At 60.4% G+C, this 57,671-nt stretch carries 45 protein-coding genes and 1 tRNA gene (1 of these 46 running past the window's edge); 9 read left to right on the top strand and 37 right to left on the bottom strand.

Annotated features, from left to right (window positions below; genetic code table 11):
- From rph to clpS, 5 genes are all read right to left on the bottom strand, one after another.
- Positions 1–672, bottom strand: the 5' portion of a protein-coding gene (rph, locus tag HMPREF2682_RS00675; RefSeq protein ID WP_005506419.1) for a ribonuclease PH. The gene continues 60 nt to the left of window position 1, outside the view; 672 of the gene's 732 nt are visible here — the first part of the coding sequence; it begins with the start codon at positions 670–672; its stop codon lies beyond the left edge, outside the window.
- A 142-nt stretch (positions 673–814) separates the two neighbouring features.
- Entirely contained in the window at positions 815–1,708 is an 894-nt protein-coding gene (locus HMPREF2682_RS00670; RefSeq protein ID WP_005507828.1) for an MBL fold metallo-hydrolase, read from the bottom strand.
- The gene (gene murI, locus HMPREF2682_RS00665) at positions 1,699–2,751 is read right to left on the bottom strand and encodes a glutamate racemase (protein WP_070830538.1); all 1,053 of its coding nucleotides are present in this window, start codon (positions 2,749–2,751) and stop codon (positions 1,699–1,701) included. The genes HMPREF2682_RS00670 and murI overlap by 10 nt, the downstream gene beginning before the upstream one ends.
- Positions 2,752–2,905: 154 nt before the next feature.
- Entirely contained in the window at positions 2,906–3,532 is a 627-nt protein-coding gene (locus HMPREF2682_RS00660; protein WP_070830536.1) for a DUF2017 domain-containing protein, read from the bottom strand.
- On the bottom strand, positions 3,532–3,852 hold the full coding sequence (gene clpS, locus HMPREF2682_RS00655) for an ATP-dependent Clp protease adapter ClpS (protein WP_005507825.1): 321 nt from the start codon (positions 3,850–3,852) through the stop codon (positions 3,532–3,534). Before clpS ends, HMPREF2682_RS00660 begins: the two co-directional genes overlap by 1 nt.
- A gap of 206 nt (positions 3,853–4,058) precedes the next feature.
- Between clpS and HMPREF2682_RS00650 the strand changes: the two genes are divergently transcribed.
- Entirely contained in the window at positions 4,059–5,357 is a 1,299-nt protein-coding gene (locus tag HMPREF2682_RS00650; RefSeq protein WP_049340635.1) for a nicotinate phosphoribosyltransferase, read from the top strand.
- A gap of 74 nt (positions 5,358–5,431) precedes the next feature.
- Positions 5,432–6,058: an isochorismatase family protein gene (locus HMPREF2682_RS00645; RefSeq protein ID WP_070830534.1), complete on the top strand. Its 627-nt coding sequence runs from the start codon at positions 5,432–5,434 to the stop codon at positions 6,056–6,058.
- Positions 6,059–6,246: 188 nt separating this feature from the next.
- Here the strand turns inward: HMPREF2682_RS00645 and HMPREF2682_RS00640 are convergent, their stop codons facing one another.
- From HMPREF2682_RS00640 to HMPREF2682_RS00610, 7 genes are all read right to left on the bottom strand, one after another.
- Positions 6,247–7,617 carry a hypothetical protein gene (locus tag HMPREF2682_RS00640; RefSeq protein WP_070830532.1) on the bottom strand — a complete coding sequence of 457 codons (1,371 nt, stop codon included), beginning with the start codon at positions 7,615–7,617 and terminating at the stop codon, positions 6,247–6,249.
- Positions 7,618–8,112: 495 nt separating this feature from the next.
- Positions 8,113–9,537: a hypothetical protein gene (locus tag HMPREF2682_RS00635; RefSeq protein ID WP_070830530.1), complete on the bottom strand. Its 1,425-nt coding sequence runs from the start codon at positions 9,535–9,537 to the stop codon at positions 8,113–8,115.
- A gap of 594 nt (positions 9,538–10,131) precedes the next feature.
- The gene (locus HMPREF2682_RS00630) at positions 10,132–11,919 is read right to left on the bottom strand and encodes a DEAD/DEAH box helicase (RefSeq protein WP_070830522.1); all 1,788 of its coding nucleotides are present in this window, start codon (positions 11,917–11,919) and stop codon (positions 10,132–10,134) included.
- A gap of 340 nt (positions 11,920–12,259) precedes the next feature.
- Positions 12,260–12,559: a DUF3039 domain-containing protein gene (locus tag HMPREF2682_RS00625; RefSeq protein WP_005506434.1), complete on the bottom strand. Its 300-nt coding sequence runs from the start codon at positions 12,557–12,559 to the stop codon at positions 12,260–12,262.
- Between the two features lie 281 nt (positions 12,560–12,840).
- Positions 12,841–14,517, bottom strand: a complete 1,677-nt coding sequence (locus HMPREF2682_RS00620; RefSeq protein WP_070830520.1) for a transporter — start codon at positions 14,515–14,517, stop codon at positions 12,841–12,843.
- Positions 14,493–15,377, bottom strand: coding sequence for an ABC transporter ATP-binding protein (locus HMPREF2682_RS00615; protein WP_083321734.1), 885 nt, complete (start codon positions 15,375–15,377; stop codon positions 14,493–14,495). The genes HMPREF2682_RS00620 and HMPREF2682_RS00615 overlap by 25 nt, the downstream gene beginning before the upstream one ends.
- 423 nt (positions 15,378–15,800) lie before the next feature.
- The gene (locus HMPREF2682_RS00610) at positions 15,801–16,814 is read right to left on the bottom strand and encodes a co-chaperone YbbN (protein ID WP_070830516.1); all 1,014 of its coding nucleotides are present in this window, start codon (positions 16,812–16,814) and stop codon (positions 15,801–15,803) included.
- A gap of 293 nt (positions 16,815–17,107) precedes the next feature.
- Here HMPREF2682_RS00610 and HMPREF2682_RS00605 point away from each other — a divergent pair, with 293 nt between their 5' ends.
- On the top strand, positions 17,108–18,394 hold the full coding sequence (locus HMPREF2682_RS00605; protein WP_070830514.1) for an AI-2E family transporter: 1,287 nt from the start codon (positions 17,108–17,110) through the stop codon (positions 18,392–18,394).
- Between the two features lie 124 nt (positions 18,395–18,518).
- Here the strand turns inward: HMPREF2682_RS00605 and HMPREF2682_RS00600 are convergent, their stop codons facing one another.
- Together HMPREF2682_RS00600 and HMPREF2682_RS09215 are read right to left on the bottom strand one after the other, a co-directional pair.
- Positions 18,519–19,337 carry an alpha/beta hydrolase gene (locus HMPREF2682_RS00600; RefSeq protein ID WP_070830512.1) on the bottom strand — a complete coding sequence of 273 codons (819 nt, stop codon included), beginning with the start codon at positions 19,335–19,337 and terminating at the stop codon, positions 18,519–18,521.
- Between the two features lie 94 nt (positions 19,338–19,431).
- The gene (locus HMPREF2682_RS09215) at positions 19,432–19,758 is read right to left on the bottom strand and encodes an ATP/GTP-binding protein (RefSeq protein WP_080562540.1); all 327 of its coding nucleotides are present in this window, start codon (positions 19,756–19,758) and stop codon (positions 19,432–19,434) included.
- A gap of 175 nt (positions 19,759–19,933) precedes the next feature.
- On the opposite strand from HMPREF2682_RS09215, the gene nucS reads away from it, so the two are divergent.
- Entirely contained in the window at positions 19,934–20,647 is a 714-nt protein-coding gene (nucS, locus tag HMPREF2682_RS00595; protein WP_070830511.1) for an endonuclease NucS, read from the top strand.
- 227 nt (positions 20,648–20,874) lie between these two features.
- On the opposite strand, the gene HMPREF2682_RS00590 is transcribed toward nucS, so the two are convergent.
- From HMPREF2682_RS00590 to HMPREF2682_RS00530, 13 genes are all read right to left on the bottom strand, one after another.
- Positions 20,875–21,132, bottom strand: coding sequence for a F0F1 ATP synthase subunit epsilon (locus HMPREF2682_RS00590; protein WP_070830509.1), 258 nt, complete (start codon positions 21,130–21,132; stop codon positions 20,875–20,877).
- Positions 21,133–21,134: 2 nt separating this feature from the next.
- Positions 21,135–22,598 (bottom strand): F0F1 ATP synthase subunit beta, encoded by a 1,464-nt coding sequence (gene atpD, locus HMPREF2682_RS00585; protein ID WP_005507810.1) that lies wholly within the window; start codon positions 22,596–22,598, stop codon positions 21,135–21,137.
- Positions 22,599–22,654: 56 nt separating this feature from the next.
- Entirely contained in the window at positions 22,655–23,596 is a 942-nt protein-coding gene (locus HMPREF2682_RS00580; protein WP_005506457.1) for a F0F1 ATP synthase subunit gamma, read from the bottom strand.
- Between the two features lie 75 nt (positions 23,597–23,671).
- The gene (atpA, locus tag HMPREF2682_RS00575) at positions 23,672–25,297 is read right to left on the bottom strand and encodes a F0F1 ATP synthase subunit alpha (RefSeq protein WP_070830506.1); all 1,626 of its coding nucleotides are present in this window, start codon (positions 25,295–25,297) and stop codon (positions 23,672–23,674) included.
- Positions 25,298–25,484: 187 nt separating this feature from the next.
- Positions 25,485–26,297 carry a F0F1 ATP synthase subunit delta gene (locus tag HMPREF2682_RS00570; RefSeq protein ID WP_049347483.1) on the bottom strand — a complete coding sequence of 271 codons (813 nt, stop codon included), beginning with the start codon at positions 26,295–26,297 and terminating at the stop codon, positions 25,485–25,487.
- Entirely contained in the window at positions 26,297–26,854 is a 558-nt protein-coding gene (locus HMPREF2682_RS00565; protein ID WP_049326923.1) for a F0F1 ATP synthase subunit B, read from the bottom strand. The genes HMPREF2682_RS00570 and HMPREF2682_RS00565 overlap by 1 nt, the downstream gene beginning before the upstream one ends.
- A gap of 51 nt (positions 26,855–26,905) precedes the next feature.
- Entirely contained in the window at positions 26,906–27,109 is a 204-nt protein-coding gene (atpE, locus tag HMPREF2682_RS00560; protein WP_005506461.1) for an ATP synthase F0 subunit C, read from the bottom strand.
- Between the two features lie 143 nt (positions 27,110–27,252).
- Positions 27,253–28,044: a F0F1 ATP synthase subunit A gene (atpB, locus tag HMPREF2682_RS00555; protein WP_005507804.1), complete on the bottom strand. Its 792-nt coding sequence runs from the start codon at positions 28,042–28,044 to the stop codon at positions 27,253–27,255.
- 112 nt (positions 28,045–28,156) lie between these two features.
- Positions 28,157–28,417: a hypothetical protein gene (locus tag HMPREF2682_RS00550; protein WP_005506464.1), complete on the bottom strand. Its 261-nt coding sequence runs from the start codon at positions 28,415–28,417 to the stop codon at positions 28,157–28,159.
- Between the two features lie 28 nt (positions 28,418–28,445).
- Entirely contained in the window at positions 28,446–29,018 is a 573-nt protein-coding gene (locus tag HMPREF2682_RS00545) for a hypothetical protein (RefSeq protein ID WP_070830505.1), read from the bottom strand.
- Positions 29,018–30,304 carry an MraY family glycosyltransferase gene (locus HMPREF2682_RS00540; protein ID WP_070830503.1) on the bottom strand — a complete coding sequence of 429 codons (1,287 nt, stop codon included), beginning with the start codon at positions 30,302–30,304 and terminating at the stop codon, positions 29,018–29,020. The genes HMPREF2682_RS00545 and HMPREF2682_RS00540 overlap by 1 nt, the downstream gene beginning before the upstream one ends.
- Positions 30,305–30,556: 252 nt before the next feature.
- On the bottom strand, positions 30,557–32,515 hold the full coding sequence (locus HMPREF2682_RS00535; RefSeq protein WP_070830501.1) for a polysaccharide biosynthesis protein: 1,959 nt from the start codon (positions 32,513–32,515) through the stop codon (positions 30,557–30,559).
- Positions 32,515–34,482, bottom strand: a complete 1,968-nt coding sequence (locus tag HMPREF2682_RS00530) for a glycosyltransferase family 2 protein (RefSeq protein ID WP_070830499.1) — start codon at positions 34,480–34,482, stop codon at positions 32,515–32,517. The genes HMPREF2682_RS00535 and HMPREF2682_RS00530 overlap by 1 nt, the downstream gene beginning before the upstream one ends.
- A gap of 429 nt (positions 34,483–34,911) precedes the next feature.
- Between HMPREF2682_RS00530 and HMPREF2682_RS00525 the strand changes: the two genes are divergently transcribed.
- Positions 34,912–35,913: an NAD-dependent epimerase/dehydratase family protein gene (locus tag HMPREF2682_RS00525; RefSeq protein WP_049326920.1), complete on the top strand. Its 1,002-nt coding sequence runs from the start codon at positions 34,912–34,914 to the stop codon at positions 35,911–35,913.
- Positions 35,914–36,104: 191 nt separating this feature from the next.
- Here the strand turns inward: HMPREF2682_RS00525 and HMPREF2682_RS00520 are convergent, their stop codons facing one another.
- The 9 genes from HMPREF2682_RS00520 to argS form a co-directional block, all read right to left on the bottom strand.
- Positions 36,105–37,310: an L-threonylcarbamoyladenylate synthase gene (locus HMPREF2682_RS00520; protein WP_070830497.1), complete on the bottom strand. Its 1,206-nt coding sequence runs from the start codon at positions 37,308–37,310 to the stop codon at positions 36,105–36,107.
- Positions 37,311–37,479: 169 nt separating this feature from the next.
- Complete coding sequence (gene prmC, locus HMPREF2682_RS00515; protein ID WP_070616547.1) at positions 37,480–38,388, bottom strand: peptide chain release factor N(5)-glutamine methyltransferase; 909 nt, start codon at positions 38,386–38,388, stop codon at positions 37,480–37,482.
- A 166-nt stretch (positions 38,389–38,554) separates the two neighbouring features.
- Positions 38,555–39,637: a peptide chain release factor 1 gene (gene prfA, locus HMPREF2682_RS00510; protein ID WP_005507792.1), complete on the bottom strand. Its 1,083-nt coding sequence runs from the start codon at positions 39,635–39,637 to the stop codon at positions 38,555–38,557.
- A 143-nt stretch (positions 39,638–39,780) separates the two neighbouring features.
- Positions 39,781–41,934, bottom strand: a complete 2,154-nt coding sequence (gene rho, locus HMPREF2682_RS00505; RefSeq protein WP_070830495.1) for a transcription termination factor Rho — start codon at positions 41,932–41,934, stop codon at positions 39,781–39,783.
- Between the two features lie 511 nt (positions 41,935–42,445).
- Complete coding sequence (thrB, locus tag HMPREF2682_RS00500; protein WP_070593477.1) at positions 42,446–43,414, bottom strand: homoserine kinase; 969 nt, start codon at positions 43,412–43,414, stop codon at positions 42,446–42,448.
- A 122-nt stretch (positions 43,415–43,536) separates the two neighbouring features.
- The gene (thrC, locus tag HMPREF2682_RS00495) at positions 43,537–44,637 is read right to left on the bottom strand and encodes a threonine synthase (protein ID WP_070830493.1); all 1,101 of its coding nucleotides are present in this window, start codon (positions 44,635–44,637) and stop codon (positions 43,537–43,539) included.
- A gap of 156 nt (positions 44,638–44,793) precedes the next feature.
- On the bottom strand, positions 44,794–46,083 hold the full coding sequence (locus HMPREF2682_RS00490; RefSeq protein WP_070830492.1) for a homoserine dehydrogenase: 1,290 nt from the start codon (positions 46,081–46,083) through the stop codon (positions 44,794–44,796).
- Positions 46,084–46,384: 301 nt separating this feature from the next.
- Positions 46,385–47,905, bottom strand: coding sequence for a diaminopimelate decarboxylase (lysA, locus tag HMPREF2682_RS00485; protein ID WP_070830490.1), 1,521 nt, complete (start codon positions 47,903–47,905; stop codon positions 46,385–46,387).
- 82 nt (positions 47,906–47,987) lie between these two features.
- Entirely contained in the window at positions 47,988–49,652 is a 1,665-nt protein-coding gene (gene argS / locus HMPREF2682_RS00480) for an arginine--tRNA ligase (RefSeq protein ID WP_070629505.1), read from the bottom strand.
- A gap of 74 nt (positions 49,653–49,726) precedes the next feature.
- On the opposite strand from argS, the gene HMPREF2682_RS00475 reads away from it, so the two are divergent.
- The 3 genes from HMPREF2682_RS00475 (at position 49,727) to HMPREF2682_RS00465 (ending at position 52,134) form a co-directional block, all read left to right on the top strand.
- Positions 49,727–49,800, top strand: a tRNA-Arg gene (locus tag HMPREF2682_RS00475).
- A gap of 229 nt (positions 49,801–50,029) precedes the next feature.
- Positions 50,030–50,977: an NADP-dependent oxidoreductase gene (locus HMPREF2682_RS00470; RefSeq protein ID WP_070830488.1), complete on the top strand. Its 948-nt coding sequence runs from the start codon at positions 50,030–50,032 to the stop codon at positions 50,975–50,977.
- Between the two features lie 14 nt (positions 50,978–50,991).
- Complete coding sequence (locus HMPREF2682_RS00465) at positions 50,992–52,134, top strand: alpha/beta hydrolase (protein ID WP_070830486.1); 1,143 nt, start codon at positions 50,992–50,994, stop codon at positions 52,132–52,134.
- A gap of 68 nt (positions 52,135–52,202) precedes the next feature.
- On the opposite strand, the gene HMPREF2682_RS00460 is transcribed toward HMPREF2682_RS00465, so the two are convergent.
- Positions 52,203–52,664, bottom strand: coding sequence for a helix-turn-helix domain-containing protein (locus HMPREF2682_RS00460; RefSeq protein WP_049354863.1), 462 nt, complete (start codon positions 52,662–52,664; stop codon positions 52,203–52,205).
- A 284-nt stretch (positions 52,665–52,948) separates the two neighbouring features.
- On the opposite strand from HMPREF2682_RS00460, the gene hrpA reads away from it, so the two are divergent.
- The gene (gene hrpA, locus HMPREF2682_RS00455; protein WP_070830485.1) at positions 52,949–57,433 is read left to right on the top strand and encodes an ATP-dependent RNA helicase HrpA; all 4,485 of its coding nucleotides are present in this window, start codon (positions 52,949–52,951) and stop codon (positions 57,431–57,433) included.
- Positions 57,434–57,671 lie beyond the last annotated feature (238 nt).

Genomic DNA, 57,671 nt, shown 5'->3' with positions numbered 1-57,671 from the left:
GTCGAGCAGGCTGTTGAGCTCGTCGCGGTCGAAAGGCGCGCCCTCGGCGGTGCCCTGAACCTCAACGAACTTGCCGCTACCGGTGACGACCACGTTCATGTCGGTCTCGGCGCGAACGTCCTCGGTGTAGGGCAGGTCCAGCATGGGGGTGCCGTCAATAATGCCCACCGAAATTGCGGACACCGAATCAATCAGCGGGTTCGCCTTAGCGGGCAGAATCTTCTGCTCCTTCGCCCAAGAAATAGCGTCAGCCAGCGCCACGTACGCGCCGGTGATGGAGGCGGTGCGGGTGCCGCCGTCAGCCTGCAGAACGTCACAGTCGAGCACGATGGTGTTCTCGCCCAGCTCGTCCATGTTGATGACCGCACGCAGGGAGCGACCAATCAGGCGAGAAATCTCGTGGGTGCGGCCGCCCACGCGACCCTTCAGCGACTCGCGCGAAGAACGGGTGTTGGTGGCGCGCGGCAGCATCGCGTACTCGGCGGTCACCCAGCCCTTACCTTCGCCCTTGAGCCAACGCGGCACGCCCTCGGTGAAGGATGCGGTGCACAGCACGCGGGTATTGCCGAACTCGATGAGGGCGGAACCCTCAGCATTGCGGGACCAGCCGCGGGTAATGGTGATGGGGCGCAGCTCGTTGAGGGCACGGCCGTCTTCGCGGGTTGCAGTCATGGGTTCTCCTTGAATCTGTCTGCGGGATCTGTGTCTGTCTGTTGACTCTACGTCGAAAAGCAGGCGGAGCTGAGCGCAGTTTGCACTAGTCCAGTTTGTTTTAGCCTAGCTCGGGTTTGGTCTAGTCCAGCTTGGGCTTCGCCTAATCTAGCTCTGGCTTGGGCAGCGCAATCGCGGTGTTCAGCGGCGGATCGAGCACCTCCACCACGTTCAGGGTGGACGTGACCGGGTGAGCCTCCGTCGGGCGCGGGTAGATGCGGTAGCTTGCCGCCATTTCGGCAATGCCGACCGGGCCGGAGAAGGCGCTACGCGCCTCCGCGCGGGCGATGTCCGGGTCGTTCCACACGGGCAGGTGGGTCAGCAACAGGTTACGCACGCCCGCCTCCGTGGCGGCTTCGCCGGCGCGCTTGCCGGTCAGGTGAATACCGCGCAGGGCGTCGTCGCGACCCTCCTGGTAGGCTGCCTCGCAGAGGAACAGGTCAGCGCCGCGTGCAGCCTTGACCAGACCCTCGCACAGGTCGGTATCGCCCGAGTACGAGAACACGGTGTGACCCTCGCGGTCATTGCAGGTGATGCGCAGGGCGTACGGGTCCTTCGAGGGGTGAACCACACGGAACGGCTCCACGCGGAAGGGACCAATCTGTACGGGCTCACCCTCAGTCCAGGTGTGGTACTCGAACTCGGTGCTCATGCCCGGATCGGGGTCCAGGCCGTGAGTCGCCGAAAGGTACTCGTTAATCGCGGCGGGACCGTACAGCGGAATGCGGCCCTTGGGCCAGCCGCGCGGATCCCACTTGACCGCCACGTGCAGACCGGACAGGTCGATGCAGTGGTCCGGGTGCAGGTGCGAAATCAGAATTGCGTCGATATCGCTCAGGTCGATATGGCGCTGGAGCATGCCGAGGGAGCCGTTGCCCATGTCCATGATGATGCGCCAGGTTCGACCCGCGAAGTCCGTGGCGGTGAGCATGTAGCAACTAGCCGGTGAGACGGGGCCGGGAAAGGAGCCCGTGCAACCGATAACGGTTAGACGCATGAGGTGTCGTCCTTAGGGGTGGTGCCGGAAAATTCGGTGCCCGCGACAGTGTGTGCTGCCTCTGCAGGATCTGCCGATTCGTCGAGGGTGATGTTGCGGTGTGCCGCAAGCATTTCGGGGGTGAGTGCCGCCAGCGAGCCGGTCGGGTAGCGTTCCGCCACGGAGCTGGTGTGGCGAACGTTGGTGACCTCGGGGCCGAGGAAGCGGCGCGCCAGCTGCGAGAACGTCTCAGATTCGCCGGTGGCAAGGAATTCGTGGTGCGGGTTTTCCTCGGGGACCGGGCTCTCAATGGCGAGGTTGAGCAGTTCGCGGTACACGTCCTTCGCGGTCTCATCCGCGGAGGACACCAGGGTGACATCCTCACCCATAATGTAGGAAATCACGCCGGCCAGCAGCGGGTAGTGGGTACAGCCGAGCACGAGGGTGTCCACGCCGGCATCCTTGAGCGGCTGCAGGTACTCGCGGGCGGTCTCCAGCAGCTCGGGGCCGGAGGTAATGCCCTTCTCCACGAACTCCACGAAGCGCGGGCACGCCACCGAGTGCACCTCAAGGTTCGGGGTGATTGCGAAAGTGTCCTCGTAGGCGCGGGAGGTGACGGTCGCCTCGGTCGCAATCACGCCGATCTTGCGGTTGCGGGTTGCGGCGAGCGCACGGCGGGCGGCGGGCTGGATCACCTCGATGACGGGGATGCCGTACTGGCGGGTGTAGCGTTCGCGGGCGTCGCGGAGCACCGCTGCGGAGGCGGTGTTGCAGGCGATGACGAGCATTTTCACGCCGGAGTCGACGAGTTCGTCCATGATGCGCAGCGCGTTGGCGCGTACTTCTGCGATTTTGAGGGGGCCGTAGGGGCCGTGGGCGGTGTCGCCGACGTAGATGATGCGTTCGTGAGGCAGCTGGTCCATGATGGCGCGTGCCACGGTGAGTCCGCCAACGCCGGAGTCGAAGACGCCGATGGGTGCCGCGGCGGTGGGGCCTACGGGCGCGGGGCTTCCCCAGGGGGTGCGGGCACGGTAGGGATTGGTTGCATCAATGCTGTCACTCATGTGTCACCTACACTTCGTTATCGGTCGGGTACCACGTTCTATGCTAACTCGCTAAGGTTACCCTTTTAGTCCGTTGAGCGGTTAGATGAGTCGAGAACCACCATTATGTGGTTGTATATGACGATAGTTTGAGGGGTAATTCGAAAAATTCGTTCTATTCTTGCTCGTTTGCCCTGCCATTTGCCCCGCCAAATACTCCGCCGGTCGTTTCTTCGTCGTCCAGCCCGTCGAGCATGGCGAGCATGAGGGAGTCCTGAACCCAGGAGACGAAGTTGTACACCACAGCCATGTACTCTTCCTGGGTCTCAATTTCGGAAGGGTCGGTGAACGCCGCAATATCTTCTGCGGTGTCTTCGTCCACGATGTAGAGGCGGTCGGCGAGCACCAGACGAATATCGCCGAGCGCGGCAGCCCAGGCGCGGGCGTGTTCTTCGTTCAGGCGCAGGTCGCTGGATTCAATGTCGAAGGCGAGCATGGCGAGGTTCGCGCGCTTAGTTTCGCGCAGGTCGCGTTCGGTGTAGCGGCGGTATTCGGTGGCGGCCTCGTCGTCGCTGCTTGCGGCGGGTAGCAGGCGTGCTACGGCACTGTCGGCGGGGATGGTGGGGTTTTCGGTGATGCCGACCAGCGCCTCGAGCGGGTCGACGGTGCCGCCGTCGGCGGTGGTATCTGCTGGGCGCAGTAGCGCGCGCACGTCTTCGGCGAGTTCACGGATCAGGTCGCGTTCGGCGGGTTCGAAGGAGGCGGTGTAGCCTCCGGGGGTGCGGCGGAAGGGTCGCGCCATTAGTTTTCTACTTTCTCGAAGGTTGCCAGCAGACCCCAGGCGTGCATTGCCTGGGTGTGTTTTTCGGCGTCTTCGCGCGAGCCGGTGAAGACGATTGCCTTGCCGTTGTTGTGCACCTGCAGCATGAGCTCTTCTGCGCGGGCGCGGGAGTAGCCAAAGTGGCTGCGGAAGACGTAGGACACGTAGGTCATGAGGTTGACGGGGTCGTTCCAGACGATGACTTTCCAGGGGGTGTCTGTAGCGAGGATGTTCTCCAGGGCGGTGTCGAGGTCGGTGTCCTCGAGGGTTCCGGTGGAGAGGGTCACGGCGGTAGTGTTCATTGGTTTCCTTTGCGGCCGGTTCCCTTTGATTATACGGGCGGGCATGTGTTGCCCCTGTGTGACCCCTGTGTTCGTCCTGCGTTGCTCCCGCACAGAGTGCTGGTAATTTGTCATACTACACCACTTAGAGTCAAGAATACTTTATGTATTGATTGACACGCCGACTCAAGAGGAAAAATACCCTAATCCCCCACTACAATAAACACATGGCTACTACTTCCCTTCTCACCGACCACTACGAACTGACCATGCTCCAGGCGGCACTCGCCTCCGGCGCAGCCAACCGTAAGTGCACCTTCGAAGTCTTCACCCGCCGCCTGCCCGCAGGCCGCCGCTACGGCGTCCTCGCAGGCACCGGCCGATTCCTCGAAGGCCTCGCTAACTTCCGCTTCAACGACGAAGAACTCTCCTTCCTCTCCTCCCGCAACATCGTCAACAAAGAAACCCTCTCCTACCTCGAATCCTTCACCTTCAGCGGCAACATCCGCGGCTACGCAGAAGGCGAAGCATTCTTCCCCCACTCCCCCGTCATGCAGGTCGAAGGCACCTTCGCCGAAGCGTGCGTCCTCGAAACCTACCTGCTGTCCATCCTGAACTTCGACTCCGCCGTGGCGAGCGCCGCCTCCCGCATGAGTGCAGCCGCAGGCAACCGCCCCTGCCTCGAAATGGGTTCGCGCCGCGCCCACGAACGCGCCGCAGTCTCCGCTGCACGCGCCGCCGTCATTGCGGGCTTCGCGGGCACTTCCAACCTGGAGGCTGGTCTGCGCTACGGTCTGCACACCATCGGCACCAGCGCCCACGCCTTCACCCTGCTGCACGACAGCGAACGTGAAGCATTCGAGGCGCAGCTGCGCTCCCTCGGCGCCCGCACCACCCTGCTCGTGGACACCTACAACGTGGACGACGCGGTCCGCCTCGGCGTGGAACTCGCCGGTGAAGAGCTCGGCGGCGTGCGCCTGGACTCGGGCGACTTGGTCGCGACCGCGGCACGTGTGCGCGAACTGCTCGACTCGCTCGGCAACACCCACACCAAGATCACCGTCACCAGCGACCTGGACGAATACGCTATCGCCTCCCTGGCGGCAGCGCCCGTGGACTCCTACGGCGTGGGTACCAAGCTGGTCACCGGTTCCGGTGCGCCGACCTCCTCCATGGTGTACAAGGTTGTTGAGCGCGAGAACTCCGCCGGCGAAATGCAGCCGGTTGCCAAGGCTTCGGCTGGCAAGGCGTCCATCGGTGGTGCGAAGCGTGCCGCCCGCCGCCTCAACGGCATGGGCATTGCAACCGCCGAGGTTCTGGGCACCCACGAGGACCCGAACCTGCTCGAAGACACCCGCCCGCTCATGGTGGACTTCGTCCGCAACGGCGAACTGATCCCCGGCTTCACCGGTGAGGAAGGCGTGCGCCGCGCGACCGCCCGCCACGCAGCCTCCCTGGCGGAGCTTCCCGAAGCTGCCCGCCGCCTCTCGGAGGGTGAGCCGATCATTCCGACCGAGTTCATCTAAACCACCCTTCTGAGATACTGTTTTTCACCTGGCGAATCAGAGTGAAAACTCATTCCTACTTGTAAAGGACAGACATGTCTAAGGCACTGATTATTGTTGACGTGCAGAACGATTTCTGCGCCGGCGGCGCCCTCGCCACCGAGCGCGGTGCGGACGTTGCCGCGCTGATTAGCGAATACGTGGAGAACAACCACCACCGCTACGACGCGATTGTCGCCACCCAGGACTGGCACATTGAGCCGGGTTCGCACTTCTCTGAGACCCCCGACTACGTTGACTCCTGGCCGGTGCACTGCGTGGCGAAGAGCGAAGGCGCGCAGATTCACGAGAACCTGGACACCGACTACATTGAGGCGTACTTCCGTAAGGGCCGCTTCGAGGCAGCGTACTCGGGTTTTGAGGGTCTTCTCGCTCCCGAGGATGAGGTCGCAACCGGCGAACACGAGCCTGGTGCGGATGCGTCCGAGGACGGCCCGCAGACTCCCCTGTCGGAGTGGCTGGATGAGCGCGGCATCGAGTTCGTCGACGTTGTTGGTATCGCCACCGATTATTGCGTGTTTGCAACCGCTCGCGACGCGGTCGATGCAGGCTATGAGACTCGCGTGCTCATTGACCTGACCGCGCCCGTGCACGAGGACAAGCTCGATGACGTGGTTGCCGAGCTTGAAGACGAAGGCGTTGAGGTGGTTGAGGTTCTCTAACCTCCACCAGTTCTGCCGGTGACTCGCCATCTAGGCGGGTGCTGAATACCGGGCGCTAAATACACAGAGGCGGGGAGCCTGGGATAGTACGTCCCAGGCTCCCCGCCTCTTAGCGTGTCCATGGCCGAGCGTGCCTGCAACCAACCGAGGTCATGAAACCTCGGCGGTTATGTAGCCTATTGAGCCGTTTACTTGAAGCGAACCTCCGCCATACCGTTCACACGCACGTTCGGGCCGACCGGCGCCTCCTTAGTGCCAACGATTGCGCCGTTACGCACGCTGGGTGCCAGATAGGAGCCGCCAGCACCACCGGCGCCACCCTGCTGAACGTAGCCGACCGCGCGGCGCGGGTTCTTCGGGTTGTTGCACCACTGCTGCGAAATGATGATTGCCGAAACCGCGTTCGCCGCGCCGGAGCCACCGCCACCGTAGCCTGCGCCGCCGCCAGCAGAAACCACGGTCTGGTAGCCGAAGAAGTTCTTGCTGATGGTAACGCTGGTGGTTCGTGCGGTTGCGGTGCCGGTCAGGTTCGCCGGGTCGTTCTTGTCGTACTGGTAGGCGTACGCGCCCACGCCGTCCGCACCGTTTGCGTTGAAGCCGGCGTCGCCGGTTGCGCCCGCGTTGCTGGTGCTGTGGATGACCTGCTTGTTCTGGGAGCCGAAGCCGACCAGGCCGTGGTCGCCGGTGGGCAAGCTATTGGGGATAGCACCCATGCCACCTCGACCGCCGGAGCCACCCGTGCCGGGGGTTGCGATGATCTGCAGGTTCGCCTCGACGCTGTAGGCGTCGCTTGCGGCTGCGCCTTCGGAGCCCATGGTGGATTCTGCGTTGCCGCCAGAGCCACCGCGCACCCATTCCAGGCCGCAGACCGGGCTAATCGCGTAGCTGGAGCCGGGCAGCGGTGCGGTGGAGCTGGAGTTACGCACGTGTCCGCCGCCGCCACCTGCCGCGACAGCGACCACGGTGCCGTTAATCAGCAGTGCAGAGGAGCCGCCACCGGATGCGGCGTAAATGCTGCGCTTGAAGTGGGTGTGAGGTGCGCCGTCGCCCACGGTGGGGTTACCGTAGGTGCGGGGGTTTGCCGCGTCGATAATAGCCTTCGGACCTGCGGGAACGGTGACCTGAGCGGCGGAGGAGCCGCCCTTGCCGTAGCCTTCGCCGCCGGTGGCGGGCTTGGATTCGTTCCAGCTTGCGCCATTGCGGGTGACGCGCTCAAGCACGCCGATGCCGCCGGCTGCCGCGACGATTTCTACGGTTGCGCCCGGGGTGACGCTGACGGTGCCGGTGACCTTGGCACCGCATCCGCCCTGGCTGCGTGTCATGACGGTGCCGCCCGCGCCGCCGGTAAGGGTGAAGCTGAGTTCGTGTACGCCCGCCGGGACGGTGAAGGTTTTGACGGTCTTGCGGCCGTTTGCCTGTCCCTTGATGGTGTGGGAGGTGCCGGTTTGCGCGCCGTTGGCGGCGTATGCGGGTACGGCTGCGGAGGCTGCGATGATGGGCAGTGCCCAGGCAGCGCCGGTGAGGATGGTGCGGCGGGTGGGGGGTGCGTTGTGTGGCATAAGGTTTTCTTTCATGAGGATTGAGAGGATGCAGGTTGAGTGGGGTGAATAATTTACACCTATGTGCACTGAGTGCAATATTTATTTTCTAGAGTATAGACACCGAAAAACATTCTCAACTCACCACGCCATGACTTCGACCAACCCGGCATTTCTCAGACATAGCGAAGGCCCGCAGACATCAAAGTGTCTGCGGGCCTTCCAGTTGGCGCATTACTACCAACCTTTTCCTCAAAGCCATTGGTTTCATCGTTGAGACTCAACGAGACATCACTCAATGGCGTTCTCCGTGAGTGGCCAAAATACACCAAGAGACCACTCGCCAGAGAAGTACACAGTCCTCATGCCAGATATGCGCGGATGCGCCACTGGAAGGACTAAAACTTAGGGGCCGATTCTCCCGCTCCTGAGGAAAATTTCAGGAGCGGGAGAACCGGAGGGGCTAGTATCTAACCCACCGAGTAACCCAAGAGGGGGACTCGGGTACGCACACTATTAGGAGCGCTTGCAGAAGGTAATCTCCACGGAACCGGGGTTACGAACGCCGGCACCGGTTGCACCGTTGCCCGAAGACTCAATAGCACCATCAATGACGTTGGAAGCCAGGTAAGAGCCACCTGCACCACCGGCACCAGCCTGGATACCATAGCTAATGTTCTGACGCAGACCATTGGGAGCAGTGTTACCGTTCCACTTCTGGTTGACCAGAATCGCGGAGAGTGCACGTGCAGCACCGGAGCCACCGCCACCGTAGCCTGCGCCACCACCGGAGGAAACAATCGCCTGGTGACCGTTGAAGTTGAAGCCAACGTCAGGGTAGGTCATGTGGCGAGGAGTACCGGTAGTACCGCCACCGGGGTACACGGTTTCCGGAGTGTTCTTGTCATTGTTGTCCAGCTGGTAGGAGTATGCAGAAGTACCGTCTGCACCGTTACCATTGAAGCCGCTACCACCCTGCTTACCTGCCGCAGAGGAGCTGAACAGTACCTGGTTGTTCTGACTCGAGAAACCAATGGTGTCGAAGCGGTTGCCGGTGGGCAGACCGGGCTTTGCAGCACCGGCGCCACCGGTACCGTTTGCACCGCCCTTACCAGCAGCGCTACCGATAGAGATTCGAGATGCTCCGGTAGTGGGATCCTTCGGCTCAGTGTAGTAATCGATACCTTCGATACCGTCAGAACCTGCAGCGGCGGTTGCAGAGCCACCACCACCAACTACACGTGCGGAAATAGGAATGTTACGGGGGCGCCAACCGGCATCGATAGCCTTAGGGTTGTAGTATGCACCATCCTTGGAATCATTCTGTGCAACGTTGTTAGAGCCACCGGCCACAGTAATACCCGCACCGCCGCCGCCACCAGCGACAGCAACCACGGTGCCATCGACGACCAGAGCAGAGGAGCCACCACCGGAAGAACCATACATGGCAGGACGCTTAATCATAGAGTCCTTAGCCCAGCGATTGTTCACCTCAGCGATAATATCGGAGGGAATGGTGAACGCGGGGGTGCTACCACCGTTACCGTAACCTTCACCACCAGTGACCGGCTCAGAAGGACGGCCATTGACAAGCTTGCCAATACCACCGGCAGCTGCGACCAGCTCAACAACCTGGCCTTCCTTAACCTCGATAGTACCGGTCAGCTTAGCACCAGAGCCACCCTGAGCAGCACCGCTAAGCACGGTACCACCAGCACCGCCGATAATCGTGAAGCTAATCTTATCGACCTTAGCGGGAACCTTGAACTTCTGAACAGTCTTAGCACCTGCAGCGGTACCGGAGATGGTGTAAGCTGCGGAACCTTCGGGCTTGCACTCAGTGGAGGAAGCAAAAGCGGGAACTGCAGCGGAAGCTGCAACAACCGGAGCAGCCCATGCTGCGCCAGCTACAACCTTGCGGCGAGAAATGTTAGTAGACATGTATGTCCTTCGAGAGTGATATCTTGGGCACTCACTCTCACCAAGAACGCGGCCGATAAATCCACGCAGGGCAAACGCACACACAAAAGTGAAGATAGCGTGCAGAAGAGAGTGAATGCATGATGTTTCTATACAAGCGTCAGCCCCTGCACGCCCAGAAGATCAAAAACACATAGGTCCGCTTCAAAAGCACAGGGAAACCCAACACTTGGAGAAAGCATACCCCCCCCCGTATTAAATTTTCAAGCGAAAAACGCACATAATCTTCCATAAACCCACTTTGACATGCAGTATTCAACCAGTACTTGAACTTTTATTCACACACATTTCTCCCCTAAATCCCTCTGATACATCTTCCATAAACAACCTTCAGACGATGTTTTTCTCAAATTAGGGGGCAAAAACCAACATTAAGTTTTTTAAGAACCACCTATTCCCACTATCTATCCAACTTATTTCCCCGCGTATGTGCTTTTAAGCACCTGAGAAAACCTTCAGGTAAAAATCACTCAAAGAGGTACAGCTTTCCTCCACGCACAGAAGCCCCGCGAGCGCACACACTCGCGGGGCTTTTCTTGACGTTCTATCCGCGTTCTAGCGTCGACCCACGAACCAGTCCGACAGCTTATCGATACGCGCCTGAATCTGCTCCGCAGAAGCCTGCGCAACCGCCGGGCCGCCACAAATCTTACGCAGCTCATTGTGAATCACACCGTGCGGCTGACCCGAACGAATCGACCACGCAGCCACATTCTTCGCCAACTTATTGCGTAGCTCCTTCAACTGGCGGTGATCCACCACCGAAGGCGCCGCAGTCGCCGGGCGGCGCGCTGCATGCTCACGCTGATGCGCTCGCAACAGCGTACCGACCTGTTCGGCATCCAGCAGACCCGGGATACCCAGGAAGTCCTGCTCCTCCTCGCTACCCACGGCAAGGTTGCCGGAGGCGAACTCGGCACCGTCGAAGAGCACGCCGTGGAAGGATGCCTCGGAGCCGAGCGCCTCAAACTTGCCGCGTGCCAGCTGCTCGGAGGCACGCTCCTCGCGGTTTGCTTCCTCAATCAGGTGGTCGTCCAGTCCCTCGACCATGGGGTCGATTTCCTGGGGTGCGCCGCGGTCGAGGGCGTGGTCGCGCTCGACTTCCATATCGTTGGCAAGCATCATCAGCTGCGGCACCGACGGCAGGAACACGGAGGCGGTTTCGCCGCGCTTGCGGGCACGCACGAAACGGCCAATAGCCTGGGCGAAGAACAGCGGGGTGCTGGTGCTGGTGGCGTACACGCCCACGGCGAGGCGGGGCACGTCCACGCCTTCGGACACCATGCGCACGGCGACCATCCAGCGCTGCATGCCCTCGCGGAACTCGTCAATCTTGGCGGATGCTTCGCGGTCGTCCGAGAGGATCACGGCGGGGTATTCGCCGGTGATTTTCTGCAGCTGTTCGGCGTAGGCTTTGGCGTCCGCGTGGTCGGTGGCGATGACGAGCGCACCGGCGTCGGGCACGGTGCGGCGCACCTCGGTCAGGCGCTTATCAGCTGCCGCGAGCACGGTCGGAATCCATTCGCCGTTGGGGTCGAGGGCGGTTCGCCACGCCTGGGAGGTGATGTCCTTGGTGAAGCCCTCACCCAGGTTTGCCGCCATTTCCTCACCTGCGGAGGTACGCCAACGCATCTGGCCCGAGTACGCCATGAAGATGACCGGGCGCACCACGTGGTCCTTCAGCGCGGGGCCGTAACCGTAGGAGTAGTCTGCCTTGGAACGGCGGATACCGTTGTTATCGACCTCGTAGGTGACGAACGGAATCGGGGAGGTGTCCGAACGGAACGGGGTACCGGTCAGCGCCACGCGGCGAGTCGCGTCGTCGAACGCTTCACGCAGGCCGTCACCCCAGGAAAGGGAATCACCGGCGTGGTGAATCTCGTCAAAAATTACGAGGGTTTTCGTTTCCTCGGTGTTGCGGGCGTGCAGCTGCGGCTTATTCGCCACCTGCGCGTAGGTCAGCGCCACACCCTTGTAGTGGCGGCTGATGGTCACATCCGCGTTCTTGAAGTTCGGATCAATGGGAATACCGACCTTCGCGGCGGCGTCTGCCCACTGCTTCTTCAGGTGGTCGGTCGGCGCCACAACAATGAGCTGGCGGACCGTGCCGCGGTTAAACAGTTCCTTGGCGAGGGTCAGCGCGAAGGTGGTTTTACCCGCACCGGGGGTTGCAACTGCCATGAAGTCGCGGGGGTTCGTTTCGAAGTACTTCTGCATGGCTTCTGCCTGCCAGGCGCGCAGGCTGACGGAAGTACCCCAGGGGGCGCGGTCGGGGTATGCCGGGGAGAGCTTCGGCTTCACCATACTGTCGAATAGTGTGGGTTCCTCTGCGGGTGCGCTCATTCTCTCCTTCTTCCTCGTCTGCCTCTGCTGGTTCCCTCTGCCGACTCAGAGCTGGTTGCCTCAGCGCAGGCGCCTCTCCCCCGTTAGGAGGTGACGCTCTGGTGTTCCTGATGCTCTGGTGTTCCTGTCGCTCTGGCGATCTGGGCACAGCGAGGTTAAATTCTAGCACCACATCCGCGGGTTGTTGCCGGGCTGTGGTGCAAGAATTTGGTGCTCGTCAGCAAAGTCTCATGAGCGGTGTTGGGCCGTTGAGTCTTGTTGCTGCTGCGTGTTATTTATTCGTATTTATTCAGGCGTATCGCCCAGGTTGTGTTGTCTGGGGCGTGCCGTCTGGCGCGTATTATTCGCCGGAGCCGTTGTCGCCGTCGTTGCCGGGTGCGAGGCCTTCGTAGATTTCCTTGCACTGCGGGCAGACGGGGAACTTCTGCGGGTCGCGGCCGGGTACCCACATTTTGCCGCAGAGGGCGCGTACGGGTTCGCCGGTCAGTGCCGATTCGAGGATCTTTTCCTTGCGTACGTAGTGGGAGAAGCGCTCGTGGTCGCCGGGCTCAGAAAGCTGGGTTTCTTCGCGTTCGAGCAGTGCGGTGCCGCCTGCGGTTCCGGGGCCAAAGGGGTCTTCGATGCCTTCGATCGAGCTCATGTTTCTCCTTGATGATGAGGTGGGATACATAGGGTGAGGGGTGCCGCCGCCTGGGTGGGCGGTCGGCGCCTTATCTATTTTAGTAGCTATTGGGAGGTGCTGGACCCACAGGCGGTCAATATGGAGGTAGACCACAGCTCAGCCATAGGCTCTTAGGTGTTGCGGTGAGATTCTTTCCGCTAGAAGTTCGGGCGGCACAGAAAAGGGGTTCCGCGCCAGGCTTAGTACCTAACACGGAACCCTTCTCTTTTATTCCTAATGCGCTGGAGCTTCGACTCTTGTTAGTTCGCCTGGAAGCGTGACACACGCTCCAGCATCTTAGAGCTGACCTTGTCGTAGCGGTGACCGCCCCACGCCACGCCGCCCACGAGCAGTGCGGCACCAATCAGCAGCTGAATCAAGCCGCCGAAGACGAGGGTCAGCATATCCTGCGTGCTGAAAATATACACGATAACGGAGATACCGCCGGGTAGTGCGCTGAGCATCACCAAAATAATGGTGAGCATCAGCAGTAGCTGCTTAGCGAAGCCCTCATTGTTCTTCGGGTTCTTGAACGGGTTAGCCCCGGGAGGCGCCACGGGCGGACTAATGAAGGTGTCCATCACGCTGCCCATGCCAGCCGCTGCGGCGAGCACGCCCAGCTGGTGCATCAGCACAATGGGGAAAAGCTCCAGGTGCCCATTTGCCGCTGAGGCGACGAACACCATCACCACTACGATCGGAACCATCAGGATGCTGTAACCCCAAAGACGGCCGATACGGTCGTCAATACCGCGTAGCGGGGAGAGCACATGCAGGCTGAATGCGGTGTTGTCGTAGGAGACGAGGTAGCACATGTAGTAGCCGGTGAAAACGGTGCAGAAGTACATCCAGAATCCGAAGAGCTGCATGACGCCGCTATTGATAATCTGGTTGGCTTCAGCCGCGTTGATGCCATTAAAATCAACATGAGTTTTAACGGACCCTACAGAGCTCAGGAACAGCGGCATGCCCACCGTCAGTATCAGGTAAAGCATGGCGGTGCTTACGGTTACCAACTGCAGACGGTTGTCTTTCATGAATGAGTGCAGGGTTCGTGCTGCCACGGCGCCACGCGGGGTTGCGGGGAACCGTGCAAACAGGCCCAAATCGCCTGCAGCGACTTCGGCAGCGCTGGCGTGGTGGGCGCTACCGCCCACATTCGCCATGGAGCGTGCCAGGTTCTTACCCCACAGCCACCAACCGCCGACCAGGTAGACGAGGGTCAGAGCCAGGCAGCCAAGGGCGGCGCCCATATTGCCGCTCGCCATAAAGTAGGGCACCGCAAACGCGGAGCCGAAGGGGGTCACGCTGAGCCACGGCAGGTAGGGCAGCACCTCTTCCCAGTGCTTGGTCAGGTAGGTTATCGTTCCACCGAAGATAAAGCCGGCGCTCATCATCAGTAGCATGGCAACGATCATCAGGGTATTGGCGATGCGCGGGTTATCGTTCAGCGCCATGCCCAGGCGGTTGGCGAGGCGCGCCCACACCATGAGGTTCGCAAGGCCGAGCACGCAGCAGATGAGGTACATGACCAGCGCGAGCGGCTGCGATATAAACGTGATAGCGCCCAGCAGCACGGCAATGATGCTGGCGATGCCGGGGATACCCACGAACCCGCCGAGGAACTGGCCCTTCTGCAGGGTGGAGGGCTTGATGGGGAAGAGCACGAATCGGCTCTCATCCAGGGTGCCGTCCAGCCCGCTGAAGAAGATGGGGACGATAGCCCAGGCGAGCGCCACAACGGTGCCTACAAGGAGGGCGCCGAGCTGACCGTATTCGGGTACCTCCGAGTTAGCGATAACGTATGCGGAGCCGAGGCCGAAGAGCATACCGCCCGCATAAAGCGCCGCAAAAATCAGGCCGATGAGCGCCCAGATGCTTCGGCGGAAGGAAGCGAGCACATACTGCCACTTTAGTGAGACGAGGTGCCCAACCATGACAATCCTTCCGAGGAGGTGCGGCCACCGACCAGCTGCACAAATCGTTCTTCAAGGCTCACGCCGGCGCGTACTTCGTCGACGGTTCCGGCGGCGAGAATACGGCCGGAGTCCATGACGGCTACGTGGTCGCACAGGCGCTGGACAAGGTCCATCACGTGCGAGGAGATAATGACAGTTCCGCCGGAGGCAACGAAGCCACGCAGAATATCCTGAATATTAGCGGCAGAAACCGGATCGACCGCCTCGAAGGGCTCATCCAGAATCAGCACGGAGGGTGCGTGGACAAGCGCGGCGGCGAGCGCAATCTTCTTGGTCATACCGGCAGAGTAGTCGGCGACGGCGCGGCCCGCAGCGTCGGTCAGGTCCATGGCCGCGAGCAGATCCTTAACGCGGGAGGCGACGGTTTCCTTATCGATTCCGTGCAGGTAGCCGGAGTAGGTGATGAGCTGCTCGCCGGTGAGCTTGTCGAAGAGGTGCACGCCGTCGGGCAGTACACCCAGGTGTGCCTTGGCTTTGAGCGGGTCGGCCCACATGTCGATGCCGCGCACGTATGCGGTGCCTTCGTTGGGCTTGAGCATGCCGGTGACCATGGAGATGGTGGTGGTTTTACCGGCACCGTTGCGGCCGACCAGTCCGTAGAAGGATCCGGAGGGGATATCCAGGTTGATGCGGTCGACGGCGACCTTCTGGCCGAATGCCTTGGTGAGGCCGCGAATTTCGATGGCGGGTCGAGCGCCTGCCGCCGGTGCGGTCTGCGGGGTGACGGGTAGCTGAGGTGCTACCGATGCGGGAACTACAGCTTCCGGAGCTGCAAGCTCAGGGTTTACAGCTTCCGGCGCTGCAGATTCGGGGACTATAGCTTGAGGTACTGCCGCGGCGGGTGCTGCCTCTACTGCGGTCTCTTGTACCGGGTTCTGCGGTGAACCTGGTTCTTGCGGATTCGGGTCCTGGGAAAAGTGACTAGGTTCATATTTTTACCCTACCACCCCCCCCCATGAGGTCTAGCAGGTTTGGTGATGAAACCTGCATTATTAAGTACTCACAATGCATAATATGGACATTCCGGGGTGCTATAGATGCCATCAAACCGCACTATCAGACAGGTTGAATCGCTGGCTCTCCCCCATCTCAAAACCACTTCAAACCCGCGAACGCAGAACGGGTTACCGCCTACCCCACAGCCCGAGTGTGGGGGTAGACGATAGCCCGTCCGTATTCAAAGTTTCAGCCGACTAGACCGGCTCAGCTCTCTTCGCGAGCTGTTTTGAGAACAGCGCCTTTTAGAACAGCGCCATGGTCAGCGCCGCACGTGCCTTCACGGTGCGCGGGTCAGATGCACCCACCACGTCGAAGAGCTGCACGAGGCGCTCGCGCACGCGCGCCTTATCGTCGGGGCCGACGGCGCTGAACAGGCGCAGCAGACGGTTGTAGGCATCCTCCACGTGACCGCCCACCAGGTCCAGGTCGGCTACGTTGAACGCGGCGTCAATGTTCATGGGGTCTGCCGCGGCCGCCGCGCGTTCGGTTGCCATGTCCAGGTCCTTCACGCGGGCAAGCAGTTCAACCTGTTCCAGGCCGAGCTTCGCTTCCTTATCGCCGGGGTTCTCGGTGATTGCCTTGCGGTATGCGGCGCGGGCACCCTCCAGGTCGCCGCGGTCGAGGGCGGCGACGGCTTCTGCGTGCAGGGGCGGCAGGGGCTTTTCATCTTCGGGAACGACCGGGTCGAAGCCGCCGGGCAGCTGGTACTGCGCCGCGAGCTGCAGAACCTGGGAGAGCACATCGCCGAGGTCTTCTGCGCTGACCGGGCCGGTGTAAATCGGTGCCGGGCGGCCCGCCAGAACGGCAACGCCTGCGGGCACGCCGCTCACGCCGAATGCTTGGGCTGCTTCGGGGAGCTTGGTGACATCCACGGCGGCACAAATCATGGTGCCTGCGGCGGAGTCGACGAGCTTCTGCACGCCTTCGAGCATCTGCAGGGAGGAGGGCGAGTGCGGCGCGTAGAGCGCAAAGATTACGGCACCCTGACTGGAGAGCTGCACGAACTTCTGGAACTCTTCGGGGGTGTTGACCTCGTAGCGCCAGGTGGGTGCGGAGGGAGTCTGCTCACCGGTCTGGGCGTTACCCTGTGCCGCAGTGTTCTGTGCCCCAGCGTTGGGGTTCAGTTCCATGGCGTTGCGTACGGAGGCGGGAATCTCCTGCGCTGCACCGTTCTGTACAACACCGCCCTGTGCGCCGTTACCCTGTGCCGCGTTCTGGGATGCGCCGCGGTCTGCCGGATCAAAAATAATGCTCATCCTGGGCTCCTTTACGTTCTTATCTATCGTTGCGTGAGGGCTAGACCCTTCACGCGTTCCTTCCTCTATTATCCCCACAACGCACCGTTGCCAGCGCCCGTTCTCTATCGCCTACGCTCTGAGCTCATGCCGGGGTTCATGTTTGGGCTAATGCCCGGACCGCCTCGCAGATACCTCTCCCACCTGCGCTCCCCTACCTCTAGCATTCACCGATGGCACGGTAACAAGACGACCCAGCCGGTAGAATGGCACAGTAGAGAAAAAATACCCGGAATGATCCGGAAAGGAAGAGCATGAGCGAGAAGAAATCCTCAGCAGCTCCCGAAGAGACCTCATCGTCTGACGAGCCGCGTAAGAAGGAATCCCTCACCGACCAGATTACGGAGACCTTCAGCGAGCTGACCGAAAGCATTAGCCAGGTGCGTTCCAACCGTCGCCGTGCTTCCATGCCTCCTACGGATACCATTCCGGTGGTTCCCGCCGCTTCTGAGGATGCTCCCCCGGCGCCGAAGGTTGTCGGTAACGGCAAGACCTCCATGATGCACAACCCGGTTGCGTTCGGCTTCCTCATGACCGTTGGCGTGGGTTTGGCGCTTTTCGCCTACTACATTTTCAATAATGTGGGTGCCCTGGTGGGTTGGGTGACCGGCGCTATTTTCATTGCTCTGGGTCTGGACCCGATTGTGCGTCGCCTGGAGTCATGGGGCATTAAGCGCGGTATCGGTGTGATTGCTGTGCTTGCTGGTTTTGCTGGCGCCGTGACCGGTCTGGTCATGACCATTGGCCCGATTATTAGCGAGCAGGCATCTAAGTTTGTTCAGTATGCACCGGGTATCTATCAGAACACGATTGATTCTGATTGGTATCACGAGCTTGATCAGCGCTTTAGCATTAGCAGCTGGGTGAACGAGAACGTCCCGAAGTTCCTGGAGACGACTTTCTCTTCCTCGCAGGTCAATAGCTTCATGTCGAGTCTGGTTTCTGCTGGTTCTACCCTGGCGCAGAGCGTGACCGGCGTAATTATTGTACTGTTCCTGTCACTGTACTTCCTCACTTCGATGGACACTATCAAGGCGTGGGGTGTGCGTCTGGCGCCGGCGTCTAAGCGTGTGCGCGTCAAGTACATTACCGACAAGATTACCGAGTCGGTGGGTAACTACGTGATGGGTCAGGCTCTGGTTGCTGTTCTGAATGCTTTTGTGGCGTTCTTTATTATGCTGTTTCTGGGCTTCAGCTTCCCGCAGTTGATGGCTTTGGTGGTCATGATTCTGGCGTTCATTCCGCTGGTTGGTGGCGTGATTGCGCTGATTTTGACCTCGCTGATTCTGCTGACTCAGGGCTGGAGTCTGGCGCTGTGGTTTGCGGTGGCGTACTTCCTGTATCTGCAGGTGGAGGCGTACCTGATTTCTCCGCGTATTATGGCTCGTGCTGTGTCGGTTCCTGCCGGTGTTGCGATTATTTCGGTGGCTGCCGGTGGCGCTCTCTGGGGCGTGCTGGGTGCGCTGATTGCTATTCCGGTGGCAGCTTCCATGCTGATTCTGGTGCGCGAGGTGTTCATTCCTCGCCAGGATCAGCTGTAATCAGCTCTAGATTCTCTACACGCTCGTTGCTCTCCCCTGGGGCGGGCATCGCATATAACGCAGAAGGCGGCGGCTTTGGATGTTCTATCCAAAGCCGCCGCCTTTACGTTTATGCGCTGAGCATTTAGAGCTCAGTAATTTCTTCTGCCACCGCGCCGTTGTACTCGGTGGGCAGTTCGGTGGGCACACCGGTCACGATGCTGACAATAGTGTTCAGGACCTGCTGCACGGACTTCTCGCCCACCCACAGGTGCTTGCACCCCTCGAAGGGAAGAACCTGGGTACGGGGCACAGCCGCGAAGCGCTCACGCGCCGCCGGAGGCTGCAGGTAGTCGTCGTGCTCGGGCACCAGCGCGTACAGCGGGTTCGAGATCTTGTTCCACTCGTCCAGCTCAGCCGGGTGCACGCGGTGCAGCGGCGGGGAAAGCAGAATAGCGCCGGTGAACTCGTTCGCGTATTCGGGACCGTACTTGAGCACCAGCTCGGTACCGAAGGACCAGCCGACCAGCCAGGGGTTCGGCAGGGCGCGCTCACGCACGAACTTCAGGATTGCGTCGAAGTCCTTCTTCTCGGCAAAGCCGCCGTCAAAAACGCCTTCGCTGGTGCCACGAATCGAGGAGGTGCCGCGAGTGTTAAAACGCAGTACCGCAATGTTCGACAGCGCCGGCAGTCGGAAGGACGCCTTCTTGTACACGTGCGAGTCCATGTAGCCGCCGTGGGTGGGCAGCGGGTGGAAGGTCACCAGGGTTGCCTTGACTTCGCCTTCGGGCAGGGCGAGTTCACCGACGAGGCGCTTGCCGTCCGCGGTGGTGACGGTGAAGTTCTCGCGGCGTGCAGGAAGCACGGTGCGTGCTTTAATGGGGGTAGGTTCAGCGGCGGTGCTGAAGACGTAGCGGGCGGGATCGAATTCCTGCTCGCGGGTAATATCGGCGGTGTTGCTCATTGCGTTCCTTCAAGAATCGGATTCGAGAATGTGGACTAGGGTCTTTGGTCTTTGGTCTTTGGTCTTTGGCTACACCTAAAGTGCAGTGTTCAGCTTATTTGCGGCGGGTGCGCCAGCAGTGCTGATGCCAGTGCCTGCGTTCATCAATGGCGCGGCTACGCCCCATCGTGTGGCTTTCCTGCCACACCACCAGGTGCGCGGTTCTGGGCGGAATCGGGCGGTAGCATTCGGGGCAGGTGTAGGTTTTTTGGGCGTTGACGGCGGGAATGTATTGCACCAGCCAGTCGCCGTATCGGTCACGTTCCAGTCGGGGCGCAGGGTCCAGGATCCTGCTGATATCACGCCCTGCGGGTGCTTGACGGTGCCACTTATCGCTGGTGGTGCCGGATGCTCGCCTGCCGGGATGATTCTTACGTGCCATGAGCCCTATTCTACCGCGCCCCGCAGCCTTCTCTATCTACCAGCCTCGCCGCTGTTCGCTCTGCGCTCTTCTGAGTTCTCACGCCTCTTCTCCTCCGCTTTACATCCTGCGCTGGTTCCCTAGCTCATACCCTCACCTGCTAGAGCCAAACACTTGTACCTGCTAGAGTGGACGGATGCGTATTGTCATTGCTGAATGCTCCGTAGATTATGAGGGCCGCCTCCGCGCCCACCTGCCCCGCGCTACCCGCCTGCTGATGGTCAAGAATGACGGCTCCGTCCTCATTCACTCCGACGGCGGTTCCTACAAGCCCCTGAACTGGATGAGCCCTCCCTGCTCCCTGCTGGTGGCTGATCGTGAGGACGTTCCGCAGAGCATCCGTGAGGACCTGGAATCCGATGTTCAGCAGCTGTGGACCGTTCAGGCGGCGAAGAGCGATGACCGCCTCATGATTCGCATCTACAAGATTGAGCACGAGCACACCACTGACCTGGGTATTGACCCCGGCCTCATTAAGGACGGCGTGGAGGCTGACCTGCAGCGCCTGCTCGCCGAGCAGATCCACACTCTCGGCGAGGGCTATTCGCTGGTGCGCCGCGAGTACCCGACCGCTATCGGTCCGGTCGACATCATGGCGAAGGACGCGCACGGCGTCTCTGTGGCGGTCGAGCTCAAGCGTGTGGGTGATATCGATGGCGTGGAGCAGCTGACCCGCTACCTGGAGTTGCTCAACCGTGACCCGCTGCTGGCTCCGGTGCGCGGTGTATTTGCGGCGCAGACGATTAAGCCGCAGGCGCGCACCTTGGCTGAGGACCGCGGCATCCGCTGCGTGAGCCTGGATTACGACGCGATGCGCGGCGTAGACGACTCGGCTGACCGCCTGTTCTAAACGGCTCTAGCTAAACAGTTCTAGCTAGGCGGCTACACATAGCTTGAGGGGCGCCTCCCACCCATGGGAGGCGCCCCTTTTCTGTGCTCGCTGTCGGTCTCTGCACACAATCTTTCTGTGCACACGACCTACCCCAGATACACCAATCGCCGGTGTCCCTCCCCTTTACGGGGTGGAACACCGGCGAGGTGTACACAGCGGCTAATTCCCTCTGCGGAGAACCGGCTTTAGATCTGTGCGTGCTTTGCAGCGATGGTCACGTGATCGTTCGAGACGGTCAAGAAACCTGCGTTGAGGATGGTCTTAATGGTCTCACCCTCAACAGGTTCAATGAGCAGCTCGCCGTCCTGTGCCAGCAGCGTGCAGGTGGGGATCATACCCGGCAGGATGCCGAGGTCACCGCTGACGGAGCGTGCACGAACGTACTTCGCTTCGCCAGTCCACACGACGCGTTCGCGGGAAACAACTTCAACTTTCAGAGCCATGATTACTTAGCTCCAGTCTGTGCCTTGATTTCCTCGTAGCGGCGCATAACGTCGTCCATACCACCAATGTTGTAGAACGCCTGCTCGGGGATGTGGTCGACATCGCCGTTGCAGATCATCTGGAAGGACTCGATGGTGTCCTTCAGCGGAACGGTCGAACCCTCGACACCGGTGAACTGCTTTGCAGTGTAGGTGTTCTGGGAGAGGAACTGCTCGATACGACGTGCACGTGCCACGACGATCTTCTGCTCCTCGGAGAGCTCGTCCACACCCAGAATCGCGATGATGTCCTGCAGTTCCTTGTTTTCCTGCAGAATAGCCTTCACGCGAATTGCGGTGTCGTAGTGCTCCTGACCGATGTACTGTGCGTCCAGAATTCGGGAGGTGGAGGACAGCGGGTCAATTGCCGGGTACAGACCGCGCGATGCGATTTCACGAGAGAGCTCGGTGGTCGCATCCAGGTGCGCGAAGGTGGTTGCCGGCGCCGGGTCGGTGTAGTCATCCGCAGGCACGTAAATTGCCTGCATGGAGGTGATGGAGTGACCGCGGGTGGAGGTGATACGCTCCTGCAGCAGACCCATTTCGTCCGCCAGGTTCGGCTGGTAACCCACTGCGGAGGGCATGCGGCCCAGCAGGGTGGAAACCTCAGAACCTGCCTGAGTGAAACGGAAGATGTTGTCGATGAACAGCAGCACGTCCTGGTTCTGAACATCGCGGAAGTACTCCGCCATGGTCAGACCGGTCAGTGCCACGCGCAGACGGGTTCCCGGGGGCTCATCCATCTGGCCGAACACAAGAGCGGTGTCCTTCAGAACGCCTGCTTCTTCCATTTCGACCCACAGGTCGTTACCCTCACGGGTACGCTCGCCCACACCGGTGAACACGGAGGTACCACCGAAGTTACGAGCCACACGGGTAATCATTTCCTGGATCAGCACGGTCTTACCCACGCCTGCACCACCGAACAGACCAATCTTACCGCCCTTGATGTAGGGGGTCAGAAGGTCGATGGACTTAATACCGGTCTCCAGCATTTCGGTGGAGCCTTCCAGCTCTGCGAAGCCGGGAGCGGCACGGTGGATCGGCCAGTAGGTGTCAGCCTTGATCTCGGAGTTCGGCACGTCGAGTGCGTCACCGAGAACGTTGAAGATGTGGCCCTTCACGCCGTCACCAACGGGGACGGAGATCGGTGCGCCGGTGTCGACTACAGCCTGACCGCGGACCAGGCCGTCAGTCTGCTGCAGGGAGATAGCGCGAACGATCGAGTCGCCCAGGTGCTGTGCGGTCTCGAAGGTGATGGTGCGGGTGCGACCGTCGAGGGTCAGCTCGGTGGTCAGAGCGTTGTAAATCTCGGGGACCTGACCGGCGGGGAACTCGACGTCGACCACGGGGCCGATGACGCGGGCAATACGACCCGTTGCGCCCTGAGTCGGTGCGGAGACCGATTCGTTGTAGGTGGCAGTCATATTTCTCACTTACTTAGAAAGTTTGGACAGTTGATGGCTTCGTTGGCGTACGAGTACTAGGAGCCGAGGGCGTCTGCGCCGCCCACGATTTCGGAGAGCTCCTGAGTAATTTCCGCCTGACGTGCGTTGTTCATCAAACGGGTGTACTTGGTAATCAGCGTCTCAGCGTTGTCACCTGCGGTCTTCATTGCGCGCTGGCGGGATGCCAACTCACTTGCCGCTGCCTGCAGGAGGCAGGAGAAGATACGGGATGCAACGTAGCGCGGCAGCAGCTCGTTGAGCACTTCCTCGGCGGAGGGCTCGAACTCGAAGGATGCCGCCTGCTCGTACTCAGCCTTGGTCAGTTCCTGGTCGGGAACGATTTCCTCGCCCATAGCCTTTGCGTCACCCACGTGGATGGGCAGCAGGCGCAGGATCTTGGGTTCCTGAACAACCATCGACTTGAACTCGGTGTACACGATGTGCAGTTCGTCCACGCCGCCCTCTTCGAAGGGCAGGTCGTAGGCTTCGAGTAGCGCGTCACGAATCTCGACGGCGGTTTCGACGCGAGGTGCATCGGTGTGGCCCTCCCACGCACGGGCGTAGGGGCGCTCACGGAACTCGAAGTAAGCCTTTGCCTTACGGCCAACCAGGTACAGCTGTACCTCCTGGCCGTTAGAGCGCAGCCTCTCAATCAGAGATTCGGTACGACGCAGGATAGCGGAGGAGTACGAACCTGCCAGACCGCGGTCGCTGGTAACAACCAGGATTGCGGAGCGGCGGTGTTCGTAGGTTCCGAACTCATGCGGCTTGTGAATCAGCGGGTGCTTAATACCGTGCTGAGTCGCAACCGCAGTCACCACGCGGGTCAGAGCGTTCGCGTAAGGGCCGGCTGCCTGAGCAGCGTTACGAGCCTTGTTAATGCGGGAGGTCGCGATCATCTCCATCGCCTTGAAGATCTTCTTCATAGACGACGTCGAAGCAATCTTCTGTCGGTAAACCCTAATCTGGGCTCCCATAGAGCTTCCTTTCTCCTTGCTTTCTGCCCCGCCCCAGCCTCATAGCTGAGGCGGGGAGAAGGCGAGGACTAATCGCTAACCGATGGTTTCCTGAGTGATGTCGCTATCGCGAGCTACCTTGTGCTCCTCGTGACCTGCGTCGACGAGGTGGCTGCTGCCCTCAGACTTGAAACCCTGCTTGAAGTCAGCAACTGCGGACTTCAGAGCTGCAACGGTGTCATCCTCAAGCTTGCCGGAGGAAGCGATATCGGTCAGTACCGAGGTCTTGTGACGCAGGTACTCGATGAAGCCTTCCTCGAAGCGCAGCACGTCGGAAATCTCGATGTCGTCGAGGTGACCGGAGGTACCAGCCCAAATGGAGACAACCTGCTCTTCAACTGCGTACGGGGTGTACTGCGGCTGACGCAGCAGCTCGGTCAGGCGAGAACCGCGGGTCAGCTGTGCCTTGGTAGCGTCGTCCAGGTCGGATGCGAACATTGCGAACGCTTCCATTGCACGGTACTGTGCCAGCTCCAGCTTCAGGGTACCGGAGACCTTCTTCATAGCCTTGGTCTGTGCGGCACCACCAACACGGGAGACGGAGATACCGACGTCGACTGCCGGACGCTGGTTAGCGTTGAACAGGTCGGACTGCAGGAAGATCTGGCCGTCAGTAATGGAGATGACGTTGGTCGGAATGAAGGCGGAAACGTCGTTTGCCTTGGTCTCAATGATCGGGAAGCCGGTCATCGAACCTGCGCCGAGGTCGTCGGAGAGCTTAGCGCAACGCTCCAGCAGGCGGGAGTGCAGGTAGAAGACGTCACCGGGGTATGCTTCACGTCCCGGCGGGCGGCGCAGCAGCAGGGACACAGCGCGGTATGCTTCTGCCTGCTTCGACAGGTCGTCGAAGATGATGAGGACGTGCTTGCCACCGTACATCCAGTGCTGGCCGATAGCCGAACCGGTGTAGGGTGCCAGGTACTTGAAGCCTGCTGCGTCGGATGCGGGAGATGCCACGATGGTGGTGTACTCCAGCGCGCCGCGAGTCTCAAGGGTGTGGCGGACAGCTGCAATGGTGGATGCCTTCTGGCCGACAGCCACGTAGATGCATCGAACCTGCTTCTCGGGGTCGCCGGAAGCCCAGTTGTCCTTCTGGTTCAGAATGGTGTCGATCGCGATAGCGGTCTTACCGGTCTGGCGGTCACCAATGATCAGCTGACGCTGACCGCGACCGATCGGAATCATCGAGTCGATTGCCTTCAAGCCGGTCTGCAGCGGCTCGTGAACCGACTTACGCTGGGTCACGCCGGGAGCCTGCAGCTCCAGTGCGCGGCGACCTTCGGCCTCGATGGGGCCCAGATCATCGATCGGGTTACCGAGGGGGTCAACAACGCGACCGAGGTACGCGTCGCCAACGGGCACCGAGAGGACCTCACCGGTGCGGTGTACGACCTGGCCCTCTTCAATACCGGTGAAGTCACCCAGGACGATCACACCAATATTGCGGGTATCCAGGTTCTGTGCGAGGCCGAGGGTGCCGTCTTCGAAACGAAGCAGCTCATTCGCCATAACCGAGGGAAGGCCCTCGACACGAGCGATACCGTCGGAGGCCGATACAACTCGACCCACCTCAACACGTTCTGCATTGCCGGGTTCGTAAGACGCTGCAAACTCGTTCAGCGCATTACGGACATCTTCGGCATTGATGGTCAGTTCGGCCATCTTGTGTCCCTGCTCTCTCATTGTGGTTGCGTTCCGTCAACGGAACCAACCGAAACTTGCAATTCGGGTTGAACGGGCGGGCAATGCCGCCGCTTCTGCGAAGGAGGCATCTGCCACGCACCCGCTACCCGAGGTATCTTCTAAATCACCGTTGCGACGAACGGTTCAGCGTCGCTAGCTTGAGCCGCTAGCCGATGGAACGAGCCAGGTCGGACATGCGGGTCTCGACGGTACCGTCGATCACCTCGTCGCCCACCTGAACACGCAGACCGCCCAGAACGGCGGGGTCCACCGAAACGTCGAGCTTCAGCTCACGGCCGTACACGGCGTTGAGCGTGCGACCGAGACGTTCAAGCTGTGCCTGCGACAGCGCAATCGCGCTAGTTACTCGCGCAATGTAACGGTTCTGTCGCGTGACGATGATTTCTGCGAACTCATCGGCTACCCGTGCAGCGTGACGGCCGCGGGGGTTGGAGCCAACTCGTTCGAGCAGAAGCACACCTTCGGCGGTGGTGGCGGGGCCACCGAGCGCCACGGCGAGCTTCTTCTTTGCTTCTTTGCTTGCCTGATGGTCGGACAGCGCTTCCTGCGCCTGAGCGTTGGAATCAACGGTACGCACAAAGGTGAGTAGTTCGTTGAGTACCTCGTCCAGGGCGTCCACGCCACCGCGAGACTGAGCCGATGCGGTCACGGCGAGCACTGCTGCACGCTCCAGGGCATTCGCCAGATCAGCATCATCGGACCAGCGCTGAGCCACCGCACTGGTGAGCACAGCCATAGCCTGAGAAGAGATCTTGCCGCCGAAGACGGTGTTAGCGATACCCTGACGTGCTGCTGCATCACGCGAAGAATCGGTGACAGCACGGCGCAGGGTGCCGTTGTGGTCGAGAACATCAACCACAGCGAAAAGCTCGCTCGCCAGGTTCAGGGGCTGCAGGGAAGCGTGAGCTTCCAGCACCTCTTCCACCTTGCTCAGTGATTCAGTAGATACTCCTGCCATTACCGAGCCGCACCTGCGTTCTGCTTCTCGGTTTCAAGGTCAGCAAGAAAACGATCTACCACACGGGCCGATCGCTCATCATCGTTGAGGGCTTCGCCCACAATCTTGCCGGCAAGGGTCGTAGCAAGAGTGCCAACCTCGGAACGGAGGGACACTGCTGCTGCCGCACGCTCTGCCTCGATAGCCTTTGCTGCATTATCGCTAATGCGCTGAGCCTCAGCGGTTGCACGCTCGCGAGCATCGGCAATGATTGCCTCGCCCTCTGCGCGTGCCTCTTCACGAATCTTCTGAGCCTCCAGTCGAGCGCTTTCGAGCTGCTGGGTGTACTCATCGCGAGCCGCTGCAGCCTCTGCCTGTGCCTTCTCGGCCTTGGCAAGGCCACCTTCGATTGCTTCCTTACGGTCCTGGTAGATCTTCTCGAACGCCGGGACAACGTACTTAGCAACGATGTAGTAGAGGATCAGGAATCCGATGAGGGTAATGACAATTTCCCCGACGTCGGGAATCAGGGGGTTCGAAGTTGCCTCCGCTCCCCCTTCGCTTGCCAGATAAATCATGGAGGGAATCCTGTTCTATGGGATGGGTCGTTTAGGATGTGGCAGAGCCGGTTACTTGATGAAGACGAGAACCAGGCCCAGAATTGCCAGTGCCTCGACCAGTGCGAAGCCCAGGAACAGCATGGGCTGCAGGGTCTTCTGGGACTCGGGCTGACGAGCAACGCTGGTCATGTATGCCGCGAAGATCAGACCCACGCCGATGCCGCCGCCAATAGCTGCCAGACCGTAGCCAACCGCAGTGATGGAACCAACCATTATTTTTCCTTTCAACAGTGTTCGACCGGGAACATACCCGGACCGAACAGAGTTTGATTTGAGTTAATAGCCCGCACAGTGAACGTGTGGGTTGCTTTATTCACGCCCAATGACGAACGCGAAAACCTAAAAAACTAGAGAGTTTAGTGTCCCTCGGAAACCGAGCCCTGCAAGTACACAGCCAGCAGCAGAGCGAACACATAAGCCTGGATGCACTGAATCATGAATTCCAGGAAGTACAGGAACATGCCCAGAGCACCGGGAGCAATAGCAGCCAGGTAGCCGATGCCACCCAGGGTCTCAACCATGTAGGTCACCATGCTGGATGCAACCATCAGCGCCAGGTGACCACCGAACATGGTCGCGAAGAGACGCAGTGCGTGAGTTGCCGGACGAATCAGCAGGTTCGAGAAGAACTCGATCGGAATCAGGATGGGGTAAATCCAGACCGGCAGACCCGAAGGCATGGTGATGTCCTTGAAGAAGCCGCCCAAGCCCTTGCGCTTGATACCAACACCAACCCAGGTCAGGTATGCGACGCCAGCCAGTGCGTAGGCGCTACCGGGGTGGGAGAAGGAGGGCAGCTGAACAAACGGAATCGAACCGAAGAGGTTGTTCACCAGAACGAAGAAGAAGGAGGCGAACAGAATCGGCACGAAAGGCTTGTAGTGCTGAACGCCCAGGGTTTCCTTGCCGAGGGAGTTACGAGCAAACATGTAGCCGGATTCAGCAATGAACTGAGTCTTGCCGGGAACCATGGCACGCTTACGTGCTGCGGTGAGGAAGAAGACCGCAATAATCACCACGGACAGCAGAATCAGTACGTTCTGCTTACCGAAAGCGAAATCACCAATGGTGAAGAAGGGGGGCAGATGCATGTCTTCAGGGGTCGGCGGCACATAGGCTTCCGCGAGGATCAACCCGTTCTCGATCAAAGCAAGTCCTTTCTTGCTACTAGTGGCTATCAAGAGCCCATGTCTGCCTATAAACGACTGACATGCTAACTACATGGATGAATGTGTGACCTAGCGGTCCGCGTTCAATGACCTAACGGTCTTTATTCTGCCTGGTCATGTGGGTAAAGACGAGGGTCAAACCTCCAACAGCGCCAATCAAGACGCCAACCCACACCAGCCAGGTGGTGGAGAAGACCAGGTCACCGAGGTAACCGATGCCTCCCCACACCGCTACACCGATGATCAGATAGAGAATCGACATGACGGCGCCGGAGAGACCTCCGTCAGATACCAATTCTCCGGTGGTGCGGAGCTTTTTATCTCCGTCCCACCACTTCTTCTCTTCGGCCAAACGTTTTTCCTTTCAAACACCAATCGTGTTACCGACCATGGTCTTCCGAGTCGGTGTCGAAGTACAAAATTCTCAGTCGTGCGATGCTGACTGTTTCAATAACAATCCACAGAATCACGCCGGTACATGCGCCTGCGAGAGTCCAACCGTGCCTCAGATTCTCGGGGAATGGCACAAACATCAATACCAGACCGAGCAGAGCAATCTTCACGAGGTAGCTCACCACCAGCGATTTGGGTACACCCCAGTCGAAAATGGGAGCAACCAACATAACTAATACGCCCAGAGTGAAGCATATATAGATTATCAGAAAGCCCAATGTTATTCCTAGCGCGCCCACGGGGCCCGCAAACAGGTACGCACTCATCATACCGCCCAACCAAGCCAGCAGAGAGTAAGTCGATACTCTGTAGAACAAAAATTTCCAGGAAAGCTCTTGACTCTCGAAGGAAGATACCTTCAAACCTGCTTGAGCACGCTCTCGGCGGTGTTTCTGCTGCTTCTTGCGTTCAGCAGGTGGATACCAGAGAACGTCGACTACGCGCCGCCACAAAGGCTCTAAAGGAGTCTCAACTGAGGCTTTAGAGCGTTCAGAAACCATTAGTGTTTCTCCCCACGATTCTGATTAGACTGCGTCGAAGAAGAGGAAGCAGAAGAAGACTGACCCGTACGATCCTTCACCGAATCCGGCATAATCGGCTCCGGATGCAGCGAGGTCGGCTCAACATTCTCAGGAGTCGCAGGAACGCCAGTTGCCGAGGTCAAAGAGCCGGTAGCAGGCTCCGCAGTTGCCGAATTCGCCTTCGACGCCGAACCCTTCAAATCCGCTGCAAAACGCTTCGACAGATCAATCGTAGAAGTAGGAGCCTCACCGCCAAAGAGCTGCGGCATACGCAGATACACCACCAGCACGGCAAGAGCCACAAGCACCACACCCACGGTCGCCACCACAGATCCCGCAGCATACAGATCAGACGCAAATGCCAACAGCACCCACACCAGAATGGTCGTACCGGTCACCACGGCGGTCGAACCAAGGTGGCTGAAACCAACATCCGTCAGACGCTGATACGTGTGAGTACGGTGCGGCTTGTACCATTGCTCCCCCGCCATAAAACGACGGAACAGAGTCGTACCCGCGTCCGCCAGATAAGTCATCAGCGGGGCAAAAGCCAACAGGAACGGAACATCCGCAAACCAGGCACCCACAGCCAACGTGCCCAACGCCGCGCCCAAAACATAAGAACCCGCATCGCCCAAAAACACGTTCTTACCCGGGCGCACATTCCACGGCAAGAACGCCGCAAAAGCACCGGCAACAGCCACACCCGCCAAAGCCAGCCACGGCAGGTTCACCATCCAACCGGTCAGCGCATACGCCAAACCAGCCACCAGACCGTGAGCACCAGAAATACCGTTAATGCCGTCCATAAAATTCGCCACGTTAATGTAGCCGGCAATAAAAATCGCGCCAAGGATCAGCAGCAGAATATTCGTGCCCTGTACCGTCGCAAAGCTCACGCTTACCAGAAGACCAATGACCAGCTGCAGGCCCGCACGACGCACAATGCTCACGCCGCGGATATCCTCAAGCCAGCCTAGGGCAAGAGCACACAGAATCGCCACAGCAATCGTCACCGCCAGCTGCAAAGACTCAGCAGAACGGTACGTCCAGCCGAACAGGGTAGCCACCACAAACGCCACAAGAGTCGCGGCTGCAGTCGCCAACCCCATACCGCGGTACGTCGGAGCAGTATGCGAAGAACGCTCATTAGGAACATCCACCATGTCGTAGCGGTGCAAAATCGGGCGCACCGCAAACGGCAAAAGGGCACCCAAAACAAAAGCAAGAGCAAAAATACTCAACAGCTCAGAAAAGGAGGTCATACCAGCTCCAAAGCATTGGCGCCGCTCCCCTGGACGCAAACTCCAGAATCGCAGCTAAAGGACGATGTGTGCGTAGTGTGTGTTTACTTCGTATTCTATAGAACTCTTCAGTAGCCCGGGACTAAACGTTACAGATTCTCTCCATACGTTCTGCATATTCTGCGTCCTGAAATGTTCTACACCCGAGAAAGAGAAAACACCGGATACCGCACCCGCCACGCAAGTGCAGCATCCGGTGTTATTCCGTAAAGATTAGAACGTCTGTGCATCCGCCAGAGTACGCGGATCAGGGGCACGCTCCAGGCCATGACGCTCATAGCCGCTGTGCTCCCGATAGTTCTGAATCCACAGCTCATAATCGAGCTCATCAGGGTCAAGTGCCGGGGCACTCGACCGGGAAATATACCGGTTCTCCTCACTAGGTACCAGTTTCTCGGTACCACCGAAGAGAGCCTCATCCAGCTTCTCACCCTTGCGAAGACCAATCTCCTTGATCTCCACGTCATACCGCTCATACGCCTGGCGCATCGCCTTCGCAACGTCCAGGATCTTGACCGGCTGGCCCATATCCAGCACCATGACCTCGCCCGGGCGACCAATCGCACCAGCAAGCATCACCAGCAGGCAGGCATCGGTAATCAGCATGAAGTAACGGGTCGCACGCTTATCCGTCAGGGTAATCGGACCACCCGAAAGAATCTGCTTCGTAAAGAGCGGCTTAATCGAACCGCGCGAACCAAACACGTTACCGAAACGAACCGACACGTAGGTATTGCCGGTCTTCTCGCCAAAGTACGCGGTCAGACGCTCCGCCACACGCTTGGACTGGCCCAGCGCAGTCTTCGGATCCGCCGCCTTATCAGTCGAAACGTTCACGAAGGTCTTCACGCCCACCGCCTCTGCGGCACGCAGCACGTTCAGAGTACCCAAGGAGTTCGTCTTCCACGCCTCCTGCGGGTACGCCTCCAGCGCCGACACATGCTTCAAAGCCGCAGCGTGGAACACCACCTCGGGGCGACGGTCACGGAAAATCTCCAGCAGGTTATCGCCCTCACGAATATCAGCCAGAATAATGCGGTCATCATCCAGACTCGACTCGTGAGTAATCGAAACCTTCGTCTCCATCAGAAGAGTCTCATCATGATCAAGCATCATGAGAGTCTCAGGGCCAAACTCGCTAATCTGACGGCACAGCTCCGAACCAATCGAACCGCCCGCACCGGTGACCAGCACGCGCTTACCGTGCAGGTACGAACGCAGAATATCGCGGTCAATATCGTAGTTAATCTCGCCACGAATCACGCGCATCAGGTCGTTATCGCTCGCGGTAATCAGACGCTCACCCATCAGGCGAGCATTCGCGCTACTAATACGCTGAACCTCAACCTTAAGCTTACGCATGCGGTTGCAGAAGGACTCGAAGTAGTCCTCCGACATATCCGAAATCGTCACCAGAATCTTACGGGTACCCGACTCACGAATCACCTGCTCCAGCTCAGGGTAAGTCGTAATCACCGAAATGCCGTGGAACTTCGTACCAGCCTTCAGCTGGTCATCATCGAAGACCGCAACCGGGCGAAGCTTCGCCTCCTCATCGTGCAGCATCGAATCCATGACCATGCCGCCAATAAAACCGGCACCGTACACAATCACCGGCTCACCGGTCAGCTCACGCACCGCACCACGCTCAGTGTAGACGCGCTTCGCCATGCGGGCGCCCGCCATCATAATCAGGCTAAATGCCGCCGCGATTGCAGGCACACTATGCGGCATATGCGGCAGACCCAACAGCTCATCCACAAAGGAGAAAGCAGTCAACGCCGCACCCGCGCTCAAAGCAGCCGCGCCGGCACGCCACGACTCGTCAAACGAACCGTACGAATACACGCCGTTATAAATCTTCACACCCGCCAGACCAATGACCAGGTGCAACACCACAGCCAACGTAGCGGTCATCGTCAACGACGCCGGGTGAATAATATCGAACACCGAACCGTTACTGAGCAGCACGCTATAGCGGAGCATGTACGCGAACAAAACCGCCAGAACCCAGGCGCTCGAATCAATCAGCGCCTGCGCAATCAACCACCACGGCTTACGCTCATACAGGCGGTTCACCAGCATCGTGCCGGAGTCACCCTCCGTCACCATCGTGCCGCGCTGAGCTGCCTTCTGCATCACCACATGAGCGTGAGGTTTCAACTGAGCCACTACATGCCTCCTTCAGATGCGGTACCAGAAGAACGAGAAGAAGCACGAGCCGTCAACGACGACAACGCACGAAACGCCGAACGGCGCGCCTGCTCAGGAACAAAACGGTACACACTACGCACCGCCATATTCTGAGCCCACTGAAGCTTAGAAATACCGTGACCGGTGTACAGTCGACGCTGAATCGCCACATCCTGCAACCAGGCGTCCACTCCCCCGCGCTTCGTGTACGCGCCCGCACCCACGCGGTAACGCACCAGCGCCTCTGGGATATTGCCGAGACGGTAGCCGGCATCGCGCAGACGCATCCACAGCCACCAATCCTCAGCGCCGGGCACGAACTCGTAACCGCCCAGCTGCTGCACGGCGCTCTTCACGAACGCCACGGACGGGTGATAAATCGGGTTGCGCGAATCCATCGCGCTGAGCAGACGCGCAGAATCAACAATCGCCTCGCGGGTCGACTCCACCGCAGTATTGCTCTCATTCACCTCAAGCATGGCAGAGCCCAGCACCGTGTAGCCGCCCTGCACCAGGGCAGGAATCAGACGCGCAAAACGAGTCGGCTCAGACAGATCATCAGAATCAGCACGAGCCACCAGCTCATACGAACACGCCTGCAGACCGGCATTCAGCGCCTCCGCCAAACCAACATTCTGAGCCAGCTCCACCACCTGAATCGGCGGGCAATCCAGATTCTCGGCGCGCTGAACCCAGCGGTCCACCACGGCATCCAGCTCGGGGGTCAGCGGACCATCCTTCACCAAAACCAGCTCGGAAGGACGCACCGTCTGGTTCAGAAGATTCGACTCCAACGCCTGATCCAGATAGGCGGGGTTCTCCTTCGCGTACACGCTCATCAGCACCGAGAAATCGGGTACAGAGCTCACGCAACCGCGCGCCTTCTCAGAGTCAGCGGGGCTTTCAGCGGATACCGGCACGCCGTAGCGGCCCGGGAAAGTCAGCGGGTAAATACCCTCAAGCACCTGAGCATTCGGGCGAGGCGCGCGCAAACCATCACGCACACCATTCAGGAAATACCCCAGGTAGGTACGGCGGTCATCAGTACGCAGAACAGTAGAAATCCACAGGCGCGCCGACGAGCCACCATACAGCAACTTCTCCAGCGGGTTCAGGGTACGCGAACGGGTAAAGACCCACAGCTTATTACGCACATCGTTATAGAAACGCGGCCCCGGGTCAGCGTTCGTCGTGCCAAAAGTCTTCGTGTGGTGCTTAGCCACCGAAGAAGGCACCGCAATACCGTCACGGTGATGAATCAGACGAGTCGAAAACTCGAAGTCATCATTCCAAATGAAGAACTCAGCAATGGGCAGGCCGCCGTTGCGGCGAATAGCCTGCGCATCCATCAGAATCGACACGAACGAGGCGCTACGAATCGGACGGGCACCCACCGCCTGCGCACGAGCATGACGCTGCTCCCCCGCCGCAAACATCGTGCGCGGAGTGTTCATCGGGTGGTCCTCGCCATTCGTCCACACCACACGAGAGGCAACCACCGCGGGGCGCTGCGAAGGCACCGGCGAATAGTTCAGCCAGGCGGCAACCGCCTCCGACAGAGTGTTCTCGGTCGGCTCGGTGTCATCATCCATAACCCACACCAGGTCCGGGTTATGGCGCTCCAGGGCGCGGTCAATACCCACCGCAAAACCGCCAGCGCCGCCCATATTACTCTCCAGGCGGATACAATCCACCGGCAGCTCATAGTTCAGGGCGCGCAGATACTCGGCTGTACCGTCCGTGGAGGCGTTATCAACGATCACCACCGCCGCAGGCACACGCTCACCAGAAGCGATACCAGCAAGGGTCTTCGGCAGCAGGTCTTCACGGTTATAAGTCACCACCACGGCAACCGTGCGGGGATACTCGTTCAAAGAATCGTGAGAAGAAGACTGTTCGGAAGAAGGCTGGGCAAAAGCGGTCACGTCGCTGTACTTTTCTGCCATAAGTTCTCCCTCCGCGGCGCGATGCGCCTGAATCAGCCGGTACGCGATATACCCATACCAAGCTGGGCGCTTCTGGTGTTTCTCGCGCCCGCGGCATTCAACCGTGTGGATATATCACTCAAAGAAAATATTCTACCTGCGGTCTCCACTAGAGAGTGAACCATCACCCCAAAAGACGCACTTTATGACAAATAAACAACCGAATTCAGTTGATTTATCCGTATAGCGGACGTACCGGCACACCCAGTTTTGGGTATCCATCAAGCTACCAGCTTCACAGCCTGTGTTTACGCTGTGCACCCCGTGCGAAAAAACGACCAGAGACCGAATAAAACCCCACAAATTCCCCATAAACTGTTCAAATATGGGAAAGTTGAAATGACCCCATTTTTCCCCGCAACGTACGCGGGCTCGTGAGAGGTAAAAGAGATGTCCGAATCCAAGTGGAAAGTCATTGGCGCCAGCGGCTTCGTTGGTTCCTCCATCGTCGCGCGTCTGAACGCAGAAGGTATCAGCGTCGACCCCATTGAGGCACCTCGACTCGCAACCCGAGCCCTCGACGTAGACAGCATCATCGACGAAGCAGACCAGCTTGAAGGCATCATCGACTCCCTCGCAGAAGCCTTCGCGGGCGCGCAGGTCGTCGTCAACGCAGCAGGCCTCGCGGCACCCAACATGCAGGATCTGCCCCCGCTCGTCGGCGCAAACGCCCTGCTTCCCGCCGTAATCGCAATCGCCGCACAGCGAACCGGCGTACGCCGCGTCATCCACCTCTCCTCCGCAGCAGTACAGGGCCCGCGCCTCGTGCTGGATGATTCCGAAGAGACCAACCCGTTCAGCGCCTACTCCTTCTCCAAGGCACTCGGCGAAGAAGCGCTGCTCGACCTGCAGGACTACTTCCTCGAAGAGCACCCCGACAGCGCACCCGAACTGTGCATCCTGCGCGCAACCAGCGTGCAGGGCCGCGGCCGACGCACCACCGAACTCTTCGCCAAGATGGCCTCCTCCCCCTTCGCATCCGTTGCGGGTGCAGGCACCGGCAAGTCCCCGGTCTCCAGCGTGCACGCCCTCGCAGAATTCGTGGTCATGCTCGGCACCTTCCCCGGCGAGCTACCCACCATCGTGCTGCAGCCCTGGGAAGGCGCAACCGTCGCCTCCGCATCCGTGGATGCTGGTCGCCGCCACCCGCGCCGCCTGCCCGAATGGCTCTGCCGCGCAGCCGTCAAAGCGGGCTACACCGTCTCCGAGCTGATGAATGACAAGTTCGCAGGCTCCGTGCGTAAGGTCGAGGTCATGTGGTTCGGCCAGGGCATCGACGACTCCTGGGCACGCGAAAACAACCTTCTACCCACCCCGCGCGTGCGTGAAGTACTGCGCAACGCCCACACCGCGCTGGGTAAGAAGAAGGACCGCCGCTTCGAGAAGAACTAGGTAGCGCGCGTGCTCTCCTAAAGGTGCACGACCTGAGACACACAGCCTAGTGGCGCGCCTCTAGAGGGATCATAACGCAAGGGAACCCCCGATATATCTGAACGATATATCGGGGGTTCCCTATACGTTTTTATGGTCCGAGATCTTATGCCCCGAAATCTTATGCGCTGAGCTCTATAGCGCGCAGAGGTTTAGAGGTGATCCTCCGGGGCATCCTTCTGCTCGGTCTTTGCCTCAGATTCGGCCTTTGCCTCAGCTTCAGTCTTGGTAGCCTCAGTCTTAGTTTCTGCCGACTTAGCCTCATCCTTAGCGGCAGTCTCAATCTTCGACGCGCCAAAGACCAGCGCGCGAGCAGTATCAGCAGGAACCGGGTGAGTCTGCGGCTCATCCGCACGAACCGGCTTCGGAGTGTTGTCACGGTAGCCGCGCGAACGCTCCTGATCCACGCCAGTGCTGAAAGCAGAAGACAGAGCCGAAGTAGCGCCCAGCAGGGACGCAGCGACAGAACCGGCAACTGGTGCCGAAGCGCGACGAGCAGGCTCACCGCTCACAGTGTGGGTGCTGTCCCACTGCTCGTACGCCTCATCCAGGTCAGCCTGCTCATCCAGAGCACGCTCAGAAGGAGTCGACTCAGACGACGCGGAAGAAGCAGCCTCGGCCTCCTCAACCTTACGAGCCGCCTGTTCGTCAGCCTCCGCACGAGTCAGAATGGTCGGAACGACCTCGCGCAGCTCCTCCACCGAAATCGCGCCCTCACGAACCACCACGTAGGGGAAGGAGGTGCAATCCAGAATCGTGGACGGTGCCGGGTCACGCTCAGTAACCACAACCACGCCGTCCTCATTCGGCTCAGACTCAAGCGGCTTAGGACGAGCGCCACCGTCAATCACCACGGCAACGTCCTCGCCCAGGGAATCCATGGCGGTCTGTGCGTCCAGTGCGGCTTCCTGACCGGTCTTATTCGCGCTCGAAACCGCCAGCGGACCGTGCTCAGTCAGCAACTTCAGGGCGAACTCATCATCGGGAACACGCACGGCAACAGTACCGCGGGTCTCACCCAAATCCCAGCTCAGCGACGGGTACGCGTGAAGAATGATAGTCAGCGCGCCGGGCCAGAATCGACCACCCAGATCGTAAATATCGTCCGGAACGTCGTCGACCACGCCAGCGAGCGCAGCAAGATCAAAGATCAGCACGGGCGGCGGCATGGTGCGGTCGCGGCCCTTATCTGCCAGCAGCTTGGCAACGCCCTGATGCGAGAAAGCATCGGCGGCAATACCGTAGACGGTATCGGTGGGCATCACAATCGTGTCGTGCGCCTTCAGCGCCTCGCGGGCAGCTTCGATGGCCTCGCGGGTCTCAGTTTCAGTCGTTACGGGGTACAGCTTTGCAGTCACGGGTCTTATTCTCTCATGTTTTTCTGGATGCGGCGAGACACCGGCACCCACAACGCGCCATGTGGAAGCACTCTTCCGGAGGTTCACCATATTTCACCAGCTCTGAGCTGGCTGAGGAGGCGGACGCGTTGCCTTCACGCAGCCCGGCACGGGCTAGGTGGTGCATCTACTAGTCTAAAGGCTCTAGTGGGCGCGGTTTATAACCGACGCTATGACGCGGACGATTATTCAGGTCACGCACCGGGTAGCAGCCCTCGAAGCCGACACGCGCCAACAGCTCGGCGACGGCTTCTTCCTGGGTGTCGTCGTGCTCCATGATGAACAGGCCGCCGGGGGTAAGAAGCTCGAAGGCGCGGGCGGCAATCGCGGAGGGCATCTGCATGCCGTCCTCTCCCCCGCCGTACAGTGCCATGTCCGGGTCGTGCAGGGCGGCTTCCGGGTCGGCGGGTACGTTCGCCGGCGGAATGTACGGAGGGTTCGAGAGCACCGCGTCGAAGGTTCCGGCAAGTTCGGGCAGGGCGGTGAGGGCGTCCCCCTGAACCAGGTGCACGCCGAGCGGCTCCAGGTTCTTGCGGGTGTAGGGGATGGCGTCTTCGGAGAGTTCCACCGCGAACACCTGGGCGTTCGGCAGTTCGCTCTTGATTGCCGCGGCGATAGCCCCGGAGCCGGTGCACAGGTCGACGATGCGCAGCTGACCGGTTGCCGACTCGGTGCGTGCGGCCAGCACTTTGAGGGCTTCTTCGGCGAGGAGCTCGGTCTCTGGGCGGGGTACGAACACGCCCGGTCCGACTGCCAGTTCTAGGCGGTAGAAGGGAGCGGAGCCAGTAATGTGCTGCAGCGGTTCGCGGCGGACGCGGCGGGCGACCAGCGCCTCGTACTCTGCGACTTGTTCAGGGGTGAGCCGTTCCCCCATGAGCGCCGCGTGCTGTAGGCGTGAGCGTGAGCCGTCGTAGAGCAGGTGCGCTGCGAGTAGCTCGGCGTCGACGCGGGGGCTGGGCACCTGCGCCAGTGCCGCGGTGGCGCGCGTGAGTACCTGTGCGAGTTCTTCCCCGCGCGGGTCGTGCACATTCACCTTCATGAGCTCTCCTTACGCTCTCTCAACAGCTCAAAACCTGTCACAGCATATGACTAAGGGGCTCCACCGCCGCAGCGGCGAGCCCCTCACCAACATCTCACGTCGATTCAGCGAATCGGCAAGAGCCTGTACAGAACCTACGTCTGCACAGAACTACTTCTGTACAGGGTTACTTCTGTTCCTGGCCCACCTGAGCGAGGCGGTGCGCCTCATCCATCTCAATAGCGGACTGAACCACAGGCTCCAGGTCACCATTCAGCACAGCATCCAGGTTGTACGCCTTGTAGCCGGTACGGTGATCCGCAATGCGGTTCTCCGGGAAGTTGTACGTACGGATACGCTCCGAACGGTCCATGGTACGCACCTGCGAAGCACGGTGTGCCGCGTTCTCAGCGTCAATCTGCTCCTGCTGGTGAGCCAACAGGCGCGCACGCAGAACGCGCATCGCAGCTTCACGGTTCTGCAGCTGAGACTTCTCATTCTGCATCGCCACGACAATACCGGTGGGCAGGTGGGTAATACGCACCGCCGAGTCGGTGGTGTTCACCGACTGACCACCGGGGCCCGAAGAGCGGTACACGTCAATCTTCAGGTCGTTCTGGTTAATCTCGATTTCCTCGGGCTCATCCACCTCAGGGAACACCAGAACACCAGCAGCGGAGGTGTGGATACGGCCCTGAGACTCGGTCGCCGGAACGCGCTGCACGCGGTGCACGCCGCCCTCGTACTTCAGGTGCGCCCACACGCCCTCAGCCGGCTCATTCGAGGAGCCCTTAATAGCAATCTGGGCATCCTTATAACCGCCCACGTCAGTGCTGGTCGAAGAAATAATCTCAGTCTTCCAGCCCTTGTGCTCGGCGTAACGCATGTACATGCGCAGCAGGTCACCAGCAAACAGAGCCGCCTCGTCACCACCGGCACCAGCCTTCACCTCAAGAATGACGTTACGGCCATCATCCGGGTCACGCGGAATCAGCAGGCGGCGCAGCTTCTCCTGAGCAACCTCCAGCTCCTCCTCCAGACCGGGAATCTCCGCCGCGAAATCCGGATCCTCATCAGCCATCTCGCGAGCAGCCTCAAGGTCATCCTTCAGCGAAGTGTACTTATTGTATGCAGTCACAATACCGGTCAGCTCCGCGTAGCGGCGGCCCACACGGCGTGCCTTACCCTGATTCGCCTGCACGGCGGGGTCAGCCAGCTGATTCTGCAGGTCAGCGTGCTCATCCAGCAGAACCTGAATAGATTCAAACATTCTGTTCTCTCTTCCATCTCCCGCACTTTACGCCGCACGGGCAGGCACTAGACATCTCACACCCCTCACAACGGGGATGCACAAAACGAACGGCTCACGCGCCCCACCCACAATGAGGAGGTGGGGCGCGTGAGATACGAGCCTTAGTCGACCAGACGCAGACCGTTCTTCTGAACCGTCAGAAGGAACTCCACGTTGCTTTCAGTCTTACGCAGCTGGTTGGTCAGAACACCCAGAGCCTGCTCGGGTTCCATACCCGCCAGGGCACGGCGCAGACCCCACATAATCTTGATCTCATCCGGGGAGAGCAGGTTCTCCTCGCGGCGAGTACCAGAAGCATTAATATCAACCGCCGGGAAGATACGCTTATCCGCCAGCTGACGGGACAGGCGCAGCTCCATGTTACCGGTGCCCTTGAACTCTTCGAAGATCACTTCATCCATCTTCGAACCGGTCTCAACCAGCGCGGTAGCCAGAATGGTCAGCGAGCCGCCCTCTTCAATGTTGCGGGCAGCACCGAAGAACTTCTTCGGCGGGTACAGTGCAGCAGAATCCACACCACCGGACAGGATACGACCGGATGCGGGAGCCGCCAGGTTGTATGCGCGGCCCAGGCGGGTCATGGAGTCCAGCAGCACGACCACATCGTAGCCGAGCTCCACCATACGCTTCGCACGCTCAATAGCCAACTCAGCCACAGTGGTGTGATCCTCAGCGGGACGGTCGAAGGTCGAGGCAATAACCTCACCCTTGACGGTGCGCTGCATATCGGTCACTTCTTCAGGACGCTCATCCACCAGGACCATCATCAGGTACACGTCCGGGTTGTTCACAGTAATCGCGTTCGCAATGGACTGCAGCATGAGGGTCTTACCCGCCTTCGGCGGGGACACAATCAGACCACGCTGACCCTTACCGATCGGGGACACCAGGTCCACCACGCGGGTGCCCAGCTTCTTCGGGGTGGTCTCCAGGCGCAGACGCTCCTTGGGGTACAGCGGAGTCAGCTTCGAGAACACGCGGCGGTTCGCTGCTTCCTCAACACTCTGACCGTTAATCGCCTCAACCTGGACCAGGGCGTTGAAACGCTGGCGGCTGTTCGACTCACCCTCACGCGGCACACGAATCGCGCCGAGCACGTGGTCACCCTTACGCAGGTTGTACTTCTTCACCTGAGCCAGGGAGACGTACACGTCGTTGGTGCCGGGCAGGTAGCCGGTGGTACGCACGAAAGCGTAGTTGTCGAGAATGTCCAGAACACCCGAAATCGGTGCCAGCACATCGTCTTCGCTCAGGCGAGGCTCGTTCTCCTCGCGGCGGCGAGCCTGCTTCTCAGCACGCTCAGCCTGACGGTCACGCTTAGAACGGCGCTCAGTACGCTCGGCACGCTCTGCGCGTTCTGCACGCTCAGCAGCCTTACGCTCGGCACGTTCACTACGCTCAGTGTTGCGCTCTGCACGCTCAGCCTGACGATCACGCTTAGTGCGACGCTCGGTACGCTCACCATCCTGATCGCGGCGACGCTCACGGGTGCGGGTACGCTTCGAGCTCTTCTCACCGTCGGGGGTGCCAAAAGTCATGTCCAGGGCAGCGTTCAGGCTGTCCAGGCTCGCGGTGCCGTCAGCGGTAGTAGCCTTCAGCTCAGCAGAGTTACCGGGCAGGTCAACCTGCTCCGCACGCTCGCCAATACGCTCAGCAGCCAGCTCAGCGCGCACATCCAGCGGAGGAAGCTCAGCGGGCTTCTCGTCCTTACGGGTGCGGGTGCGGCGGGTACGCTTCTCCGGCTTCTCGTTATTCTCAGTCTTCTCGGACTGCTCAGCCGATGCGTCCTCACCCTCAGCGGCACGGCGAGCGCGCGCACGCTTCTGAGCGGGAGTCTCGTAACGGGAAGAGCGGGTACGCTTCTCAGACTTTTCAGCCTTCTCAGCGCCCTCGGCGGGAGCCTCAGCAGACTCAGCGTTTTCGGTCTTCTCAGCCTTCTCCGCCTTCGCCTCAGCATCCTTCTGGGTGCGAGTACGACGGGTACGGCGAGGCTTAGACTCCTCAGCCTTCTCAGTAGCGGGGGTCTGGGCAGACTCAGCGGGAGTCTCAGCCTTGGGCTCAGCAGGAGCGGCTACGGCGCCACCACGCTGATGCTCCTCAAGAGCCTGAACCAGCTCAGCCTTCTTCAACTTCAGATAGCCGCGGATGCCAAGCTGCTGGGCGAGGACACGCAGCTGCGCGACCTTCAAGTTTGCAAGTTCCGGTGCGGCAGCTGCCGTACCGTACTCATCGGTGACAACAATATTCTTTGCCAACTACAATTCCTTTGGTTATAAGCCCTGAAAATCTTCAGAATAAAGATCGGGCGGGCGCTATAGCGCGGTCAAAGGTTTAGACACTGCCGAAAGAAAACAGCAGTCTGCACCTTCGACTCCCTCGAACCGCGCTGGAGGCGGTTCGCGTCTCTTACCGTACCCGCTGATTCAGACACAGCGAGCACATACGGAAGATAAGGCGCTCTATCACAAATGTGGGCAAGCCCAAACCATCATCTATACAAACCATCTACGCGAGATGAAGAGGATGGATTGGTCACTTTGAAAGGGCACCCGCCGCGAAACCGAACCCTCAGAAAAGTCTTCCCTATGCGTCAGAAATAAAGAAGACGTGAATCCCAAAGGCACTCCCCCGAACCTTGCCGGTTCCCGCTCAGACACAAAAAGCATCTGAGGCATCAGGGGAAACGGAAGTACGTTACGAAGGATAGTATCGACGGTCTACATTGAACGACGGGCGAACCTCAACGTAGGACGAACTAATAACGTCCTACTGAGTAACTATAACACCTTCAGTGTCAATTTCAAGGGGAAGAACCCGCCAGTTCAGGCGGCGATCCGCAATAACGCTACTAGGGTGGGTCGCCTCAAACTCGGCAATAGCGTCCTGAACCTGTCGCACCTGCTCATCGCCGCGCGCAAAGATCAAAACGGTCGGGCCAGCACCAGAAATCACCGCCGCAAAACCCTGACCGCGCAGGTACGCAACCAGCGCAGCCGACGGCTCCATCGCGGTCACGCGGTACCCCTGATGCAGGTAATCCACGGTCGCATCCATCAGGTACTCGGGAGCATCAGAGAGAGTGCGCACCAGCAACGCCGCACGAGCGGAGTTCGCCACCGCCTCAACGTGGGGCATCTCCTCAGGAATCAGCGAACGAGCAAGCTTCGTCGACACCTCATAATCGGGCACAGCCACCACAGGGTGAACATCAGGATGCACCGGAATAATCAAGGTCTTCCAGTTGCCCATCTCACCCCAGGACACCGACAGGTTGCCGTAAATCGCCGGAGCCACGTTATCCGGGTGGCCCTCCATATCGGAGGCGACCTGCAGCATCTGCTCACGGCTCAGACGGTGCTCCTCCGGCAGCAGACCGCTCGCCGCAGCCACACCCGCCACAATAGCCGACGCCGAAGAACCCATACCGCGAGAATGCGGAATCTTATTATCAGCAATCAGCTTCACCGGGGGCAGTTCATCCAAACCAGCCGCCGCGAAACCAGCCTTCATCGCCTGCAAAACCAGGTGGCTCTCGTCGCGAGGAACATCCGCGCTACCCTCACCGCTGAGCTCAAACTCCAGGCCGGATTCAATACGCTCAACAACCAGCTCATCATAGAAGCCAAGACCCAAACCCATGCTGTCATAGCCGGGACCCAGGTTAGCGCTCGTAGCGGGAACGCGAACCTTAACGGACGCGCCCACCGGAATATCAGAAATATGCAGGGAAGACATGAGAAGAACCTCGCGATCGGTGACGTAATGAGTGAATAGGTGAAAGATACAAAAAGGGCTGTCATGCAGGTGCACCCCGCCCCGAAAAATCGGGACGGAGTGCACAACGTAGTATGAATAGGCTAGTGCAAATCGAGAATATCTGCCACAGCAACCACGTCGAAGGGAGCCTTAGTCGGCTCAACCTTCACGCCGTTCACAGCCTGCAGAGCCCACTGCGGGTCCTTCAGACCGTGACCGGTCACGGTGATGACGATGGTCTTACCCTCGGGAGCTTCACCGGCGCGGTGCTTCTTCAGCAGACCCGCAACACCGGCAGCCGAAGCCGGCTCCACGAAGACACCCTCGCGGGCGGACAGCCAGCGGTGCGCCTCCAGAATCTCCTCATCGGTGACAGCCTCAATCACGCCGCCGGACTCGTCACGAGCAACTTCAGCCTTCTCCCACGACGCGGGGTTACCAATACGGATCGCGGTCGCAATGGTCTCAGGAGCCTCAATCGGGTGACCAGCAACGATTGGTGCAGCACCAGCAGCCTGGAAGCCCCACATAATCGGACGCTTGGTCGCAACCGGCTCCAGCACCTTACCGTCACGGTTGGTGTAAGGCTCCGAGTACTCCTTGTAGCCCTTCCAGTACGCGGTGATGTTACCCGCGTTGCCAACCGGCAGCAGGTGATAATCGGGAGCGTCACCCAGGGTATCAACAACCTCAAACGAACCGGTCTTCTGGCCCTCAATACGGTAAGGGTTGACCGAGTTCACCAGGAACACCGGGTAATTCTCGCTGAGCTTGCGAGCAATCTCCAGGCAGTTATCGAAGTTGCCGTCAATCTGAATGATGTCAGCACCGTGAGCGATAGCCTGAGACAGCTTACCCATAGAAATCTTGCCGTCCGGAACCAGCACTGCACAGCGCATACCAGCCTGCAGAGCGTACGCAGCAGCCGAAGCGGAAGTGTTACCGGTCGAAGCACACACAACAGCCTTCGCACCGTCACGCTTAGCGGCGGTCATCGCACTGGTCATGCCGCGGTCCTTGAACGAACCGGTCGGGTTCATACCCTCAAACTTCAGGTAAACGGTGTTACCGGTCTCAGCAGACAGTGCCGGCGCGTGAATCAGCGGGGTACCGCCCTCGCCCAGGGTCACAGCCTTCACATCGTCTGCGAAAGGCAGACGGTCACGGTACTCATTGATAACGCCCTGCCACACGTGTGCCATTGGCTTCTCCTTCAATCTTGGCGCCCCGCCCGCCGAACCTTCCGTAGGTTCGGCGCGGTAGCGGGTACGCGGGTTCGTTCGTGAGCGATGCTTCTACACGCGAGCATCGCACGTTTAGTGAGCGGCGCGTGCCGCACGTCAGTTAGCGCTAAGCGCCTAGTGCTTCTCAGACTCCACGCGGATGACCGAGTTCACCTCACGCACAGTGTCCAGAGCATCAATCACAGCAATCGCACGGCGCAGATCAGAATCCTTCGCCGAGTGAGTCACCATACGAATCTGAGCCGCGCCCTCCTTCGGGGTGGACTGGCGCAGCGAATCCACCGAAATACCGTGCTCGGCAAGGATACGGGTAATATTCGCCAGAACGCCCAGACGGTCCTCCACCAGAACACCCACCGAGTAGCGAGAAATCACGTTGTCCAGGCTAGTTGCGTGCAACTGAGCGTGAGAAGTCTCCGGAACACCGGGACCGCCCAGCACCAGGCGACGAGCCAAAGACACAAAGTCACCCAGAACAGCCGAAGCAGTCGGAGCGCCACCCGCACCGGGACCGTAGAACATCAGCTCGCCAGCGTTCTCCGCCTCAACGAACACAGCGTTGAACGCACCGTGCACACCAGCCAGCGGGTGCTGACGCGGAATCAGGGTCGGGTTCACACGAATGTTCGCGCCGTTCTCACCCTCACGCTCACAGATAGCCAGCAGCTTGATGACGTAACCATCAGCATCCGCAGCCGCAACATCATCAGCGGTGATGGAGGTAATGCCTTCAGTGTGCACATCATCGATGGTGAAGTCAGAGTGGAACGCCAGCGAAGCAACAATCGCAGCCTTCGACGCGGCATCGTGGCCCTCAACGTCAGCGGTCGGGTCAGCCTCCGCGTAGCCCAGCTTCTGAGCCTCAGCCAGTGCGTCCGCGAAGGATGCGCCGGTGGTGTCCATCTGGTCAAGAATGTAGTTGGTGGTGCCGTTCATGATGCCCAGAACGCGGGTCACACGGTCACCAGCCAGGGAATCACGCAGGGGGCGCAGAATCGGGATAGCACCCGCAACAGCAGCCTCGTAAGAGAGCTGAGCGCCGGACTCATCAGCGGCAGCCTGCAGCTCCACACCGTGCTTAGCCAGCAGAGCCTTGTTACCGGAGACCACGGACTTACCAGCATTCAGAGCACGCAGAATGCGAGTGCGAGCCGGCTCAATACCGCCGGTCAGCTCGATGACCACATCCGCCGCATCAATCAGGGATTCAGCGTCGGTGGTGTACAGCGAGGGGTCCGCATTCCAGTGGCGGGATGCATTAGTATCGCGCACAGCAATACCGATCAACTCCACGGGGGCGCCAATGCGCTTTTCAAGGACGGCGTTATCCTCGACCAGGATGCGAGCAGCCTGGGAACCGACATTACCGGCACCAAGCAGTGCTACTTTGATCTTTTCAGCCACGATAGTCTCTTTCTACGGTCTGTTCCGGGTTCGCCCCGGTATCTCTTCGGGCTACGGTGTGGATGCGGCGCAGAGCACGCACTCAACAACCACTTTATCAAGAGGCGGGGACGGCTCAGCAGCCTCAAGCTGCGACTTTTACTCTCTGAGATGAGGTATCCCTCACAGTTATGAGGTGAACCTTATCTTCTGTCATGTTGTGAACGCGCAAAACCGTGAAGCCCCGCCCGCAACCGCCACCTCACGGCACGCATTGTAGAAACGGGAACTTCACGGCTTTTCATGATGTCAGACAGGGTTCTTAGATATCCGAACCCATATCCAGCGCCAGCATATCCTCCTCGCGCTGACGGCGAATCATCACGCGGGAGGGACGACCCTCAGCGGTCGCAATCACCGGCGGGCGGGTCAGGAAGTTGTAGTTCGACCCCAGCACGTAGCAGTACGCGCCGGTCGCAGGAACCGCCAGAATATCGCCAGCCTGCAGGTCAGCGGGCAGGTAGCAGTAGCGCACCACCACATCGCCGGACTCGCAGTGCTTACCCACCACGCGAGAGAGCACCTGCTCCCCCGCCGGGGCACGATTCGCCAGGGTCACCGAATAGTCCGATTCGTACAGCACCGGGCGGGCGTTATCGCTCATACCGCCATCCACCGAAACGTAGCGGCGCACGCGAATCTCGCCGTTCTCGTCCTCAATGCTCACGTTCTTGATGGTGCCCACCGTGTACAGGGTCGCGCCCGAAGGACCGGAAATGGAACGGCCCGGCTCGAACGACATATGCGGAATCTCCATGCCCAGGCGCTCGCAGGTCGCCGCAACGGAAGCCGCAATCGACTCGGTCACCTCGGTAATGGAGCGGGGGCGGTCCGCCTCGGTGTAGCCGATGCCGTAACCGCCGCCCAGGTCCAGCTCCGGCAGGGTCACACCCAGGTCACGGTTGAGGCGGTTCATGAACTCCAGGGCGGTAGTAGCCGCCTGCTCGAAGCCCTCCGCCTCAAAAATCTGCGAACCAATATGGCAGTGAATACCGCGGAAATCCAGGGAATCGGTCGCATTCAGAATCGCGGCAGCCAGCGCCGCGTAAGAATCGGTAGCCTCAACACCCCAGTGCTCCAGCTCCTCCTCTTCCAGGCCGGCGAGCGCGGCGGTGCCCGGCTGCAGGGACATGCCGAACTTCTGATCCTCGTGCGCGGTCGCAATGGACTCGTGGGTCGAGGCATGCACGCCGGGGGTGATGCGAATCAGCACCGGAACCGGGGCGTAGGGTTCCTCGCCCTCCGCCACACGCTCGGCGGCAAGCTCGGCGTACACGCGCTCAATGAGCTTGAGCTCATCCACCGAGTCAGCCACCACGCGGCCCAGGCCGTTACGGATCGCCCGGGCAATCTCAGCCTCCGACTTGTTGTTACCGTGCAGGGCGATGTTCGCACCCGGCACCTGTGCGCGCAGAGCCAATGCCAACTCACCACCGGAGGCGGTATCCAGGCACAGGCCCTCCTCGGTCGCCCAGCGCGCCACGGCAGTGGACAGGAACGACTTACCGGCGTAGTAGACGCTTACCTTCGCACCGTGCGCGGCGAAAGCCTGCTCAAAAGCGGTGCGGTAGGCGCGGGCGCGGGTACGGAAGGTCGTCTCGGAGAAGACGTACTGCGGGGTTTCGTGCTCATCAACCAGGTCGCTGACGGTCACGCCATCAATGCAGAGCTCGCCCTGCTCATTGCGGGTGAAGGAATCAGTCCAGATGGTGCGGGACAGGGCTTCGGGGTGCTCGGGGTAGGTGAGCCATTCGGGGGCGTAGAGGGCGCGGGCTTCGCTCATCGTGTCTCTTTCTTAGCTATCTTGCCGGCATACGTTCAACCCCCGCCCCGGTAGCACCGGGTCGGGGGTTGAAATGAGAGTATTACATGCGCTCGGGTGCGCTCACACCCAGCAGGTTCAGGCCGTTAGCCAGCACCTGCTGTGCTGCGTTATTCAGTAGCAGGCGGGTACGGTGCAGGTCGGTGACCTCTTCATCAGCCTTGGGGGCGACGCGGGAGACACCGTACCAGCTGTGGTACGCCGAAGCGAGCTGCTCCAGGTAGCGGTTCACGCGGTGCGGCTCGTAGAACTTCGCGGCATCACGCACAGCGGCGGGGAACTGGCCGAGTACAGCCAGCAGCTCACCGTCAGCAGCCGAGTCGAGCAGGGAGGTGTCCACGCCGTCCTCAACCTTCACGCCAGCCTCCGCAGCGTTACGTGCCACAGCGGCGGTACGTGCGTGAGCGTACTGCACGTAGTAGACCGGGTTCTCGTTGCTCTTGGAAGTCAGCAGGCCCAGGTCAATATCGATGGGGGTGTCCACCGAGTAGCGGGTCAGCTCGTAGCGAGCCGCGTCAACGCCAACAGCCTCGACCAGGTCCTCGAGGGTGACCACGGTGCCGGCACGCTTGGACATGCGGACGGGCTTGCCGTCCTTGACCAGGTTCACCAGCTGACCAATCATGACCTCAATCTGGTCGGCGCGGTAGCCAAGAATCTGGGCGATAGCCTTCAGACGGCCCACGTAGCCGTTGTGGTCAGCACCGAGCATGTAAATCGCCACGTCTGCGGGGTTCTCGGCGCGGGTCATCTTGTCCTGGTAGTAGGCGATATCGCCCGCCACGTAGGCGTGGTTACCGTCAGACTTAATGACCACGCGGTCCTTGTCGTCGCCGTAGTCGGTGGTGCGCATCCACCATGCGCCGTCAGCCTCGAAGAGCTGACCGTTCTCGCGCATAGCGTCGAGCAGGGCGTCCACCTTGCCGCCTTCGAACACGGAGTTCTCGTGGAAGAACACGTCGAAGTGAGTACCGAATGCCGCCAGGGACTCCTTGATCTGATCGAACATCAGGTGAGTACCGATTTCGCGGAAAATCTCTTCGGGGTTCTCAGCCTCAAGCGCGTCGGGGCGCTGAGCCAGGATCTGGTCCTTAATGTCAACAATGTACGCGCCAGCGTAGCCGTCCTCGGGGGTCTCCTCACCGCGAGCAGCGGCAATCAGGGAGCGCACGAAACGGTCAATCTGGGTACCGTGGTCGTTGAAGTAGTATTCACGCACGACGTTAGCGCCCTCAGCCTCAAGGACGCGGGCGAGCGCATCACCGACGGCAGCCCAGCGGGTGCCACCCAGGTGGATGGGGCCGGTGGGGTTCGCGGAGACGAACTCAAGGTTGATGGTCTTGCCGGCGAACTTGTCGCTGCGGCCGTATGCTTCACCAGCCTCAACGATGGTGGCGGCAAGCTCACCGGCAGCTGCGGCGTCCAGGGTGATGTTCAGGAAGCCGGGGCCAGCAATATCTACGGATGCAACACCGGGGATGGCGCTAATCTTCTCTGCCAGAAGAGCTGCTGCCTCACGCGGGTTCTTGCCCACCTTCTTGGCGAGCTGCAGAGCGACGTTGGTTGCCCAGTCGCCGTGTTCGCGGGACTTGGGGCGCTCTACTCGGACGGCGGGCAGTTCAGCGCCCTCCACGAGGGTCAGCTGGCCGGAGGAAATGGTTTCTTCAAGGGCAAGCGCAATGGCTTCAGAGAGTTCTTCAGGAGTCATAACAAACTATTCTAGCAAGCATTGGCGGGTGCCTGACCGTTTATCTAGCGCATATCTGATACCATAGGTGGGTTGCCTCTGTAGCTCAGCGGATTAGAGCACCAGTTTCCGGTACTGGGGGTCGAAGGTTCGAATCCTTTCAGGGGCACGATGTTCTTATTCGAGAGGGAACACGGGAGCCGATATCCGAGGCGTATTGTTCGGGTATCGGCTCCTTTTTATTTAGCGGCCATGCTGGGCAGCTCCCTCTTCAACTTCAGAGGGTGGACACTACCCGCCTGCCTGTTGTGGCAACGCTAACAGCCTTGAGAGAATGGGAAAACGCGCACACCCGTCACATCAGCACGGCTTCAAGCCACAACAGCGGAGGTAACCCGATGACCACCATGCGCCAGATTCAGCTCACCGAATGGGGCGACGAAAGCGTTCTGCACAAAGCAAACGTACCTATCCCCTCGCCGGTGCGCGGTCACGTGCTCATCAAGACGGTTGCCGCCGGTGTCAACCCGATTGACCTAACCACTCGCAAGGGTCTGGGGCCCGCCGCTCAGCTGGCAGATCCGTCGTACAAGCCCTTCGTGCCCGGCTGGGATGTTGCCGGCACCGTGGTTGCTACCGCCGGCGACTACACGGGTTTTAAGGTGGGCGAAGGCGTATTTGGTCTTGTTGCTTTTCCCTCCCCCGCCGGTGCTTACGCCGAGTATGTTCTCGCCCCGGCGCATCAGCTGGTGAAGGTGCCCGCCGATGTTCCCTGCGCGCAATTGGGTGGCGCTCCCCTGGCGGCGCTGACCGCATACCAGGCGCTCTTCGAAGTGGCGCGATTGAAGGAAGGCGAGCGCGTGCTCATTCACGCCGGTGCCGGAGGCGTCGGCCACCTCGCCGTTCAGTTGGCGGCGCAGGCTGGCGCTCAGGTTTTTGCGACCGCCTCCGCCGCGAACCACGAGTTTGTGCGCTCGTTGGGTGCCCAGCCTATTGATTACCGCACCGAGGATTTCCGCGCCGTACTGGGCCAGACCATGGACGTGGTACTCAATTCCACCGGCCAGCAGACTTTCCTCGATTCGCTGGAGGTGCTGGTTCCCGGCGGTCGCATTGTCACCCTGACCAGCCCCGACCCGCTGGATGTTGCGCGTGAGCGCGGCTTCGAGGCGCAGTGGCTGACGGTTCACCCGGACCGCACGCAGATGCAGGAGATTGCCCGCCTCATGTCCTTGGGCCTGTTGAAGGTATACGTGGATCAGGTGCTTGATTTTTCGCAGGCTGCGCAGGCTCATGCCCTGGTGGCGACGGGTCGCACCCGCGGCAAGATCGTGCTGGTTCCCTAACGAGGTGCTGATTCATGCAGACTTCTGAGAGCACGCCGAACGCTGAGAGCGCGCCGAACATTGAGAGTACCGAGTACCGCTCCGGTTTTTACCGCGAGGCGGACTTTTACGATGCCCACTCACTACCCGACTACGGTGCACAGTCGCCGGTAACTCGAGAGGCGTTCGCCTACGACTTCTTCCCCGCGACCGCGGATGCGTCTTCCCCCGCGCCGCTGCTGGTGTGGGTTCACGGCGGCGCCTGGCGCTTCGGCACCAACCAGGCACTACGATACACTATCCTGCGTACCCCCGCCGGGGAGCAACCCAATACCCAGGCGCTCATGCGCACCGCTTTCCAGCAGGCAGGCTGGGCGGTCGCCTCCATCAACTACCGGTATTCGCATCAGGCGCTCTTCCCCGGTGCCCTGCACGATGTGAAGGAGGCAGTGCGTTTCTTCCGCGCCAACGCGCACGAGTTCGGCATTGACCCGCAGCGCATCGCAGTAGCGGGTGGAAGCGCGGGCGGGCACCTGAGCATGCTGGTTGCGCACACGGGAGATTCCGCCGCCGGTAACTCTGTATTTGGGGATTCTGCGAACGCACCCAAGCACGACGAATACTTTGAAGGCAGGGCGGCGAGCGCCTACCCGTCCCATAGTTCGCAGGTGGCGGCGGGGGCGTCTTTTTACGGGGTCAGCGATTTGAGGACTATCTTCACCGATCGTCCTCTGGCTGGCTATGCCCTCGACCATCCCGAGGATGACGGAGCGGAATGGCGGCTGTTGGGAAGCACCCACCCTGTCCCCGCAAATGTGTCTACTATCGACGCCGCCAAGGGTGAGCGAGCGGTTCCGGGTGTAGCTCTCGAGCGCGCCAAAAAGAACTGGGAGCGTGCGCATCCCATTGATGCGGTACGCCCCCAGAAACGAGTGAATAAGATCGAAAGTGCCTGTGCACCGGGAGTGAGCGGCGGTGCCACTCCTCTCATGCTCGTGCACGGTATTAGTGATTCGTGTGTGCCGTACCAGCAATCGGTGCGGGTGTATCAGGCGCTGCGCACGCGGCAGGTGCCTACCGATTTGGTGCTGGTTCCGGATGCCGAACACGGAGATTCGCGCTGTTTTAGCCCCGACATTGTTCAGCAGATGCTGCTATTCTTCGATCGCGCTGTTTAGCTCAACCGCGCTATCTGAACCTGTCCGGTCTGAGTGATTGATCAGAAAGTAATCGACCAGATGCGGGTTTAGCGAACGCGGCGGTTCACGTATTCGTGCTCGAGACGGTAACGTTCGAGGTCGTCAAAAGCAACGCGACGGTGCGTGTTAATGCGCTCGAACGGAATATCCCCGCGCTCCAGCAGGCGAACAACGGTCGGGCGGGATACGCCCAGGTAGTCTGCCGCCTCCTGCGTGGTCATGAGGCGGTCCTGGCGAACCACGCAAACATCCTTGCGGTCGGCGAATGCGCGCGCTACGGAGGTGAGGGGTCCGTACATTTCGGGGGAAATCTGTACGCGCTCGCCGTCGCCGGTGACCAGGTAGAGGGTTTCTTCGGCGCTGAGGCGGTCGAAGTGGGTGCGCAGACTCGCGTGAACGAGGGCTTGGAAGAGTTCTTCGCAGCGGTGGTGAATTTCTTCGTGCTGTCCGTCTTCGCAGCAATCCAACACTGCAGCACGCGTTGCCGGGTACGTCTTTGGTGATGGCATAGTCACTCCTTCGTTACTGTGTTATTCACCACTGTAGCAGTTGAACGAAACTATCGAAAGAAAGCTAAGACGCGCAGTTAATTCGCATCTGCGGTACCTAAAATATAAATGAATAATTATTAGCTTTTTAGATAGTATTTGATGCTATTTATTGTAGCTTAACTACTCACCCGGGGTTGGTATTCCAACACCGCCCGCTCTGGTTACCCGCGAACAAACCCAAATATGACAAACAAAGCACAGCCCAAGCCCACCGCGGGCAAGGCGAGTACACTGGATAGGATATGTCTGAGCAGAAATCCACGAAGAAACACGCAGATACTTCCAAGTCCCAGCGCCCCTCCTCGGCTAAGCCCCGCACCGCCCCCACCATGGCGAGCATGGCAGCCGCAATCCACGCGGCAAAGGTACGATCCTCCGAAAAGACCGTTGAAAAAGCCGCTGGCAAAACCGCAGATAAAACTACTGAGAACAACGCGGTAAAAAACGACGCCCCGAAGAAGGGTGCGCAGAAGAACAGCGCCTCCCGCTCCAACCGACGCGGAGGCGCCACCGGCCGCGCCCGCAAGCAGGGCGATGGCAAGGGCAACCAGCAGGGCGGCACCAACGGTAACCGCCAGGGCGAGCAGCAGAACCGCCCGGCACCGCGCCGTTACGAGCCGCTCATTCCCGAGGTCATCACCTACCCCGAAGAGCTGCCCGTCAGCGAACGCCGCGAAGACATCATGAACGCGATCCGCGAGAACCAGGTCGTCATCATCGCGGGTGAAACCGGCTCCGGTAAAACCACCCAGATCCCCAAAATGTGCCTCGACCTGGGCCTGGGCGAGAAGGGCCTTATCGGTCACACCCAGCCGCGCCGCCTCGCCGCGCGTTCCGTGGCCGAACGCATCGCCGAAGAGCTCGGCCAGAAAATCGGCGAAACCGTCGGCTACCAGGTGCGATTCACCTCCGAGGTCGGCGAACACAGCGCCATCAAACTCATGACTGACGGCATTCTGCTCGCCGAAATTCAGAACGACAAGCTGCTGCGCCGCTACTCCACCCTCATCATTGACGAGGCGCACGAACGCAGCCTGAACATTGACTTCATCCTCGGCTACCTCAAGCGCATCCTGCCGCAGCGCCCGGACCTGAAGGTCATCATCACCTCCGCGACCATCGACCCGGAACGCTTCGCCCGCCACTTCTCCCCCAGCTACGTGCCGGGTAAGGGAATCGTCGACGAGAACCTCAGCGACGAAGAACGCGAAATTGCCGAAGCAATCCTGCCTGACGACGCGCCGCCCATCATTGAGGTGTCCGGCCGAACCTACCCCGTGGAAATCCGCTACCGCCCGCTCGACGAGGAAGACTACCTCAGCGACGACGAAATCGAAGACGACCACGACCCCACCGACGGCATCCTCGACGCCATCAAGGAACTCTCCAAGGAAGCCCCCGGCGACATCCTCATCTTCTTCTCCGGCGAACGCGAAATCCGCGACGCCAAGGACGCGATCGAGGCGATGGTCGCCAAGTCCCCGCGCCTGAACTACGAGGTGCTGCCCCTGTACGCGCGCCTTTCCCTCGCCGAGCAGCACCGTGTGTTCTCCCCCGGCTCCCGCCCGCGCATCGTGCTCGCCACGAACGTCGCCGAAACCTCGCTGACCGTGCCCGGCATCAAGTACGTCATCGACACCGGCACCGCCCGCATCTCGCGATACTCCGCGCGCACCAAGGTTCAGCGCCTGCCCATCGAACGCATCTCGCAGGCAAGCGCCAACCAGCGTTCCGGTCGATGCGGCCGCGTCAGCGACGGTATCGCCATCCGCCTCTACTCCGAGGAAGACTTCAACTCGCGCCCCGAGTTCACCGACCCCGAAATTCTGCGCACCAACCTCGCCGCCGTCATCCTGCAGATGATCGCCATCGGTGTGGTCCGCGAACCCGGTGACATTTCGCGCTTCCCGTTCGTGCAGCCGCCCGCATCCCGCGCCATCAACGACGGCGTGAACCTGCTGCGCGAACTCGGCGCGCTCACCGAACGCCCCCGCCAGCCCCGCAAGGGCCGCGGCAATAGCGCAACCCTCACCGCCATCGGCCGAGCCATGGCGGCATTCCCCGTGGATCCGCGCCTGGCCCGCATGATCATCGAAGGTGGCCGCCGCAACTGCGCCAAGGAAATGATGGTGCTTGCCGCCGCCCTGACCATCCAGGACCCGCGCGAACGCCCCGCCGACGTGCGCGCCGAAGCCGACGCAATGCACGCCCGTTTCGTCGACGACGCCTCCGACTTCTCTTCCTTCCTGCTACTCTGGGACTACATCAACGAGCAGCAGGCGGCGCTGTCCTCCTCGCAGCTGCGCAAGATGTGCCACCGCGAGTTCATTAACTACCTGCGCATCCGCGAATGGCAGGACCTCTTCGCCCAGCTGCGCGAGATGGGCCGCACCGCCAACATTCACGCCAGCGGCGGACGCGACATTAACGCCTCCGCCCACGAAGTCGACATCCACAAGAGCCTGCTCTCCGGCCTGCTCTCGCACGTGGGCGTCAAGGAAGAACGCGAAAAGGACTCCAAGGGACGCACCCGCGGCCCGCGCGAATACCTCGGCGCACGCGGCACCAAGTTCGCGATCTTCCCCGGCTCCGGCCTGTTCAAAAAGAGCCCCGACTGGGTGCTCTCCGCCGAATTGGTCGAAACCTCCCGCCTGTGGGCGCGCACCAACGCCGCCATCGAACCGCAGTGGATCGAAGAGGTCGGCAAGCACCTCATCAGCGTGCAATACTCCGAACCGCACTGGTCCCTCAGCTCCGGCGCGGCCGTCGCCTACGCCAAGGGCACGCTCTTCGGCCTGACCATCTACGCCGACCGCCCCGTGCAGTACGCCCGCGTGGACGCCGCCGCAGCCCGCGAAATCTTCATCCAGTCCGCCCTCGTCGAAGGCCAGTGGCACACCCAGCACAAGTTCTACCTGCGCAACCAACGCGCCCTCGCCGAGGTCGAAGAGCTTGAGGCACGCCTGCGCCGCCGCGACCTGCGCGTGGACGACTCCGTGCTCTTCGCCTTCTACGACGCCCGCATCCCCGCCCACGTGACGGATGTGCGCGCCTTCGACAAGTGGTGGAAGCAGGCACGCCTCGAAGACGACAACTACCTGGACTTCAACCCCGAGAAGCTCATCAACGAGGAGGCCGCCGACTACGACGACTCCCAATTCCCGCGCCAGTGGGTGCAGCGCACCGACAGCGGCGAACTCACCCTCGACCTGCGCTACGAATACGCCCCCACCGCCGGTGTGGGAGGCGCCCGCACCGACGCCGCAAAACGCGACGGCGTGGCGGTTCAGGTTCCCATCCTGTTCCTCAACCAGCTGAGCCCCGAACCGTTCCGCTGGCAGATTCCCGGCCTGCGCCACGAACTCGTCACCGCGCTCATCAAGTCGCTGCCCAAGGCGATTCGACGCAACTTCGTGCCCGCACCCGACGTGGCACGCGCCGCCTGCGCCGCCCTGGAAGAGGACTACTCCCCCGCAACCGACGAGCTTATCCCCTCCCTCGCACTCGTACTACGCCGCCTGCGCGGCGTGGTCGTCGAGCCCGAAGCCTTCAACTGGGACGCCGTGCCCGAGCACCTGAAGATGGGCTTCCAGGTGCGCAACGCCCGCAACAAGATCCTGGGCGAAGGCAAGGACCTGCGAGCCCTACAGCAGCAACTGCACAAGGAGATTCGCAGCGCCCTCGCCGACTCGCTCGGCGCATCCGACGAGGCCATGGCAAAAATGGTGGCGCTAGCACAGGGCGGTTCAAGTAGCTCAGGCGGCTCGGCAGCTTCGGCTAAGAAGGGCGCGAAGAACCCGGGGACCCCTGCCAACGCGGACGCATCCGGCGGAGTACGCGAAATCAGCAGCCTCACCGAATTCCCCGCCGATCTCTTCCCCAACGGAGAGATCCCCCGCAAGGTACAGCGCATCATCGCAACCCAAGCGGTCAACGGCTACCCCGCCCTCGTAGACGAAGAAACCAGCGTAGGACTGCGCATCTTCCCCACCGAAGCCGAACAGCTCCACGCGCAGCGCCGCGGCATCATCCGCCTGCTCCAGCTGCAGGTGCCCTCGCCCGTGCGCTACGTGAGCGAACACCTCTCCCACAAGGAGAAAATCGTCTTCACGCAGAACCCGCACGGCTCCATCGACGAACTCATTCGCGACTGCACCGTCGCGGCACTCGACCACCTCGTGCCGCACACGCCCATCTTCACGCACGCCGAATACAGCGAACTCTACGAGCACGTGCGTGCCGAACTCATCGAGACGGTCTTCGACGTCACCAAGCTCGTCGCCGAAATCCTCTCCGAAGCCACCGCGCTGAAGAAGGCAATCAAAAAGGCAACCTCGCTGACGACCATGCACGCCGTCTCCGACGTAAAGGCACAGATGGAGAACCTCGTCTACCCCGGATTCGTGGCGAAAACCGGCTACGACCAGCTGGTTCACATCCCGCGCTACCTCAAGGCCGCCCAGGTGCGCCTGACGAAGCTCGGACCGAACCTGCACCGCGACAACCAGCTCATGCTCACCGTGCAGGACCTGGAAGACTCCTACGATAACGCGGTCAAGTCGCTACCGGCAGGCACCATCGTGCCGGATGCGCTCCGCCGCGTGAACTGGATGATTGAGGAGCTGCGCGTCAGCTTCTTCGCCCAGGAGCTTGGTACCGCCTACACGGTGTCTGAGAAGCGCATTGCGAAGGCTCAGCGTGAGGCGCTGGACGCCATCAAGCGCTAATTCCGGGAATACGGTTTAGTTGCGGACGGCGGTGCTCGTCCTCGCTCCTACAGGGGCACCCGCCCTCGCAGAGCTCGGGCACCCTGATGTCGCTACGGACGACACCGCCTTTCCGCGCTAGGTTCCCGGCTCAGCTTGCACTGTGAACGGCAAAGAGCCCCCACACGATTACCTCGTGTGGGGGCTCTTTGCTTGCGTTGCAGGTGCAGCCGTGTTTTCCGGAAGCGCCCTCAGGGTG

Source organism: Rothia sp. HMSC061D12 (assembly GCF_001836735.1).
Classification (GTDB): Bacteria; Actinomycetota; Actinomycetes; order Actinomycetales; family Micrococcaceae; genus Rothia.
This window is presented reverse-complemented; position numbering and strand designations above follow the sequence as displayed.

What these genes read in the sequence shown, in the direction of transcription:
- HMPREF2682_RS00670 (WP_005507828.1), bottom strand. Translation starts at nt 1,708, where the DNA reads ATGCGTCTAACCGTTATCGGTTGCACGGGCTCCTTTCCCGGCCCCGTC.
- murI (WP_070830538.1), bottom strand. Translation starts at nt 2,751, where the DNA reads ATGAGTGACAGCATTGATGCAACCAATCCCTACCGTGCCCGCACCCCC.
- HMPREF2682_RS00660 (WP_070830536.1), bottom strand. Translation starts at nt 3,532, where the DNA reads ATGGCGCGACCCTTCCGCCGCACCCCCGGAGGCTACACCGCCTCCTTC.
- clpS (WP_005507825.1), bottom strand. Translation starts at nt 3,852, where the DNA reads ATGAACACTACCGCCGTGACCCTCTCCACCGGAACCCTCGAGGACACC.
- HMPREF2682_RS00650 (WP_049340635.1), top strand. Translation starts at nt 4,059, where the DNA reads ATGGCTACTACTTCCCTTCTCACCGACCACTACGAACTGACCATGCTC.
- HMPREF2682_RS00645 (WP_070830534.1), top strand. Translation starts at nt 5,432, where the DNA reads ATGTCTAAGGCACTGATTATTGTTGACGTGCAGAACGATTTCTGCGCC.
- HMPREF2682_RS00640 (WP_070830532.1), bottom strand. Translation starts at nt 7,617, where the DNA reads ATGCCACACAACGCACCCCCCACCCGCCGCACCATCCTCACCGGCGCT.
- HMPREF2682_RS00635 (WP_070830530.1), bottom strand. Translation starts at nt 9,537, where the DNA reads ATGTCTACTAACATTTCTCGCCGCAAGGTTGTAGCTGGCGCAGCATGG.
- HMPREF2682_RS00630 (WP_070830522.1), bottom strand. Translation starts at nt 11,919, where the DNA reads ATGAGCGCACCCGCAGAGGAACCCACACTATTCGACAGTATGGTGAAG.
- HMPREF2682_RS00625 (WP_005506434.1), bottom strand. Translation starts at nt 12,559, where the DNA reads ATGAGCTCGATCGAAGGCATCGAAGACCCCTTTGGCCCCGGAACCGCA.
- HMPREF2682_RS00620 (WP_070830520.1), bottom strand. Translation starts at nt 14,517, where the DNA reads ATGGTTGGGCACCTCGTCTCACTAAAGTGGCAGTATGTGCTCGCTTCC.
- HMPREF2682_RS00610 (WP_070830516.1), bottom strand. Translation starts at nt 16,814, where the DNA reads ATGAGCATTATTTTTGATCCGGCAGACCGCGGCGCATCCCAGAACGCG.
- HMPREF2682_RS00605 (WP_070830514.1), top strand. Translation starts at nt 17,108, where the DNA reads ATGAGCGAGAAGAAATCCTCAGCAGCTCCCGAAGAGACCTCATCGTCT.
- HMPREF2682_RS00600 (WP_070830512.1), bottom strand. Translation starts at nt 19,337, where the DNA reads ATGAGCAACACCGCCGATATTACCCGCGAGCAGGAATTCGATCCCGCC.
- HMPREF2682_RS09215 (WP_080562540.1), bottom strand. Translation starts at nt 19,758, where the DNA reads ATGGCACGTAAGAATCATCCCGGCAGGCGAGCATCCGGCACCACCAGC.
- nucS (WP_070830511.1), top strand. Translation starts at nt 19,934, where the DNA reads ATGCGTATTGTCATTGCTGAATGCTCCGTAGATTATGAGGGCCGCCTC.
- HMPREF2682_RS00590 (WP_070830509.1), bottom strand. Translation starts at nt 21,132, where the DNA reads ATGGCTCTGAAAGTTGAAGTTGTTTCCCGCGAACGCGTCGTGTGGACT.
- atpD (WP_005507810.1), bottom strand. Translation starts at nt 22,598, where the DNA reads ATGACTGCCACCTACAACGAATCGGTCTCCGCACCGACTCAGGGCGCA.
- HMPREF2682_RS00580 (WP_005506457.1), bottom strand. Translation starts at nt 23,596, where the DNA reads ATGGGAGCCCAGATTAGGGTTTACCGACAGAAGATTGCTTCGACGTCG.
- atpA (WP_070830506.1), bottom strand. Translation starts at nt 25,297, where the DNA reads ATGGCCGAACTGACCATCAATGCCGAAGATGTCCGTAATGCGCTGAAC.
- HMPREF2682_RS00570 (WP_049347483.1), bottom strand. Translation starts at nt 26,297, where the DNA reads ATGGCAGGAGTATCTACTGAATCACTGAGCAAGGTGGAAGAGGTGCTG.
- HMPREF2682_RS00565 (WP_049326923.1), bottom strand. Translation starts at nt 26,854, where the DNA reads ATGATTTATCTGGCAAGCGAAGGGGGAGCGGAGGCAACTTCGAACCCC.
- atpE (WP_005506461.1), bottom strand. Translation starts at nt 27,109, where the DNA reads ATGGTTGGTTCCATCACTGCGGTTGGCTACGGTCTGGCAGCTATTGGC.
- HMPREF2682_RS00545 (WP_070830505.1), bottom strand. Translation starts at nt 29,018, where the DNA reads ATGGTTTCTGAACGCTCTAAAGCCTCAGTTGAGACTCCTTTAGAGCCT.
- HMPREF2682_RS00540 (WP_070830503.1), bottom strand. Translation starts at nt 30,304, where the DNA reads ATGACCTCCTTTTCTGAGCTGTTGAGTATTTTTGCTCTTGCTTTTGTT.
- HMPREF2682_RS00530 (WP_070830499.1), bottom strand. Translation starts at nt 34,482, where the DNA reads ATGGCAGAAAAGTACAGCGACGTGACCGCTTTTGCCCAGCCTTCTTCC.
- HMPREF2682_RS00525 (WP_049326920.1), top strand. Translation starts at nt 34,912, where the DNA reads ATGTCCGAATCCAAGTGGAAAGTCATTGGCGCCAGCGGCTTCGTTGGT.
- prmC (WP_070616547.1), bottom strand. Translation starts at nt 38,388, where the DNA reads ATGAAGGTGAATGTGCACGACCCGCGCGGGGAAGAACTCGCACAGGTA.
- prfA (WP_005507792.1), bottom strand. Translation starts at nt 39,637, where the DNA reads ATGTTTGAATCTATTCAGGTTCTGCTGGATGAGCACGCTGACCTGCAG.
- thrB (WP_070593477.1), bottom strand. Translation starts at nt 43,414, where the DNA reads ATGTCTTCCCTGCATATTTCTGATATTCCGGTGGGCGCGTCCGTTAAG.
- thrC (WP_070830493.1), bottom strand. Translation starts at nt 44,637, where the DNA reads ATGGCACACGTGTGGCAGGGCGTTATCAATGAGTACCGTGACCGTCTG.
- lysA (WP_070830490.1), bottom strand. Translation starts at nt 47,905, where the DNA reads ATGAGCGAAGCCCGCGCCCTCTACGCCCCCGAATGGCTCACCTACCCC.
- argS (WP_070629505.1), bottom strand. Translation starts at nt 49,652, where the DNA reads ATGACTCCTGAAGAACTCTCTGAAGCCATTGCGCTTGCCCTTGAAGAA.
- HMPREF2682_RS00470 (WP_070830488.1), top strand. Translation starts at nt 50,030, where the DNA reads ATGACCACCATGCGCCAGATTCAGCTCACCGAATGGGGCGACGAAAGC.
- HMPREF2682_RS00465 (WP_070830486.1), top strand. Translation starts at nt 50,992, where the DNA reads ATGCAGACTTCTGAGAGCACGCCGAACGCTGAGAGCGCGCCGAACATT.
- HMPREF2682_RS00460 (WP_049354863.1), bottom strand. Translation starts at nt 52,664, where the DNA reads ATGCCATCACCAAAGACGTACCCGGCAACGCGTGCTGCAGTGTTGGAT.
- hrpA (WP_070830485.1), top strand. Translation starts at nt 52,949, where the DNA reads ATGTCTGAGCAGAAATCCACGAAGAAACACGCAGATACTTCCAAGTCC.